This is a genomic window from Candidatus Dormiibacterota bacterium, from assembly GCA_035532835.1.
Lineage (GTDB): Bacteria > Vulcanimicrobiota > Vulcanimicrobiia > Vulcanimicrobiales > Vulcanimicrobiaceae > DAHUXY01.
The window spans coordinates 1-51994 of sequence record DATKQG010000086.1 but is presented as its reverse complement, the minus strand read 5'-3'; the positions used below and the strand labels follow the sequence as shown (position 1 = coordinate 51994).

Annotated in this window: 56 protein-coding genes and 1 pseudogene; 41 read left to right on the top strand and 16 right to left on the bottom strand. The window is 61.2% G+C overall.

Translation table 11 applies throughout. The features are described 5' to 3' along the window. The 5 genes from VMW12_10740 to VMW12_10720 form a co-directional block, all read left to right on the top strand. Window positions 1–424, top strand: a 424-nt coding sequence (locus VMW12_10740) for a chemotaxis protein CheW (GenBank protein ID HUZ50191.1), incomplete at its 5' end; no start/stop codon positions are given. Window positions 425–440: 16 nt separating this feature from the next. Then, window positions 441–2954 carry a methyl-accepting chemotaxis protein gene (locus VMW12_10735; GenBank protein ID HUZ50190.1) on the top strand — a complete coding sequence of 838 codons (2514 nt, stop codon included), beginning with the start codon at window positions 441–443 and terminating at the stop codon, window positions 2952–2954. Next, window positions 2939–3760, top strand: a complete 822-nt coding sequence (locus VMW12_10730; GenBank protein ID HUZ50189.1) for a CheR family methyltransferase — start codon at window positions 2939–2941, stop codon at window positions 3758–3760. Before VMW12_10735 ends, VMW12_10730 begins: the two co-directional genes overlap by 16 nt. Before the next feature lie 4 nt (window positions 3761–3764). Next, the gene (gene cheD / locus VMW12_10725; GenBank protein ID HUZ50188.1) at window positions 3765–4373 is read left to right on the top strand and encodes a chemoreceptor glutamine deamidase CheD; all 609 of its coding nucleotides are present in this window, start codon (window positions 3765–3767) and stop codon (window positions 4371–4373) included. Then, complete coding sequence (locus tag VMW12_10720; protein HUZ50187.1) at window positions 4370–5386, top strand: chemotaxis response regulator protein-glutamate methylesterase; 1017 nt, start codon at window positions 4370–4372, stop codon at window positions 5384–5386. The genes cheD and VMW12_10720 overlap by 4 nt, the downstream gene beginning before the upstream one ends. Here VMW12_10720 and VMW12_10715 read toward each other — a convergent pair. Genes VMW12_10715 through VMW12_10705 form a run of 3 tightly spaced genes read right to left on the bottom strand, consistent with a single transcriptional unit; the run spans window position 5352 to window position 9120 of the window. After that, window positions 5352–7268: a chemotaxis protein CheA gene (locus VMW12_10715; GenBank protein ID HUZ50186.1), complete on the bottom strand. Its 1917-nt coding sequence runs from the start codon at window positions 7266–7268 to the stop codon at window positions 5352–5354. The genes VMW12_10720 and VMW12_10715 overlap by 35 nt on opposite strands. Window position 7269: 1 nt before the next feature. Continuing rightward, the gene (locus VMW12_10710; GenBank protein ID HUZ50185.1) at window positions 7270–7632 is read right to left on the bottom strand and encodes a response regulator; all 363 of its coding nucleotides are present in this window, start codon (window positions 7630–7632) and stop codon (window positions 7270–7272) included. Between the two features lie 12 nt (window positions 7633–7644). Continuing rightward, a complete protein-coding gene (locus VMW12_10705) occupies window positions 7645–9120 on the bottom strand; it encodes a methyl-accepting chemotaxis protein (GenBank protein HUZ50184.1) in 1476 nt (491 codons plus the stop codon). Between the two features lie 126 nt (window positions 9121–9246). Here VMW12_10705 and VMW12_10700 point away from each other — a divergent pair, with 126 nt between their 5' ends. Beyond that, window positions 9247–11871 carry an EAL domain-containing protein gene (locus VMW12_10700; GenBank protein ID HUZ50183.1) on the top strand — a complete coding sequence of 875 codons (2625 nt, stop codon included), beginning with the start codon at window positions 9247–9249 and terminating at the stop codon, window positions 11869–11871. A 243-nt stretch (window positions 11872–12114) separates the two neighbouring features. Here the strand turns inward: VMW12_10700 and argB are convergent, their stop codons facing one another. Beyond that, window positions 12115–12906, bottom strand: coding sequence for an acetylglutamate kinase (gene argB, locus VMW12_10695; protein ID HUZ50182.1), 792 nt, complete (start codon window positions 12904–12906; stop codon window positions 12115–12117). Here argB and argF point away from each other — a divergent pair. The 8 genes from argF to VMW12_10655 are packed head-to-tail and all read left to right on the top strand — an operon-like array spanning window position 12800 to window position 20803. Continuing rightward, window positions 12800–13948, top strand: coding sequence for an ornithine carbamoyltransferase (gene argF, locus VMW12_10690; protein HUZ50181.1), 1149 nt, complete (start codon window positions 12800–12802; stop codon window positions 13946–13948). The two genes, argB and argF, sit on opposite strands and share 107 nt — an antisense overlap. Continuing rightward, entirely contained in the window at window positions 13945–14418 is a 474-nt protein-coding gene (argR, locus tag VMW12_10685) for an arginine repressor (protein ID HUZ50180.1), read from the top strand. Before argF ends, argR begins: the two co-directional genes overlap by 4 nt. Then, window positions 14415–15665, top strand: a complete 1251-nt coding sequence (locus tag VMW12_10680) for an argininosuccinate synthase (protein ID HUZ50179.1) — start codon at window positions 14415–14417, stop codon at window positions 15663–15665. Before argR ends, VMW12_10680 begins: the two co-directional genes overlap by 4 nt. Beyond that, window positions 15662–17101 carry an argininosuccinate lyase gene (gene argH, locus VMW12_10675; protein ID HUZ50178.1) on the top strand — a complete coding sequence of 480 codons (1440 nt, stop codon included), beginning with the start codon at window positions 15662–15664 and terminating at the stop codon, window positions 17099–17101. Before VMW12_10680 ends, argH begins: the two co-directional genes overlap by 4 nt. Then, window positions 17098–18087 carry an N-acetyl-gamma-glutamyl-phosphate reductase gene (gene argC / locus VMW12_10670; GenBank protein ID HUZ50177.1) on the top strand — a complete coding sequence of 330 codons (990 nt, stop codon included), beginning with the start codon at window positions 17098–17100 and terminating at the stop codon, window positions 18085–18087. The genes argH and argC overlap by 4 nt, the downstream gene beginning before the upstream one ends. Then, the gene (gene argJ, locus VMW12_10665; protein ID HUZ50176.1) at window positions 18065–19288 is read left to right on the top strand and encodes a bifunctional glutamate N-acetyltransferase/amino-acid acetyltransferase ArgJ; all 1224 of its coding nucleotides are present in this window, start codon (window positions 18065–18067) and stop codon (window positions 19286–19288) included. Before argC ends, argJ begins: the two co-directional genes overlap by 23 nt. Beyond that, the gene (locus tag VMW12_10660; GenBank protein ID HUZ50175.1) at window positions 19285–20511 is read left to right on the top strand and encodes an aspartate aminotransferase family protein; all 1227 of its coding nucleotides are present in this window, start codon (window positions 19285–19287) and stop codon (window positions 20509–20511) included. Before argJ ends, VMW12_10660 begins: the two co-directional genes overlap by 4 nt. Window positions 20512–20515: 4 nt before the next feature. Further along, on the top strand, window positions 20516–20803 hold the full coding sequence (locus tag VMW12_10655) for a DUF6496 domain-containing protein (protein ID HUZ50174.1): 288 nt from the start codon (window positions 20516–20518) through the stop codon (window positions 20801–20803). On the opposite strand, the gene VMW12_10650 is transcribed toward VMW12_10655, so the two are convergent. Genes VMW12_10650 through VMW12_10640 form a run of 3 tightly spaced genes read right to left on the bottom strand, consistent with a single transcriptional unit; the run spans window position 20800 to window position 26585 of the window. Next, window positions 20800–21903: a hypothetical protein gene (locus VMW12_10650; GenBank protein HUZ50173.1), complete on the bottom strand. Its 1104-nt coding sequence runs from the start codon at window positions 21901–21903 to the stop codon at window positions 20800–20802. The genes VMW12_10655 and VMW12_10650 overlap by 4 nt on opposite strands. Continuing rightward, window positions 21900–24287, bottom strand: coding sequence for a phosphoketolase family protein (locus VMW12_10645; GenBank protein ID HUZ50172.1), 2388 nt, complete (start codon window positions 24285–24287; stop codon window positions 21900–21902). The genes VMW12_10650 and VMW12_10645 overlap by 4 nt, the downstream gene beginning before the upstream one ends. 15 nt (window positions 24288–24302) lie before the next feature. Beyond that, entirely contained in the window at window positions 24303–26585 is a 2283-nt protein-coding gene (locus tag VMW12_10640) for an HAD-IC family P-type ATPase (GenBank protein HUZ50171.1), read from the bottom strand. 123 nt (window positions 26586–26708) lie between these two features. On the opposite strand from VMW12_10640, the gene VMW12_10635 reads away from it, so the two are divergent. Together VMW12_10635 and VMW12_10630 are read left to right on the top strand one after the other, a co-directional pair. Beyond that, window positions 26709–27200, top strand: a complete 492-nt coding sequence (locus tag VMW12_10635) for a hypothetical protein (GenBank protein HUZ50170.1) — start codon at window positions 26709–26711, stop codon at window positions 27198–27200. A 7-nt stretch (window positions 27201–27207) separates the two neighbouring features. After that, window positions 27208–27711: a hypothetical protein gene (locus tag VMW12_10630; GenBank protein HUZ50169.1), complete on the top strand. Its 504-nt coding sequence runs from the start codon at window positions 27208–27210 to the stop codon at window positions 27709–27711. Here the strand turns inward: VMW12_10630 and VMW12_10625 are convergent. Together VMW12_10625 and VMW12_10620 are read right to left on the bottom strand one after the other, a co-directional pair. Then, the gene (locus VMW12_10625; GenBank protein ID HUZ50168.1) at window positions 27638–28504 is read right to left on the bottom strand and encodes a sensor histidine kinase; all 867 of its coding nucleotides are present in this window, start codon (window positions 28502–28504) and stop codon (window positions 27638–27640) included. The two genes, VMW12_10630 and VMW12_10625, sit on opposite strands and share 74 nt — an antisense overlap. Next, window positions 28504–29217: a response regulator transcription factor gene (locus tag VMW12_10620; protein HUZ50167.1), complete on the bottom strand. Its 714-nt coding sequence runs from the start codon at window positions 29215–29217 to the stop codon at window positions 28504–28506. The genes VMW12_10625 and VMW12_10620 overlap by 1 nt, the downstream gene beginning before the upstream one ends. Before the next feature lie 137 nt (window positions 29218–29354). On the opposite strand from VMW12_10620, the gene VMW12_10615 reads away from it, so the two are divergent. The 7 genes from VMW12_10615 to VMW12_10585 all read left to right on the top strand — a co-directional run bounded on the left by VMW12_10615 (window position 29355) and on the right by VMW12_10585 (window position 35078). After that, window positions 29355–29798, top strand: coding sequence for a universal stress protein (locus tag VMW12_10615; protein ID HUZ50166.1), 444 nt, complete (start codon window positions 29355–29357; stop codon window positions 29796–29798). Next, window positions 29795–31234 (top strand): FAD-dependent oxidoreductase, encoded by a 1440-nt coding sequence (locus VMW12_10610; GenBank protein HUZ50165.1) that lies wholly within the window; start codon window positions 29795–29797, stop codon window positions 31232–31234. The genes VMW12_10615 and VMW12_10610 overlap by 4 nt, the downstream gene beginning before the upstream one ends. Before the next feature lie 112 nt (window positions 31235–31346). After that, window positions 31347–31820 carry a hypothetical protein gene (locus tag VMW12_10605; protein HUZ50164.1) on the top strand — a complete coding sequence of 158 codons (474 nt, stop codon included), beginning with the start codon at window positions 31347–31349 and terminating at the stop codon, window positions 31818–31820. 96 nt (window positions 31821–31916) lie between these two features. Further along, complete coding sequence (locus VMW12_10600) at window positions 31917–32288, top strand: cupredoxin domain-containing protein (protein ID HUZ50163.1); 372 nt, start codon at window positions 31917–31919, stop codon at window positions 32286–32288. After that, window positions 32285–33475: a hypothetical protein gene (locus VMW12_10595; GenBank protein HUZ50162.1), complete on the top strand. Its 1191-nt coding sequence runs from the start codon at window positions 32285–32287 to the stop codon at window positions 33473–33475. Before VMW12_10600 ends, VMW12_10595 begins: the two co-directional genes overlap by 4 nt. 81 nt (window positions 33476–33556) lie before the next feature. Continuing rightward, entirely contained in the window at window positions 33557–33988 is a 432-nt protein-coding gene (locus VMW12_10590) for a pyridoxamine 5'-phosphate oxidase family protein (GenBank protein ID HUZ50161.1), read from the top strand. A 10-nt stretch (window positions 33989–33998) separates the two neighbouring features. Next, the gene (locus VMW12_10585) at window positions 33999–35078 is read left to right on the top strand and encodes a TIGR04053 family radical SAM/SPASM domain-containing protein (GenBank protein HUZ50160.1); all 1080 of its coding nucleotides are present in this window, start codon (window positions 33999–34001) and stop codon (window positions 35076–35078) included. 2 nt (window positions 35079–35080) lie between these two features. Here VMW12_10585 and VMW12_10580 read toward each other — a convergent pair whose 3' ends face one another. Continuing rightward, window positions 35081–35524, bottom strand: a complete 444-nt coding sequence (locus VMW12_10580) for a hypothetical protein (GenBank protein ID HUZ50159.1) — start codon at window positions 35522–35524, stop codon at window positions 35081–35083. 131 nt (window positions 35525–35655) lie between these two features. Here VMW12_10580 and hemE point away from each other — a divergent pair, with 131 nt between their 5' ends. From hemE to VMW12_10540, 8 genes are all read left to right on the top strand, one after another. Next, window positions 35656–36771: a uroporphyrinogen decarboxylase gene (gene hemE, locus VMW12_10575; protein ID HUZ50158.1), complete on the top strand. Its 1116-nt coding sequence runs from the start codon at window positions 35656–35658 to the stop codon at window positions 36769–36771. Beyond that, the gene (gene hemH, locus VMW12_10570) at window positions 36768–37727 is read left to right on the top strand and encodes a ferrochelatase (protein HUZ50157.1); all 960 of its coding nucleotides are present in this window, start codon (window positions 36768–36770) and stop codon (window positions 37725–37727) included. The genes hemE and hemH overlap by 4 nt, the downstream gene beginning before the upstream one ends. Continuing rightward, the gene (hemG, locus tag VMW12_10565) at window positions 37727–39142 is read left to right on the top strand and encodes a protoporphyrinogen oxidase (protein ID HUZ50156.1); all 1416 of its coding nucleotides are present in this window, start codon (window positions 37727–37729) and stop codon (window positions 39140–39142) included. Before hemH ends, hemG begins: the two co-directional genes overlap by 1 nt. A 10-nt stretch (window positions 39143–39152) precedes the next feature. Next, entirely contained in the window at window positions 39153–39791 is a 639-nt protein-coding gene (locus VMW12_10560; protein HUZ50155.1) for a hypothetical protein, read from the top strand. Window positions 39792–39939: 148 nt separating this feature from the next. Continuing rightward, the gene (locus VMW12_10555) at window positions 39940–40341 is read left to right on the top strand and encodes an STAS domain-containing protein (protein ID HUZ50154.1); all 402 of its coding nucleotides are present in this window, start codon (window positions 39940–39942) and stop codon (window positions 40339–40341) included. Then, window positions 40331–40603 (top strand): STAS domain-containing protein, encoded by a 273-nt coding sequence (locus VMW12_10550; protein HUZ50153.1) that lies wholly within the window; start codon window positions 40331–40333, stop codon window positions 40601–40603. Before VMW12_10555 ends, VMW12_10550 begins: the two co-directional genes overlap by 11 nt. Window positions 40604–40642: 39 nt before the next feature. Continuing rightward, a complete protein-coding gene (locus VMW12_10545; GenBank protein HUZ50152.1) occupies window positions 40643–41059 on the top strand; it encodes an ATP-binding protein in 417 nt (138 codons plus the stop codon). 64 nt (window positions 41060–41123) lie between these two features. Then, complete coding sequence (locus VMW12_10540) at window positions 41124–41300, top strand: hypothetical protein (protein ID HUZ50151.1); 177 nt, start codon at window positions 41124–41126, stop codon at window positions 41298–41300. Here VMW12_10540 and VMW12_10535 read toward each other — a convergent pair. Together VMW12_10535 and VMW12_10530 are read right to left on the bottom strand one after the other, a co-directional pair. Continuing rightward, window positions 41275–41832: a DUF488 domain-containing protein gene (locus tag VMW12_10535; GenBank protein HUZ50150.1), complete on the bottom strand. Its 558-nt coding sequence runs from the start codon at window positions 41830–41832 to the stop codon at window positions 41275–41277. The two genes, VMW12_10540 and VMW12_10535, sit on opposite strands and share 26 nt — an antisense overlap. An 84-nt stretch (window positions 41833–41916) precedes the next feature. After that, window positions 41917–43095, bottom strand: coding sequence for a hypothetical protein (locus VMW12_10530; protein ID HUZ50149.1), 1179 nt, complete (start codon window positions 43093–43095; stop codon window positions 41917–41919). Window positions 43096–43197: 102 nt separating this feature from the next. Here VMW12_10530 and VMW12_10525 point away from each other — a divergent pair, with 102 nt between their 5' ends. Both VMW12_10525 and VMW12_10520 read left to right on the top strand, forming a co-directional pair. Next, a complete protein-coding gene (locus VMW12_10525; GenBank protein HUZ50148.1) occupies window positions 43198–43443 on the top strand; it encodes a DUF2249 domain-containing protein in 246 nt (81 codons plus the stop codon). Window positions 43444–43485: 42 nt separating this feature from the next. Then, the gene (locus tag VMW12_10520; GenBank protein ID HUZ50147.1) at window positions 43486–44547 is read left to right on the top strand and encodes a TIGR04053 family radical SAM/SPASM domain-containing protein; all 1062 of its coding nucleotides are present in this window, start codon (window positions 43486–43488) and stop codon (window positions 44545–44547) included. 38 nt (window positions 44548–44585) lie between these two features. Here the strand turns inward: VMW12_10520 and VMW12_10515 are convergent, their stop codons facing one another. Both VMW12_10515 and VMW12_10510 read right to left on the bottom strand, forming a co-directional pair. Then, a complete protein-coding gene (locus tag VMW12_10515; GenBank protein ID HUZ50146.1) occupies window positions 44586–45215 on the bottom strand; it encodes a Crp/Fnr family transcriptional regulator in 630 nt (209 codons plus the stop codon). A 96-nt stretch (window positions 45216–45311) separates the two neighbouring features. Next, window positions 45312–45518: pseudogene (locus VMW12_10510) on the bottom strand (DUF2249 domain-containing protein). A 213-nt stretch (window positions 45519–45731) separates the two neighbouring features. Between VMW12_10510 and VMW12_10505 the strand changes: the two are divergent. The 5 genes from VMW12_10505 (at window position 45732) to VMW12_10485 (ending at window position 50082) form a co-directional block, all read left to right on the top strand. Beyond that, the gene (locus VMW12_10505) at window positions 45732–46235 is read left to right on the top strand and encodes a hypothetical protein (protein HUZ50145.1); all 504 of its coding nucleotides are present in this window, start codon (window positions 45732–45734) and stop codon (window positions 46233–46235) included. Further along, window positions 46232–47701 (top strand): cbb3-type cytochrome c oxidase subunit I, encoded by a 1470-nt coding sequence (locus tag VMW12_10500; GenBank protein ID HUZ50144.1) that lies wholly within the window; start codon window positions 46232–46234, stop codon window positions 47699–47701. Before VMW12_10505 ends, VMW12_10500 begins: the two co-directional genes overlap by 4 nt. Continuing rightward, window positions 47698–48441: a cytochrome c gene (locus tag VMW12_10495; protein HUZ50143.1), complete on the top strand. Its 744-nt coding sequence runs from the start codon at window positions 47698–47700 to the stop codon at window positions 48439–48441. Before VMW12_10500 ends, VMW12_10495 begins: the two co-directional genes overlap by 4 nt. A gap of 2 nt (window positions 48442–48443) precedes the next feature. Beyond that, window positions 48444–49682, top strand: a complete 1239-nt coding sequence (locus VMW12_10490) for a hypothetical protein (GenBank protein ID HUZ50142.1) — start codon at window positions 48444–48446, stop codon at window positions 49680–49682. A gap of 142 nt (window positions 49683–49824) precedes the next feature. Continuing rightward, on the top strand, window positions 49825–50082 hold the full coding sequence (locus VMW12_10485) for a hypothetical protein (protein ID HUZ50141.1): 258 nt from the start codon (window positions 49825–49827) through the stop codon (window positions 50080–50082). 61 nt (window positions 50083–50143) lie between these two features. Here VMW12_10485 and VMW12_10480 read toward each other — a convergent pair whose 3' ends face one another. Beyond that, complete coding sequence (locus VMW12_10480; protein HUZ50140.1) at window positions 50144–50617, bottom strand: nuclear transport factor 2 family protein; 474 nt, start codon at window positions 50615–50617, stop codon at window positions 50144–50146. A gap of 63 nt (window positions 50618–50680) precedes the next feature. Then, window positions 50681–50932, bottom strand: a complete 252-nt coding sequence (locus VMW12_10475; protein HUZ50139.1) for a ferredoxin family protein — start codon at window positions 50930–50932, stop codon at window positions 50681–50683. A 100-nt stretch (window positions 50933–51032) separates the two neighbouring features. Here VMW12_10475 and VMW12_10470 point away from each other — a divergent pair, with 100 nt between their 5' ends. From VMW12_10470 to VMW12_10460, 3 genes are all read left to right on the top strand, one after another. Then, on the top strand, window positions 51033–51350 hold the full coding sequence (locus VMW12_10470) for a metalloregulator ArsR/SmtB family transcription factor (protein HUZ50138.1): 318 nt from the start codon (window positions 51033–51035) through the stop codon (window positions 51348–51350). Between the two features lie 63 nt (window positions 51351–51413). After that, the gene (locus tag VMW12_10465) at window positions 51414–51722 is read left to right on the top strand and encodes a metalloregulator ArsR/SmtB family transcription factor (GenBank protein ID HUZ50137.1); all 309 of its coding nucleotides are present in this window, start codon (window positions 51414–51416) and stop codon (window positions 51720–51722) included. A gap of 3 nt (window positions 51723–51725) precedes the next feature. Then, on the top strand, window positions 51726–51994 hold a 269-nt coding region (locus VMW12_10460; GenBank protein HUZ50136.1), incomplete at its 3' end, for a hypothetical protein.

Genomic DNA, 51994 nt, shown 5'->3' with positions numbered 1-51994 from the left:
CGCGGAAGAATACGGCATCGATATCCTACGCGTCCAGGAGATCCGTGGGTTCGAGCTAGTGACGAAGATCGCAAACACGCCGGAGTTTATTCTCGGGGTCATCGATTTACGCGGAATCATCGTCCCGATCGTCGACCTTCGGATCAAGTTCCGGCTTTCGACGGTTGAATACGATCAGTTCACCGTTGCAATCATCATCAATGTTTGCGGCAAAACCATGGGTATCGTCGTCGATGCCGTCTCCGACGTCATCATGCTCGCGCATACCCAGATCAAACCCGTTCCGCATATGGGAACGCACGTCGACATCCAGTACATCCTGGGCATAGCTTCGGTTGAAGAACGCATGCTGATTCTGGTCGATATCGAGAAGCTCATGTCCAGCGAGGACATGGAACTCGTCGAAACGGCCGCGAGCGCTTGACAAGGAGGTTTTACCAATGCCAATCCTTATCGATTTGAACGGACAAGTCGCGCGGCGTTGCGCCGACATTTCAGCCGCTCTCACCCGTATAGCCGGCGGCAATTACGACGTCTCGCTGCCCTCCGACGGAGGCGATCCTCTGCGCGAGATCGTAGAGGGGCTCCACTCCTTGCAAGCCGGTTTGCGCGAACAGCGCAACAAACAAGAAGACGAATTTTTACGGCTCCAATGCGCGCTGCAGAATGTTTCGACCAACATCATGATCGCAGACAACGAGTTTCGGATCGTGTACATGAACCGGTCGATAGAGAACATGTTCCAGAACGCGGCAGCAGACATCCGCAAGCAGATTCCGGGCTTCGACCCGACAAGTCTGAGCGGTCGCTGCATCGACGAGTTCCACCGCGATCCCGCGCACCAGCGCCGCATTCTGTCGGCCCTTCAGAAGGACTCGTACAAATCGCGTATTGCGATCGGCGGGCGTTCTTTCGATCTTTCGGCAAACGCTGTCTATAGCGATGCCGGCGAGCGCATAGGCACGGTGGTTGAATGGGACGACTGTACTGCGGCTCTTCTTTTTGAAGGCGAGCAGCAGCGTCTGAGTGCGGAAAGTGCCCGCCTGCTTTGCGCGGTCGATAACGTGTCGACGAACATCATGATCGCCGACAATGATTTCCGCATCGTATTTCTGAACCGCGCGGTTCAGAAGATGTTCGAAGAAGCCCTTGTCGACATTCGCAAAGACCTTCCGCATTTCGATCCGAAGGCGCTACTGGGCACGTGTATCGATGATTTCCACAAGCGAGCGCAGCATCAGAGAGACATTCTCTCATCGATGCGCGGCGATGCGTATAAAGCGCGTATAAGCATCGGCAGCCGCTTTTTCGATCTAGCGGCAAATGCGGTCTTTAGCGATAGCGGCGATCGCATCGGTACGGTGGTCGAATGGTACGACTGTACCGCGGATCTGAAGGAGCAGGCCGAGGAGGAACGTCGCAAAGCGGAGATGTTACGGATCAAGACGGCGCTCGATAACGTTTCGACGAATACGATGTTAGCCGACGAAAATATGAAGATCGTCTATATGAATAAGGCGATTCTCGATATGTTCCGTGTGGCGGAGAAAGACATCCAAAAAGATCTCCCCAACATGCACGTCGAGCGTCTCCTCGGTACGAGTATCGACGAATTCCACAAGGTGCCCGCGCATCAGAGGCGCATCTTGGGCAGCATTACGGACACACACCGTTCCGAGGTCACGATCGGCGGGCGTACCTTTGTATTGTCCGCTAATGCCATTATGGACGAGAAGGGCGCACGCCACGGCGCCGTTGTAGAATGGGTCGATCGTACCGCGGAGGTACAGGTCGAAAAGGAGGTCGGCGACATCGTTTCGGCGGCTTCCGGCGGCGACTTCTCGCAGCGCATTATCCTAGCCGGCAAAGATGGCTTCTTCCACGCACTCGCCGCATCGATCAATACGTTGATCGATATCTGCGAGATGGGACTAGGCGACGTCATGCGCGTCTTGGCCGCATTTTCGCGCGGCGATCTCACGGAGCGTATCGAGGCCGACTACGGCGGTATGTTTGGGCAATTGAAAGACGACGCAAACGCGACGTCGAGCAGCTTGCAGATGCTGATCCAGCAAATCAAGACGGCGGTCGACGCCGTAAAGAGTGCTGCCGAAGAGATCGCCGCCGGCAACGCCGATCTCTCACAGCGCACGGAAGAACAGGCCTCCAGTCTGGAAGAAACCGCTTCCAGCATGGAAGAGCTCACCGCTACCGTGCGTCAAAGTGCGGAGAATGCGCGGCAAGCCAACCAGCTCGGCCTGGGGGCGCGCGACGTGGCGATCAAGGGCGGCGACGTGGTCGAACAGGTCGTTGTCACGATGAGCGCGATCAACGACAGTTCGCGCAAGATCGTCGAGATCATCAGCGTCATCGACGGCATCGCGTTCCAAACCAATATCCTGGCTCTGAATGCCGCGGTAGAAGCCGCACGGGCAGGGGAACAGGGGCGCGGCTTCGCGGTCGTGGCCGGGGAGGTGCGCAACCTCGCACAACGCAGTGCTGCAGCCGCCAAAGAGATCAAGACGCTTATCGGGGGATCGGTTGAAAAAGTCGAAGGCGGCACGCGTCTGGTGCAACAGGCCGGCACGACGATGAAGGAAATCGTCGATTCGGTGAAGCGCGTTACCGAATTGATCGGCGACATCGCGCAGGCGTCGCTGGAACAGAGTAGCGGCATCGAACAAGTGAACAAGGCGGTCATGCAGATGGATCAGATCACACAGCAGAATGCCGCCGTTGTAGAAGAAGCCGCTGCTGCCGCGGTTTCGCTCGAAGAGCAGGCTCGCTCGCTCGCAATAACGGTTGGAACCTTCCGTGTCGATGGGGTGCTTCCGCTCGCCGGTGCGCCGGCAACACCGGCGCTGGCACTGGCGAAGCCGGCGAAGAACGGACGGGGAGCGCCCGTAAGGCGCGGTGCAAAAACTCAAGCTGATGCCGATTGGAAAACATTCTAGAATCGTACGGCTTCACCGAGAGCGATTTCCGCCGAGTTCGCGCCCTTATCCGCGAATTGGCGGGGATCGCTCTAGGGGATGTCAAGCGCGAGATGGTGTACAACCGCCTCTCGCGACGGCTTCGCGCTCTTAAGATCGAGTCGTTTCACGAATATCTCGATGTAATCGGTAGCGACGAGTGCGAACGCGTGGCATTCGTCAACGCGCTGACGACGAACCTGACCGCGTTTTTTCGGGAACCCACGCATTTCGTGATGCTGGATGCATTTTTGCGCAAGGCTAAGCGGCCGATGAGAATCTGGTGCTCCGCCGCGTCTACCGGCGAAGAACCATACTCCATCGTGATGACGGCATGTGAATCGCTACGGACGCTGGAGCCGCCGTGCAACGTTCTTGCCACGGATATCAATACCGAGGTCTTGGCGCAAGGCGAGGCAGGCGTCTATGCCTTGGATCGCTGCAAGGATCTGACCCAGGAGCGCCTCCATGCATTTTTTCTTCGGGGGAGCGGGCCGAACGAAGGCTTCGTTCGCGTTCGCCCAGAGGTGCGCAGTCTGGTCGTGTTTCGCGAAACAAATCTTCGTTCCAATGCGTGGCCGTTAAACGGAGATCTAGACGTGATTTTTTGCCGGAATGTGCTTATCTATTTCGATAAGCCCACGCAGCGCGACGTGATCGGGCGAATGGTGGGGCTGCTGCGGCCGGGGGGCTTGCTCTTTACCGGGCATTCCGAACTCATCAGCGGATTTAACGAAAGCCTCAAACCAGTCGGCCGTACAACCTACGAACGCACAAGCACGGCCTGACCCTGTGAACGACAACCCCCTGCTTCCGAATCGTTATTTCGATACGTATTTCAAGACCGATACGGTCAAGCTTACGCCCGGACAGTATTACGTTACGGATGAAGACGTCGCCATCGTGACCGTGCTTGGATCGTGCATTGCGGCGTGCATCCGCGACGTCACTAGCGGCAAGGGTGGCATGAACCATTTTATGCTGCCCGCCATTCGCAGCCAAGACGGCGTCAAGATCGGGCATACACTGGGCATGCGCTACGGATCCTACGCGATGGAACTGGTTATCAACGAACTTATCAAACACGGGTGCCGCAGAGAAAATCTCGAGGCCAAAGTTTTCGGCGGTGCGGCGGTCGTGAAAGCATTCACTCAACTCAACATCGGGGTAGATAACGCCGTATTCGTTCGGGAGTACTTGAAGGTGGAGAAAATCCGTCTCGCATCGGAGGATCTCTTGGGCGACGTGCCCAGGAAGATCTACTTTTTTCCGCGCACCGGCGTCGTGCACGTTAAATACCTGCGTACGGTCACGAACGACACGGTGTCGGCCCGTGATGTCGAATATATGGAAAAGCTCTCACGCCAGACGATCTATGGCGACGTGGATATTTTCTCGTGACCCCTATCACGCGTTTGCTCATCGTCGACGATTCGTCGATCATGCGTAGCGTTCTTCGTGCGGTCATCACGGCAATGCCGGGGATAGCGGTTGTGGGAGAGGCGGCCGATGCCGAGCAAGCACGTGAGGCAATCGAAATGTTGGTGCCGGATGTGATGACGCTCGACATCGATATGCCGGGAATGGACGGGCTTACCTTCCTGGAACAGATTATGCAGGTTCGCCCGCTACCGGTGATCATGCTCTCCTCGCCGACCGTGGCGAGTACCGAACTCACGCTGCGCGCGCTCGAATTGGGCGCGGTGGATTTCGTATTGAAACCGATCGTATCGAACCCCTCGGATTTTGGTGCCTTCGCCGATCTTCTTTACGAAAAGGTACAAGCGGCTAGGCGCGCGCGCATGCGGACGCCCGCCGGGGAGTCCCGCAACGGCCTTATCTTGATCGGTGCATCGACCGGCGGAGCCGAGGCTTTGCGAACGATCCTCGCCGCGTTACCCGCGACGCTCTCGCCCGTCGTCGTTACGCAGCACATGCCCAAGCTGTTCACGAGGTCGTTCGCCGAGCGAATGGATAGATCGAGCGCGCTGAGAGTTCACGAAGCGGCGAATCTCGATGCGCTGCTTCCCGGACATGCATACATTGCTCCGGGGGATATGCACCTGCGCGTCGCCGGGCGTCCCGGCGAATACCGTGCCGTCCTGGATGAGGGGCCGCGAGTCAACCGCCATCGCCCATCCGTGGACGTTCTTTTTGAGTCGGCTGCCAAGGTCGCGAGTTCTGATGCGGTCGGCATACTACTCACGGGCATGGGAGCCGATGGCGCAAAGGGGCTGCTCGCGTTACGTCGGGCCGGCGCTCATACGGTGGCCCAAGATGAGGAATCCTCGATGGTGTTCGGCATGCCGAAAGCGGCGATCGATCTCGGAGCCGCATGCGAAATCGTACCCTTGGAACTCATCGCGCAACGGATCGTCGCTACGATGCGACGACAGCGGGAACGTCGAGGATAAACGCAACCTCGCCGCTTCCCATGACGGTGGCACCGATCAACCCGGGCACGCGTCGGAAGTTGGCTTCGAGGCTCTTTACGACAACCTGGTATTGGCCTTCGAGTTCGTCAACGCATAGTGCAGCGATGGCGCCTTCGCTCTCCACGACTACTGCGATAGGGCGATGCGCAGTTGCCGCTTCGGACATTCCAGTGATTGAAACGAGCGGTACTTGCCGGCCGCGGAATTCGACGACCCGATGCGCAGAGCCGATGGTATGCACGGAGCGCTCACCGAGCGAAAAGGATTCCACGATGGTTTCCAGCGGAATCACATAGGTCTGTCCATCAGCGCGAACCGCTAATCCATCGATGATCGCAAGCGTCAAGGGAACGCTAAGCGTGACCGTCGTTCCGAGCCCTTCTTTCGAAGCGATGTCGACGCGGCCGCCTAGGCGCGTGACGTTGGCCAGCACGATGTCCATTCCAACCCCTCGGCCCGAGATATCGGAGACCTCGCTTGCCGTAGAAAGGCCCGGGGCGAAGACTAGGGCCCAAACCTGCGCGTCGGGCGCATCGGCGGGGACTTCATTCCCGAGCGCTCGCGCTTTCGCAAGGATGGCTTCTCGGTTCAGCCCGCGTCCATCGTCGGACACCTCAATGAGGACGCGGCCGCTTTCTTGCCGCGCCCGCAGTCGAATCGTGCCGCGCCGTTCTTTGCCGAGGGATTCGCGGAGTGCCGGCGGTTCGATTCCGTGGTCGATCGCGTTACGGATCAGATGCGCGAGCGGATCGGCGATCTGCTCCATGAGACCCTTATCGAGTTCCGTATCGTCACCGGAGGTGACTAGAACAGCATCCTTCCCGAGTTTGTGCGCGGCCTCCCGTACGACGCGCGTAAACCGTGCGAAAAGCATCCCCACCTGCATCATGCGTACCGCCATGACGCCTTCGCGCAGGTCGCGCGTCTGCCGTTCCAACACCTCCACGGTGCTCATCAGGGTTGCATGCACGGCTGAATCGACATCCTGAACGGATTGAGCGAGCGTTGAGGTCGTAACGATCATCTCGCCCGCCAAATTGATGAGCCGTTCGACCTTATCGAGCCGCACGCGAATCGTCGAAGCATCTGAATCGCCTCCGGCCGGGATGATCGAAGGCGTAGCCGGTTCGGTTCGCGCGGGCCGCACGGGTTCGAAGAACCCATAGCTTTCATTCTCTTGGGGAGGCTTCGTGCGAGCGACCATCTCACCGCGGTCGCGCACCCCCGCATTGACGATCTCTACGCCATCACGCGGTCCGCCGAGATAGGCGCAGAGATCGCGGATTTCTTGTTCGGCTGCCGGGGTACGAAGCGCAAAGCGCCAGATAGGCTGCTCGGCATCCTGTGGGCGCAATCGTACGACGCCCAGGTTGGAAAATGCGTCGGATAGTGCGTCCAGGGCCGCGGCGCGATCGGCTCCGATTTGCTTACAGGAGTAGAGTACTTCGAAGGTATGCTGAGCACCGGTCATGGTTTCGGCGGCGAATCGAAGCAGCTCGGTTTCCATTTGCTTGGCGGCCCCAGGATCGATTTCGGTGTCGGCGCGATACGCTTCGAGTTGGAGCTGCAGCACGTCCCGTGCGCTCAGGAGCACATCGATCATCTCGGCCGACATCGCGAGCCTTCCTTGCCGCACGCGGTCGAGGAGGGTCTCCATTGCGTGCGTCAACGTCGTCATCGAGGAAAAACCAAACGTCCCGCTCGCGCCTTTGATCGAATGCGCGATACGAAAGAGCGCCGCGATGTGTTCCTTTTCCGGATTTTCGACATCGATGGCGACGGCGAGTGCTTCCAAATGCTCTAGGTGCTCGGCGACCTCGTCGAAGAAGCCCTGATAGAACTGTTTGATATCTATGGGCACGCTAGAGCACCTTGCGTACGACTTCCAGCAGACGCTCGGGGTCAAACGGCTTTACCAGCCAGCCCGTTGCGCCGGCATCACGTCCCTGTTCTTTCATCTGTGTTCCCGACTCCGTGGTGAGGATCAGAATCGGCGTGTTCCTGTAGGTGGACAACTCACGCAGGCGACGGATCAGCGTGAGCCCATCCATTTTCGGCATATTCTGATCCGTTAGCACGAGCGAAAAGGCGCGTTCTTTGGCTTTGGCGAGTGCGTCCTCTCCATCGGCAGCCTCGGTAACGGCGTATCCTTCGGCTTTGAGCGTGAAGGCGACCATTTGCCGGATCGACGGGGAATCGTCAACCGCTAGAATCGTTCGTTCCATACATACTCCAAATTAGAAGAGATGAACGCTTCCTGCGGTCATCTCTCGCTGTGCCACCGCGTGCGAGGTGGTTTCGCCTAAAATCGCTTTATAATGTGTCTGTGGGCTTGCCAAGCCCGCCTCTAACGAAGTCATTCGACTTTCGGCATGATCGAGCAGTTGTATGACTAGATCGGGAAACTGCAGACAAATCACCGCTTGCCGGACATCATCGGAAACGCCTCCGGCAAGACGGCTCATCTCATCGAGCGAGAGCGTGATGATCTGTTCGGCGCTACGCATTTGCTCGATGACCTCATGGAATCGTTCCTGAGAGGAACGCGCGATCATCTCATCGCTTTCTTTTAGGCTTTGCATGTGACGTTCGACTTCGCCCGCAAGCTGTGAGAGGACTGCGCGCATTTGCTTCGTGATCGTGGAGGAGCGCTCGGAGAGTTTGCGCACCTCGCTGGCGACGACCGCAAAACCCCTGCCGGCGCTGCCGGCCCGCGCGGCTTCGATGGACGCATTGAGCGCGAGCATCTTCGTCTGATCGCTCATGCGATCGATGTCCCCAAACAACTCGACGACGCCGTGAATGCCCGCATTGAGTTGATCGATGCGGGTCGCCAGTTCGCCGACGACCACGGCATTGCTCTGCAGTTGCGCGACGATCCCCTCGAACGACTCTCGCATTTGCTCTAAAAATAGCTCGACCGCGCATTGCTCGGCGCCGGCCGACGTCACGTCGCGGTTTCGTAGCAGGTCCTCGGCGAGTTCGAACTGCCGCTTCACTTTTTCGTCTAGGCCGACGAAGGTGGGAATCAGCTTGTGGGCTGCATCGGCGACGATCGAGCGAATGCGCTGCAATTCTTCGCGGAGCGAGATGATTTCTTCGCTCCATCCTTCATAGAGAGTAGGTGTTGGGTCGCTCGATGCCCCGAGCGGGGCTTCAATCGCCGCAAACGCATGAGCCAAGAGTTGGATATCCGTCGTAAGCGCGTCGAAGGGCGTGCCGGAATGAGGTATCTCAAGATGCGCCCCGCCGCTCAAACAGGTCGCGATCGCTTCCTTGAGATTCGTGACACAGCGGCCGACCTCACTGAATTGCTCGACCGTTACGTACAGGATACGACCGTCCCGGACTGCATGAATGCGGAAGCATTCGTCCCCGGCGGCAAACCACTCCCAGGCCGTCTGTTCGGGACGCGTCGAGCCCCGTAGCCGTAGCAGTAACGGTGAAAACTCGTATTGGGCAGAGAGCTCCTGCCACGTGCCGCTACTCCATACAAGGTTGCCGGAATCCAGAGCGGCCACGCCAATGCCGGGCCGCGCGAGCGCGAGAGAGAGGTGCTCGATGAGTTTTTCACTATCTCGCGCCTGCTCGCGCCATGTATCGCATTCGGCTTGCAGCGCGGCATGGCGGTTCGCCGCAAGTCTGTGCTTGCGATATGCAAACAGCAAAGCTGCACTGGCAGCTATAGCAACGGCCGCGAGCGCGATACCCATATAGTTCAGTCCTCGGTCCTGCGGCAAGCGGGCGCTACCACCCGAGGCGATATCGTAACCGGGTCGTTACCGCAAGGCGATAATCGTCGCTTTTGCCGTTACGCCGTAGATTCCGTAGATACGGTAATGATACAGCATAACCCTGAAAGGCGGGTACCGGATATCGCCGATCGACGTACGTGTTCGCACCGTTTTATGGTGATCGATCGTAGCAGTCTGCGGATTACTGCAACCTGCGGATCGGACTATGCTTCCAGCGCCCTGGGGCGGGGGCTTCTTGAGGAACTCGGCGAGGATGCGCTCGCGGCGATTTCTCAGCAGCGCGAGTTTTATCGGTACGCCGACGACCACACCGTGCGCGGTGCGGCCCTCATTTCGTCCGACTCCTACATCGTACACCAATCTTGCCACGCGCGCGGTGCTGCGGACTCTCCCGTATGGATGGCTCGCGTTGAGGCCGCGCTTAGCGGACTCGGCAATACTGAGGCGGATCTGTGCGCGACTGCCGTGCGGGCTTTTCGCCGGCTCGGGGGATTCGAGCGCGCCTCTCTATGGCATGCCGACGGTACGCGCTTATGGCTCGTGGATGAAGCTTCGGAGGACAAGCCGGACATCTGCCTGCGCACGTTGCGGCAGCGCTTCGACGAGCAGTTTCTTTTCTCGTTGCAACAGACGGGCGGCTTCACGCTTTGCCCTAAAGCCACGGCGTTGAGCGGCCCCTGGAGTACCATCGAACGGCATATCGATGCCCTGGCTGCGGGTTCGGCGATCGCGAATGGGTACGGAGCCCTCGCCGAACAGTATGCACCGCACACGATCGCGGTCATCCCAATCCTTGTGAGCGGGAATCTCTACGGCGTGCTCATCGGAGCCCTTTCGCAGGCATCATGCCCGCCCGATGATATGTTGGCCGCATGTCGACTTTTCGGTGGCGGCGTGTCCGCCAAGCTGATGAGTTGCCAGGACGGGAATGCTCCGGCCGTCTTGGCTGATGCCCAATTGCTCGAAGAGCCTTTGGCGCTCATTCAAGCATCGGGCTCAGCCGCTCGCTATGCCCAAACCCGAACGCTCGAGGGCATTGCGCCGGCAAGCGGCGGTATCGACGAACTCGTTGCCGCGCTCTGTGCGTTGCATGGCGAGGATGTCTTCGCGACCCGGTCGCTGGGCATCGAGCACCCGGAGATAGCGTCGAAGTATGGCTGGTCCGGAGGGCTGCTCATCCTTCCGCTAACCTCGCGCGGCGAGGAGTATCTTGCATGGTTCCGGCCGAGCGCACCAACGATCGACGCGAGCCTGCCGGTAGAGTGTCGGGCGTGCTCGATCGCGACTGAGTGTGTTGGTGCGAATATGCACGTGTACTCGCGGCCGTGGACATTCGGAGAAATGCAACTCGCTCGCGCGATTCGCCGTAGGCACATCGCGCTGCGGAGTACCGCGGCGGAAATCGCGCTGAGTAACTCGAGCGGTATCGAGCCGCTAACCGGAGCCGCGACGCGCCGGGCGCTCACCGAGCGCCTAGCGCGCCGCGGCACCCTCATGAACGATCATCTCAACGCCCTTATCGTCTTCGATATCGATCGTTTCAAGAGCATCAACGATGCTCTCGGGAACGACGCGGGCGACCGGCTTCTATGCGCCGTTACCCAGCGCGTCGGTAGCATTATTCGGACGTATGACATGATCGCGCGAACGGGCGGAGACGAGTTCGCCGTGCTTTACGAGAACGTTCGGGAAAACGAGGCCGAAATGCTGGCCAAACGCATTTGCGATGCGTTCGAGCGGCCGTTCTTTGCGGAGGGACGCCTGCTTCACCTCAGCGTGAGCGCTGGTTTCGCGACCGCGCGCGAAGATGGCATGCACGAACTCCTACGCAATGCAGACGTCGCGATGTTCGACGCAAAACGGTGTGGCGGCAACCAGTTGTGCGCTTTTTCTCCCAAGGTTCGAACGCTGATGGCAAACCAGCTCTCCGTGGAGCAGCAGTTGCACGCAGCGCTCTCGCGCGGCGAATTCGGCATTGAAGTACAGCCCATCTTTCGCTGTGATGACCGTTCCCTGTGGGGGGTGGAGGCGTTGCTGCGATGGGACCATGCGCAATTCGGATCGATACCGCCCGCGGATTTCATAAAACTAGCGGAAGATAACGGGATCATCACGAGCATCGGCACGTACGTCGTGGAGACGGCCGCCGCATGCTTCGATCGTTGGCGTCGCGGGGCGAAGATTGCGAATGATTTTCGCTTTTCAATCAATTTTTCGAGCAATGACCTCGTGCGTCAGGAAAGCGCGCGCGACATACTGCGGATTCTCGAACGGGCCGGATTGCCGGCCTCGTCGCTGTGTGTCGAACTCACGGAAAGCGCGATTCTCGTCGATCCGGAGCGCGTTTCGGCGACGCTCGCTTTTCTGCGGGACGCAGGCGCCGAAATTGCCGTCGACGACTTCGGTACTGGCTATTCCTCGCTGTCCTTCTTACGGACCCTTCCCATCAGCATTGTCAAAGTCGACCGATCCTTTGTAGGAAGTATGCTCGTCGATAATCGCGATCTTGCGTTGGTACGCTCGGTCGTGCAACTCGCTCACGATCTGGATATGCGCGTCGTCGCAGAAGGCGTTGAATCAGCCGAAGTGCTCGAACGATTGATCGGTCTGAAGTGCGATTTCGGGCAAGGCTTCTATCTGGGAGTTCCGCAGAAGCCACTTGAGTTTGAGGAACAGTTTTTGACGCCAGCGCCGAAAGGGTCGGGCTAATTCGATAGGCGGAGCTGCCGGGCGGCACATCGCCGGTAGCGCCCGGGCACGCCCGTGAAAGGGCTGCTTTAATGAGTACGACGGATTCGAGGCTGTTCGTTATCGCGTCTATCTGCTTTACTGCTCTGGTTCTCAATCTCGTCCAGCGCTCTCGAATTAGGTGGATCGGCGAAATCAAGCTATTCCAGGCTCCGCAAATGCCCGGTCAATTAGGCTTGCTTAGCGCCGCGCGAAAGGGCGCCGCTAGAGTGTGACGACCGTAGCGTTTCCAAGCTCGATGGCGGCGCGAATGCCGTTTTCGGCGGCGCAGCTGATATATGACGCAAGCGCGCCGTCTGCGACCGCACGAATCGCCGCATCCATCTTTGGCTTCATGCCGCCGTCGCATGCATCGGTCGCTGCAAAGGTGCGGGCTTCGGCGATGGTGAGGCGGTCGATGCCGCTGGTTGGGTCGCTAGGGTCGCGCAGGACGCGCGGGACGTTGGTGATGAGGATGAAGGCGCTCGCTTTCAATGCGCCGGCGATGGCGGCGGCTGCGAGGTCGGCGTTGACGTTGTAGGCGTGGGCTGCGTCGGTGGCGATCGCTAGCGGCGCGACCACGGGGAGAAATCCGGCGTCGAGCAACGCGTGCAAAAGCTTTGGATCGCAGGCGACAACTTCGCCCACGAAGCCGAGATCGGCGCCGCTCTCGGGCAGCAGTTTTCCGGCAACGAGCGTCTTGCCGTCTTGGCCGCTGATGCCGGCGGCGGGGATACCTAGTGCGGTGCAGTCGCGGACGATGCGCTTATTGATGGTGCCGCAGAGGACGGCTTCAGTGGATTCCAGCGTCGGGGCGTCGGTCACGCGCATCCCGTCGATGCGCCGCGTGGGGATGCCGCGCTGCGCTAGCGCGCGGTCGATCTCCGGGCCGCCGCCATGGACCAGAACGATGCGGGTTCCCGCCGCCCAGAGGCCTGCGATCTCTCGCAGGACCGGGTCCGAGACCGCGCCCCCTCCGGAGGCTTCCGCGCCCATGGCGTTGCCGCCGTACTTCACGACGAGAAGACCGGAGGCGACTGGGGTTGCATATTCATTCATTCTATGCATAAATATACACACAATGTATGCCGTAGCGCCATCCCCCGCGAATACGCTTCGCGGGAGGAACGTCCTCCAGGTAGATGATCTGACCGCGGCCGAGCTGAGTTCGGTGCTGCGCCTTGCGACCTACCTAAAAACCCTCCCGCTAGCGGAGCAGCGCTCGCTGGCCCGAGGCCGGACGCTTGCAATGCTGTTTGAGAAGCCGAGCCTGCGCACGCGCGTTTCCTTCGAGGTGGCGATGAACCAACTCGGCGGCGAGACGCTGTTCGCATCGGGCAGCGAATTTATGGTCGGCTCCCGCGAAACGCCCGAAGATGTTTCGCGCGTGCTCTCGAGATACGTCGACGCGATCGTGGTCCGCACGCACGCGCACGAACCGCTCGAGCGTTTCGCTCGCGCATCCACCGTGCCGGTGATTAACGGTCTCTCCGCCGCGGCGCATCCGTGCCAGGCGTTGGCCGATCTGCTCACCATGCAAGAGCGCTTCGGCTCGGTCGAAGGCTTGCGGATCGCATATCTGGGCGATGCCAAGAACAACGTTGCGGCCTCGCTTGCCGTCGCGGCCGTGCAGCTCGGCGCGACGGTGCAGTTCGGCTGCCCGCCGACGCATCGGCCGAGCGAAGCCTACCTGGAGCACTTGCAGGCGCTCGGCGCACCCTCTGGCGGGTCGGCCCGCGCGTTCTCGAGTGCGGTGCGGGCGGTGCGCGGCGCGGACGTACTCTATACCGACGTGTGGACGTCGATGGGCGAGGAGCGCTATCGCGAACGCAACGATGCGATGTTGCGCCCGTACGCGGTAACCGACGAACTGCTGGGCTACGCGCAGCCGCATGCCATCTTCATGCACTGTCTCCCCGCGCATCGGGGAGAAGAAGTCACCGAAAGCGTGATCGAGGGCGAGCATAGCGTCGTCTTCGACCAGGCCGAGAATCGTTTGCACGCGCAGAAGGCGCTGCTTGTCGCTCTCCTCACCGATTGTAAGGGAATGCCGGTATGAAAGACCGCCGTCAACGCGCCATCCTCACCCTGGTCGCGACGCGACCGATCCATTCGCAAGACGAACTCGTTGCGCTGCTCGAGAAGCAGGGCTACGAGGTGACGCAGGCGACCGTTTCGCGCGATATCAAGGAGCTCGGGCTCATCAAGGTGCCGATTAAGACCGAGAGCGACGACGACGCGCTTTTCAAATACGTCGTGCCGAGCGCGACGGTGAATTACGTCTCGCGGTTGCATCGGGTCGTTTCGGAGCTGGTGCTCGGTGCGGAAGGGAGCGTGAACCTCATCGTCTTGCGCACGCCGCCCGGGAGCGCGATGATGGTGGCATCGGCCATCGACGAAGCGGCGTGGCCGGAGATTATCGGCACCGTCGGCGGCGACGATACGATCCTGGTGATCGTACGGTCGGCCGAAGAAATGCCCGTGATCAAACAACGTTTTCTCGATCTGAAGGGGACTAACGCGGCATGAGCCGGATTGTTTTAGCGTACTCAGGTGGGCTCGATACCTCGGTGCTGCTCAAGAAATTGATTCTCGACGGGCACGAAGTGATCGCCATGACGGCCGATCTCGGCGAGAGCGACGCTTCGACCGCGCTCCAGACCGGGTCGGCGAGCGGCAACCCCGCATCGGAACTGGAGGCGGTGCGCGCGAAGGCGCTGGCGCTAGGCGCGTACGATGCGGTGGTGGTCGACGCGCGCGATCGGTTAGTCAACGAACACGTGTGGCCCGCGTTGCAAGCCAATGCGTTGTATCAGGGCGTGTATCCGCTCTCGGCCGCGCTTTCGCGTCCGCTGATTGCGGCCTTATTGGTGGAGACGGCACAACGCTTCTCGGCCGACACGGTCGCGCACGGTTGCACGGGGAAAGGCAACGACCAGGTGCGTATAGAGCTGGCGGTGCGGGCGCTCGACCCCTCGCTCCACGTGCGTGCACCGCTCCGCGAGACGCCGCTTTCTCGGCCGGATGCGATGGCGTTCGCCGCGGCGCACGGCGTCCCGATCGCGCATACCGCGGCCAAGCCGTACTCCATCGATGCGAATCTCTGGGGGCGCTCGATCGAGGCGGGCGTGTTGGAAGACCCGTGGAACGAGCCACCCGAGGATGCTTACGCGTGGACCGCATCGCCGCAGACGCGCCCGCAGGCCGCCGACGAGATCGTGCTGACGTTCGCGGCGGGAGTACCCGGCTTCGGCGCGCTCGGCACAACGTTGAACGCGATCGATGGGATCGCGGCGCTCAACGTGCTCGCGGGCAAACACGGGATCGGACGCATCGACATCGTTGAGGACCGCGTCATCGGCGTGAAATCGCGCGAAGTCTACGAAGCGCCCGCTGCGAGCGTTTTGATTGCGGCCCATAAGGCGCTGGAGCGTTTGGTGCTTACGCGCGACGAACTGCGCTTCAAAGCGACGTGCGATCAAAAGTATGCGGAACTGGCGTACGACGGGCTTTGGATGTCGCCGCTGCGCGATGCGCTCGATGCCTTCAATGCCAGTTTTGCCCGGCGAATGGCGGGCGAAGTGCGGGTGCGCCTGCATCAAGGCGCCGTCACCGTCACCGGCGTGCGCTCGGAGTTCGCGCTCTATGACGAAGCCTTGGCAACGTACGGCGCCGGGGATGCGTTCGATCACCATGCGGCAGATGGATTCATTCGGCTCTACGGACTCCCGCTCGATCGGATCGCGCGGTTGAAGGCGCCGGTCGCGGCCGGATGAGCGGATTGAACGGCTCGAACGCTACCCCCGCTGCCTTGCAGTGGGGCGGCAGGTTCGAGCAGCCGCCGGACCCGGTCTTGTTGGCTTTCGGATCCTCATTGGAAGACGATCTCGTGTTGGCGCCCTTCGACGTTCTGTGTTCGCAAGCGCACGTGGATGCGTTGAGCGGCGGAAAGATCGTCGATGAAGCGAAGGCGGCATCGCTGCAGCGCGCGCTCGCGCAGGTAGCAAGCGAGGTGAAGGGCGGCAGTTTTGCGGCGTGGGCACGCGCGAGCGGTGCGGAGGACGTGCATGGCGCCATCGACGGGCGAGTGCGCGAACTGTGCGACGATGGCGCCGGCGATTGGCTGCACGCGGGCCGTAGCCGCAACGATCAGGTAGCGACCACGCTCTCGCTCTATGCGCGGCAGCGCGCGCGCGCGGGCGCTGCCGCGTCGATAGCGCTGGCGCGGCATCTCGTGCGCTTGGCGAGCGAGGAATTCGTCGAGGGCACGCTGCTGGCGGCGGTGACGCATTGGCAACCGGCGCAGCCGGTCTCGCTCGCATTCTGGCTGTCGGCGGCGGCCGAGCCGTTCGTGCGGAGCGCGCGGCGGTTTGCGGACGTTGCGAACGATGCCGCCCGTTCGTGCGCGCTGGGTTCGGCCGCGCTGGCGGGATCGACGCTGCCGCTCGCCCGGCATGCCGCGGCGCAGCGCTTAGGATTCCAGGCGCCCTCGCGCAATGCACTCGATGCGGTAGGCACGCGCGACAATTTGCTCGACGTGGCGCAGGCGTACGTGCGGGTGGTGCTCGACGCATCGCGCATCGCTGCGGATCTCATCGTGTGGGCGACCCCGGCGTACGGCTACGTGCGCCTCGGCGATGCCTCGTCGACGGGCTCGAGTCTGATGCCGCAGAAACGCAATCCCGATCCCTTCGAATTAGTGCGGGGCGGCGCGTCGGAACTGAACGGCATGTATGCGGGAGCGCTCGGGACGCTCGCGGGTTTGCCGCTCTCATATCAGCGCGATTTACAGCAAACCAAGCGCCTGGGCTTGCAGATCGTCGAGCGCGGCGCGCGAATGCTCGAAGCCTTCGATATCGCGTTGCGCGATACGACCTTCGTGCCCGCGGCGATGAACGCTCGCGCCGGCGACGGATATGCGGTTGCCACGGATGTGGCCGACGCGCTCATCGCCGCGGGCGTTTCGGCTCGGTCGGCGCACGCGCTGGTCGGCGAACGCGTGCGCGAGGCGGAAGCGCAGGGCCGAGCGCTCGACGCCGGCGATCTGACCGAACTTGCGCGAAAGGCGAATCTCGCACACCTGGCGGCGCCGCTCGAGGCCGGCAGCAGCGTGCGCGCCAAGGTGACGCCGGGATCGACCGGGCCGCAGGCCGTGCGCGAGGCCATCGAGTCGATGACCGACGAGATCGATGCGATCGAGGCGGCGCTATGACGCGCGTGCACGTGTGGGGAGCCAGCGGGTATGCTGCCGCCGAGGCGATTCGGTTGCTCGACGGGCATCCGCTTGTGGAGCTGGGCGTACTCGAAAGCCGGAGCCACGCCGGGCAAACGGTTGCCGAGCATTTTCCATTACTGCGGAAGCTGCCCTATCGATTCTCCGCGAGCGGCAGCCTGATGGCGGCCTTGGGTTCGGGCGACGTCGTGATCGCGGCGGGCGGGCATGGCGAGGCGCGCGATATCGCGCCGGCGATGCTGGCTGCCGGAGCGCGCCTGATCGATCTTTCGGCGGATTTTCGGTTCGACGACGATGCGGTCTATGGGCTGTGCGAGTGGAATGCGGCGCAGATTCTGGATGCGGACTTGGTCGCGAATCCGGGTTGCTACCCAACGGCGACGCTGCTTGCGGTCTTGCCGCTCACGCTCGCGCGCGAGGGCGTTGCGGGTATCGGGACGTTGCAGCGCATCATCGTGGATGCGAAGAGCGGGATCACCGGCGCGGGGCGTAATCCGAGCGTCGGCGCGCTCTTTGCGGAAGTCGCCGGCGATATTCGCGCCTATGGACTCGACGGGCACCGGCATCAGCCCGAGATCGAACGGATCTTCGCGCAACACGCGCTCGACGCGCCGCTCACGTTTACGCCGCACGTGGTGCCGATCGCGCGCGGCATGCTCGTGGATGCATACTGCGTCTTCGACGATGCCGTGGACGCGGATGCCGTGCACGCGTTGTATCGCGAAGCGTACGCGAACAGCCCGTTCGTTCGGGTGCTTGCAAGCGGGCAGACGCCGAGCGTTGCAGCGGTCGTCGGGACGAACGACGCGGAGCTCCGGATCGACGTGCAAGGGAGCCTCGTGCGCGTGATCTGCGCGATCGACAACCTGGGCAAGGGAGCCGCAGGGCAAGCGGTGCAGAATCTGAACATCATGCTCGGCTATCCGGAGGAGACGGGATTTCATGCTCGCGCAGTTTGTGCTTGAAGACGACGTACGGCTGGTTGCCGTGCGTGGAGGGCTGGGCGCGGTGCCGGGCATTCGTTTGGCCGGCGTGCACTCCGGAATCAAAGCGCGCAAGCGAGACCTGGCGTTGATTGCCTTCGACGAACCACAAGTTTGCGCGGCTGCGGTCACCACCAACGAAATCAAGGCGGCGCCGGTGCTGGTGAGCGCGGAGCACCTGGCAGCTTCGGGCGACTCGATGCGCGCGCTGGTCTGCAATTCGGGCTGCGCGAACGCCTGCACCGGCGAGCGAGGTGACCGCGACGCTCGCGCGACGGCACGCCAAGCGGCTGCCCTGCTGGATATCGCACCGACCGAGGTGGTGGTGGCATCGACGGGTGTGATCGGCGTGCCGTTGCCGATGGATCGCCTGCAGCGCGGGCTCGAGCGCTGTGTCGCGCAATTGGAGAACGGCGGAAAATCCAGCCACGATGCGGCCGAGGCGATCATGACGACCGATCGCGTGCCGAAGCTTTCCGCATACTCGTTCTATCACGGCGGGAAGAAGCACGTCGTGGGCGGCATCGCTAAGGGCTCGGGAATGATCGCGCCGAACATGGCCACGATGCTTGCGTTTATCGCGACCGACGTACCGATGTCGCGTGCCGCGCTGCAAGCCGAACTGCTCGCATGCGTGGACGAGAGTTTCAATATGATCTCGGTAGATGGTGATATGTCGACCAACGATGCCACGTATGCGTTCGCACCGGTGGGCACCGACGCTCCGCCGCCGGCTTTTGGACGCGCGCTGCGACAGGTATGCTTGGATTTAGCGCAAGCGATGGTGGCCGACGGTGAGGGCGCGACCAAGACGCTCACGATGCACGTGACCGGTGCGCGCGACACGTCGCAGGCCCGCGCGGTTGCACGCGCGGTCATCAATAGTAATCTCGTGAAGACGGCGCTGTTCGGGGAGGATCCCAACTGGGGGCGCATGATCGCGGCCGCCGGAGCGGCCCGCGTGGGGCTCGATCCGGATACGTGGTCGCTGCTGCTGAATGGAAAAACCTGGGTGGAGCGCGGCGCGATCGAAGCGCTCTCCGAGGCAGAGGCGCACCGCGAACTCGAACTGCACGAGATCGTCGTCGAACTGCAACTTGGCGTCGGCGATGCACGCGCGACCGCGTGGGGATGCGATCTTTCGCGCGACTACGTGCGCATCAACGCGAGCTACCGGACATGAGCGAGGCTATGCTGACGGCGAACGATGCTCTGCTGGCGACTTACAACCGCGCTCCGGTCACGTTCGTGCGCGGCGAAGGCTGTGAATTGATCGATGCGCAGGGAAACCGGTACCTCGATTTTATCGCGGGCATCGCGGTGTGCGCGCTCGGACACGCGCACCCGGCCATCGCCGATGCGGTTGCCGAGCAGGCCAACACCCTCGTGCACACGAGCAATCTCTACCATCACGAACCATCGGGCACGCTGGCCCGCACGCTGGTCGAGCGGTCGGGTTTAGCGCGGGCGTTTTTCTGCAACTCGGGCACCGAGGCGAATGAGGCCGCGATCAAGCTCGCGCGCAAACTCGCCTATCGCAACGGGGAGCCGGAACGGACGACGATTCTGTCGTGTAGCGGTTCGTTTCACGGACGTACGCTCGGTGCGCTCGCGGCGACCGCGAACGATGCGTACAAAGTTGGATTTGGACCGATGCCGGGCGGATTTGCGTTTACGCCGTTCAACGACATCGCGGCGCTGGAGCGAAATCTCGATGCGAACGTCGCGGCATTCATCGTCGAGCCCGTGCAGGGTGAAAGCGGCGTGCATCCCGCCGACCCCGAGTTTCTGCGAGCGGCGCGGCAGTTGTGCGACGAGCGCGGCGCGCTGTTGATCTTCGATGAGATTCAATGTGGAATGGGTCGCCTCGGGCCGCTCTTTGCGTTTGAAGCGTTCGACGTCGTGCCCGACGTGGTGACGATGGCGAAGGCGTTGGCGAACGGGCTTCCGATCGGTGCGATGCTGGTGGCGGAGCGCGCGGCGAGCGGCCTGCAACCGGGCGATCATGGCTCCACTTTCGGAGGATCGCCCGTGAGCGCCGCCGCGGCGATCGCGCATTTACGCGTGCGCGATCAAGTGGGCCTCGAGGAGCACGTACGAGACGTGGCGGCAACGTTCAAAGAAGGCCTGCAAGAGCTGTCGGTCGAGTACTCGCCGGTATTCGGAACGCCGCGAGGCATGGGGCTATTGCTCGGGTTGCCGGTGCACGAGCCGCATGAAGTCGGGAACCTCGTTGCCGCGTTACGCGAGCGCGGGGTACTGGCCGGAACCGCGGGCGGGAACACGCTGCGCTTTGCGCCGCCCCTCATCGCGACGCGCGCGCACGTGGATCGCGTGCTTGCCGCGTTGAGAGTTTGCGCTGAAACCATGGCGGGTACCAGCATGGAAACCGTTCCTGGAGGATAGAGCCATGGCCGTACTCCGCAAAAAGACAACCGGCAAAAAAACGACGCGCAAGACGACCGCACGCAAGAAGACGACATCCCGAAAGCAGGCAACGTCCCGGAAGAAGACGACCCGGAAATACGGGCCGAAAGCCGCGGAAAAGGTCGAACGCGCGATGCACGAGATGCACGAAGGAACCCTCAAGAGCGGCGGCTCCGGAAAACCCGTGACCAGCCGCGACCAGGCCGTAGCGATCGGCTTGGAAGAGGCGCGCAAATCCGGCGCCAAGGTGCCTCGCGCAAAAAAGAGCTAGTGCCGGCCGTCGACCGACCCGCAGAGAAGGTCGTATGACAAGCGAGCGATCACGGCATTCTCATCCGTGGGGACCACGCGCACGCTAACTTTCGAAGAGGCCGCGGAGATCGTGCCCGATCCCGCCGCGTTCAGCGCGTCGTCGATCTCGACGCCGAGGTGACCCAACGGTCGAGCTATAGCCGCTCGGAGCGGTGCTAGGTGCTCGCCGATGCCTCCGGTAAAGACGAGCAAATCGAGCCCCTGTAATACCGTGGCGAGGCCCCCGACCGCCTTGGCGACGCTTCGCACAAAGCTCTCGACGGCGAGCGTCGCGCGTTCGTCTCCGCGTCGCTCGATCAGCGTTTGCACGTTTCCTTCGCCGCCGGAGATCGCCGCGATGCCGCTGCGTTCCTCAAGCATGGATCGCAGCGAAGCGATGTCGAGCCCGCGTTTTTCAATGAGGTAGAGGAGCAGCCCCGGGTCGATATCACCCGGGCGAGTTGCCATGATGACGCCGCCCATCGGGCTGAAACCCATGGTGGTTTCGACCGGTTTTCCGTCGCGCAGCGCCGCCAGACTTACCCCGCTTCCGAGGTGTGCGAAGATGCTGCGGCCGGGAAGTGCGGCGCCGATTGCGGTGCGCAGATATTCGTACGAAAGTCCGTGAAAGCCGTAGCGTCGCAGATAAGGGTCTTCGTCCGTGGGTATCGCGATTTGCTGCGCGATCTGCGGCATGTCGCGAAAGAACATCGTATCGAAGCAGACGACGTGCGGGATCGATGGAAACGCGTTGCGCGCGGCTATAATGCCGGCCAGGGCACCGGGCATATGCAGCGGATCGTACGAGGCGAGTTGTGTCAGGCGCTCGATGAGCGCCGCGGTTACCAGAGCCGGGCGGTCGTCGGGCCCGCCGAATACGACGCGATATCCCACCGCGTCGATGGGCACGTCGCCGGCGATGGCGTCCGCGGCGGCGGCGCTCGCTGCTGCGGACGCGGCGCCGAGATCCGGGGTCCGGCGGTCGTTCCAGCTTGTGGCGCGCCGTGTAGCGGTGGCGTCGGTCGCGTAAACTCGGTATTTCAGCGACGACGAACCCGAGTTCAACGTCAAGACGTTCAAGGTGCTTCGGCCCGGGACCACGTCCAGTTTTTCACCTCCGGCAGATCGTCTCCGAACGTCGTGATATAGTTGCGATGCTCTACGAGCCGGTCGCGAATCAACTGTTTCGCATGCGCGCTGCGTTCTTGCAGGCGCGCGACGCGGTCGATGGCATCGCCCGCCAAGTGAAAGCGATCGAGTTCGTTGAGGACCGTCATGTCGAACGGCGTGGTCGTCGTGCCTTTCTCCTTATAACCGTGTACGTGCAGATTGTCGTGATTGGTGCGGCGATAGGTGAGCCGATGAACCAGCCATGGATACCCGTGAAAGGCAAAGATCACCGGCTTGTCGGTGGTGAAAATCGAATCGAAGTCGCGGTCGGTCATGCCGTGCGGATGCGCGCTTTGCGGCTGAAGGCGCATGAGATCGACGACGTTGACGACGCGGATGCGCATCTCGGGAACGTGCGTGCGCAAGAAATCCACCGCCGCAAGCGTTTCGAGCGTGGGGACGTCTCCCGCGCATGCCATAACGACGTCGGGCTCCACGCCCTCGTCGTTGCTGGCCCACGTCCAGATGCCCACCCCTTCCGTGCAGTGGGCGACGGCCGCCTCCATTCCCAGCCACTGAAGCTCGGGCTGTTTGCCCGCGACGACGACGTTGATGTAGTTGCTGCTGCGCAAGCAGTGATCCGTCACGGAGAGCAGGGTGTTGGCATCGGGCGGCAGATAGACGCGCACGACGCTCGCCGACTTGTTCATCACTACATCGAGAAAGCCGGGATCTTGATGCGTAAAGCCGTTGTGATCCTGGCGCCATACGTGCGATGTCAGCAAGTAGTTGAACGATGCGATCGGCGCTCGCCACGCGATGGCATTGGCGGCGTCGATCCACTTTGCATGCTGGTTGAACATCGAGTCGACGACGTGCACGAACGCTTCGTACGACGTCAAGAGCCCGTGCCTCCCAGTGAGGAGATACCCTTCGAGCCAGCCTTGTACGCTGTGCTCGCTCAGGATCTCCATGACCCGCCCGTCCGGGCCGACGTGGTCGTCGATGGGAATGATGTGCGCCGTCGAACAACGATCGGTAATCTCAAAGAGCGCATCGAGACGATTCGAGGCGGTCTCGTCGGGAGCAAATATGCGGAAGGTCGTCGGGTTCGCGCGGATCGTATCGCGCAGGAACAGTCCGGCGACGCGCGTGGACTCAGCCACGCTATTGCCGGGTTTTTCAACGGTCACCGCATAGTTCCGAAAGTCGGGAAGAGCGAGCGGGACGAGCAATTCCCCGCCGTTGGCGTGCGGGTTGGCACTCATGCGGCGATCCGCCGACGGCGCCAAGCGCGCGATATCGGGACGCAACCGCCCGTCCTGGTCGAATAACTCTTGGGGTCGATAGGAACGCATCCATGCTTCGAACTGCGCGAGATGCTCGGGCTTGTGTTCGAAGTCCCCGATGGGAATCTGATGCGCGCGGAACGTCCCTTCGATCTGCAAGCCGTCAACGTATTTCGGGCCCGTCCAGCCCTTAGGAGTCCGCAGTACGATCGCGGGCCATCGCGGCCTTGCCGAGAAGCCGTGCGCGCGTGCGTCGGATTGAATGCCGCGTATCCGCAGCACGGCCGCGTCGAGCGCCGCTGCCAAGGCTTGATGCACGAGCGCCGGGTCGTCGCCGGCGACGAGCTGCGGTTCGTATCCGTACCCGCGCAGGAGCGAGAGCAATTCGTCCTCATCGATACGCGCCAAGACCGTTGGGCCGGCAAGTTTATAGCCGTTGAGATGCAGGATCGGTAAGACCGCGCCATCGTGCACGGGGTTGAGGAATTTGTTGCCGTGCCAACTGGTCGCAAGGGCGCCCGTCTCCGCTTCGCCGTCGCCGATGACGCAGCATACGAATAAGTCCGGATTGTCGAAAGCTGCGCCGTACGCATGAAGCAGACTGTAGCCAAGCTCGCCACCTTCGTGGATCGATCCGGGCGCATCCGGCGACGCGTGGCTCGGAATGCCGCCGGGAAAGGAGAACTGCTTGAAGAGCCGCTGCATGCCCGATTCGTCTTGCGAAATGTGGGCGTAACGCTCGGTGTAGGTGCCTTCGAGATACGCGTTGGCAACCACGGCGGGCCCGCCGTGCCCCGGTCCGGCGATGAAGATCGCGTTGAGATCGTTGCGCCCAATGAGCCGGTTCATATGGGCGTAGACTAAGTTGAGTCCCGGCGAAGTGCCCCAATGGCCCAGGAGCCGCTTCTTGATGTGTTCGATCCGTAAAGGCTCCCGCAACAGAGGATTGTCGAGAAGATAGATCTGCCCGATGCTGAGATAATTCGCCGCGCGCCAATAAGCATCGACGCGTTGGAGTTCGTCTTGGCTCAAGGGTGTCGTCGGCGTATCGGCGTGAGTCTGCATGCTAAACCTCGCGTTTTAGGCTGTATGTGAAGCGATGAGGGGAGTGACGTCGCGACCGACTCCGAACAAACGGTAGATCGGAAGCTTTACCAGCAACAACAGCAAACCCCAGATCGCAATAGCGATCAGCGCTTGCGCTACAACGGCGGGCGGTAACGGGGGCATCAGCGCTCCGCGTAGCGCCATCCAGGACACCCCGGCAATCGCGAGCACCGCGCTTCCGACGAGAAACGCCGATGGAGGTTCCTTGAAGATCGCGTCTCGTTCTCGTAAAGCCAGGATCGCGACTTGGCCCATGCAGGCTAGAGCGAAAAACGCCAGGCCGCGTAGTGAGGCTAGGTCCAGACGGGCCGTCGACCGTTCGTACATCAGTAACGCTAGAATCGCGGCAGAGGTGAAGATGCCGATGGTAGCGGAGGCCGTCACCAGGCGACTCACGTGCCAAGCATCGAAACCCCGTGACGGTGCGACGCGATCGCTGGAAAGAGAGAGCGTCACGAAATCGTTGAACACCATCAACGCGACCATCAATGTTGCGGAGAGCACGAAGTGGCGAAAGATGAAGAAACCTATGCTGGTTACCAATACGATTTCGAAATATTTCACGATTTTGGCGACGACATAGGTCAACATGCGCTGATAGATACGCCGGCTGGAGTCGATGGCGTTGCGCACGTTCGCGAGGCCAGGCTGCGTCAAGATGATACTCGCAGCGGCTTTGGCGATATCGGTGGCGTTGGAGACGGCGATGCCGACGTTGGCGGCCTTGAGCGACGGAGCGTCGTTCACCCCGTCGCCGGTCATGCCGACGACGTGCCCGGCGGCCTGCTCCCGTTGCACGATCTGGAGCTTCTGCTCCGGATAGATCGACGCATCGACGGATTCGGGCGGGATGCCGACTTGTGCCGCAACGTGGAGCGCGGTCTCGCGCGCGTCGCCGGTCAGCATCCGCACTTCGACCCCGCGCGCGCGGATATCGCGTACGAGTTCGGCCGCATCCGAACGCGGAGGATCGGCGAGGCCCAGCAAGCCTACCGGTAAGGTTTGCCCACCGCTCGTAACCGTGACGCCGATGACGCGATAGCCCGAGCCTGCCAACGCGGCAGCTTGCGCGAACGCGACCCCGAGTGCGACCGGCGCTCCCTTTTCCACCATCGCGAACGTCCCCCCGGCGAGTTGAACGGTCGCGCTCGCGCGCTTCGTCTGTGGATCGAACGGCACGAATCGCTCGATGGCCAGCGCCTTGTCGGGCGCTGCGCTTTCGGCTGCTGCAGCGAGGATCGCCAGATCGATGGGGTCCTGCCCGGATGCCTCCGATGCGGCGGCCGCGAAGCGTAAGACGTCGTCGCGGTCGTACGGCGCGCACGCGCGGACGTCGGCCACTCTGATGCGGTTATCGGTCAGCGTGCCGGTTTTATCCGCGCACAAGACGTCCATTGAGGCGGCATCTTCGATCGCCGTCAAATGCGTAACCAGGACGCCGCAGCGCGCGAGTTCCAGCGATCCCAGGGCCGTCGCAAGCGTGAACGCCGTCGGGAGAGCGACCGGAATCGATGCTAAGACGACGACCAGCGCGAAGTTGAGAATCTCGGCTAGCGTAACGTGTATTGCGTACGCTGCAATGCCCACGACAACGACGACGGCGACGCTCACGATCGCGAGCGACCGTACGATGCCGAAGATCAGGCGTTCGATGCTCCCAACGGCGCGGGCATCGCGCACGAGCTCGGCGGTTTTTCCAAAGCGGGTTCGGGGGCCGGTCGCTACAACGACGCCGGTTGCATCGCCGCGTCTAACGGTCGATCCGGCATAGATCGTCTCGGATGCACCGGCGTCGCGGGGGATCGATTCGCCCGTGAGTACGGCTTGGTCGATTTGCACGTCGCCGGCGCTCAGTTGGATGTCGGCCGGAACCATATCGCCGACGACGAGCCGGACGACGTCACCCGGGACGACCTCGCGGGATGCGAGGGTCGTCCACGCACCGTCCCGCAGCACTTTGGCATGGACGACGAGGGCGGCGTGAAGCAACGCGACCGCGCGATGCGCGCGCCGCTCTTGGAGAAAAGCGAGAACGACGTTGAAAAACAGCAGGAAGGCGATCGCGATGGCATCTTTATCGCGGCCCGCGGCTATGGATAGAAGAATCGCGCCTTCGAGCAACCATGGAATCGGCGACCAAAACTTGCGTAATAAATCCAGAATCGCAGGGACGCGTATCGCCGCGATCTCGTTGGGGCCCTCTCTTGCGAGTGCCGCGCGCGCCTGCGCGCTCGTTAGCCCGTTCTGCAACGCCATGTTCGCCGCATTCTCATCGCTCCAGACTGATTTCGATCGGCCGGTCCATCTTCACACGGGCCAACGAAGGTTCCGGGAATGGCCGTTCCTTGAACCTTCTCAGACAATCGTCATAATCGTACCATGTCCAGCTTGTATCAGAAGCGCCACATCGCGTGCCCGTACAACCGCGCCCAAGATATTTTGGCGAAAACTTTGCAGCCGTCCGCGAGTTCGGGGCAACCGCAGGTAGTGCTTTTGGCGCTCTCGGAAGCGGCAACCCCGGGCGCCGGAATGAGCAAGGAAGTGGTCGTGACGTTTGCGGCTGCGATCGACCCCATGCATTTCGACCAACCCTGGAGCGTGCATTGGCACCCCAAGGGCGGGGGGCTGTATCCGGATTTCGACGGCGTCCTCACCGTCCGGGCGGACGACACGTACAAGACGGCGATCCTCGAATTGGTGGGGACCTACGAACCACCTCTGGGCGCGGTTGGCGAAGTGTTCGATACGGTGGTCGGCTCGCGTATCGCATCGGCAACCGCCAGAGAGCTGCTGCGCAAGCTCGGCGACGACATCGAGAAGGAATACCGTGAAAGCGAACACGCTAAGCCGCGGTCGACCCCTAAGGAGTAGCAGAGCCTTGTCGACTATCGAGATGTACGTACCCCTGAAGTCACCGCCGGATCTCGTTTGCGAATCGCTCCTGCGGGTCGTTCCCGCGGTCGCGCAGGGTAAGCCGCCCTATGAACGGCTGGCGATGAGCGTAACCCTTCGCGATCTGCGGATCGGAACGACCGGTGAAGTAAAGATTCCGATTAGGACTCGCGTGCAGCGCGAGGATGAGTCGTGGCGCTGCGCGTTGGACATCCAAGCAGCCGATAAAGAGCGGTTTTTCCCGAAATTCCGCGGGCGGCTTACGGTCGTTCCGGTAGACGCGCACTGCGAACTCTGGCTCGAAGGGGCCTACGAAGTGCCGTTGGGCAGCGTCGGTGCGTTATTTGATGCAACCGTGCTGCGCGGTGCGGCCAAGAACAGTTTATGGAAATTTTTGCAGTGGCTAGCCGACGAAATTAAGGCTGACGTGCGCGATGGAGCGCTTCGTTACGAGCGGCAGCCGGCAGTAGGGGAATCGTCGGCAGGGTGATGATGAATGCGGAGCCGCGCCCTTCGCTGGTCGCCACCTTGACGTTGCCGCCAAGCGAGGCCAACAGCTTCTGGACGACGTTGAGGCCGATTCCCGAGCCCTTCCCGGATGCATTTCTGCCGCGGTACCCCGGTTCGAACAGGTGCGGAACGTCGTCACTGGCGATCCCGATCCCGGTATCGCTCACGATCAGCATGAGTTCGGAGCCCGGTCGATCGCAGTGGATTTCAACCGTGCCGCCGGGAGGCGTATAGCGTACCGCATTGAGGAGCACATTGCGCAGGATCTGGCCGACGCGGGATATATCGCCTCGAAAGCTGGTGCAGGATTCGCGGCCTGCCCCGCACGGATCGTAGACGATCCGAACGTTCTTGGCGGTCGCCAGTCCGGCGATGGCTGCAGCGTGCGCGGCGATCAGCGAACAAATGTTAAACGTTTCGATCCGGATGACGTCCCCTAGCGGAACTGCCGCCGGTACGTTCGCGATTTCCTCGATCATGGCGCTGGCAGAAGCAACCGATGCGAGCACGCCGTTAAGTCGCTCGGGTGTGTAGGCGAGCACCCCATCGATGAGGCCTTCGAGATTGGCTTGCGCGATGGTCAGAGCGTTGCCTACTTCGTGACGCAGCATGGTACTGTGCTTGGCGCGTGAGTCCGCTTCTTGTTCCAAGTCGCACACGAGCATGAAGAAGCGGCCGGCGATGGGATCGTCCATGCTTTCAAGCAAAGCTTTGGACCCATCCCAATCGTGTACCGCGGCCAGATCCATCGCATGGAGGAGCCTATCGCGCATCAGGCCTTCCTCATTTTATAGCCGACGCCGTACACCGTTTCTATATACGTCGGGTCGTGCACGTCGGGCTCGATTTTACGGCGCAGATTGTTGACGTGACGATCGAGCGTGCGTTCGAAAATCGAGCCGTCGTCGCTGAGCTTGTCGAGAAGCTGGGCTCGGGTGAGAGCGTGGCCGCAGTTGACCGCGAGCGCTTCGAGCAGCTTGAACTCCGAAGGTGTGAGATGCGCGAGCGCGGATCCGATGCGAACTTCGTGCGCGTCGAAATTAATCGTGAGTTCGCCGATTCGCAGGATGTTATCATCGACGTCGTTGAGCGCATGAGGACGCTCGACGGAGCGACGCATGACCGCTCGCACGCGGGCCATGACTTCGCGCGGCGAGAAGGGCTTCGTAATGTAATCGTCCGCACCCAATTCTAACCCTACGATACGATCGACTTCGTCTGCGCGCGCGGTGAGCATAATCGTCGGAATATTGCGGCCTTGGACGCGGCGCAAGATATCGAGGCCGCTCCCATCGGGGAGCGTGATATCCAGTAGCATGAGATCGGGAGTTGCTTCTTGGAGCGCGAGCATCGCATCGGCGAGCGTGGTGCGGACGACCGTCGTGTACCCGTCGGCTTCGAGATAGGCCCCAAGCGCTTCCCCGATTTGGGGCTCGTCGTCGACGATCAGAATGTGCGTTTCCATCTCCTCGGTATCTACATCCATCCTGCTTCACCCTCGGGTGCAGATTTTGGGAAGGCGACCTTCTCAACGTGCGCTCCGCGGGTGTGCTAGCGTCCAAAATAGGGTTTGACTATTCGGGCTTCGACCGCCTTCCTGGCGGGGCCGTGGAGGGGTGCAGTATGTTTCGGAACATCGTTGTCGCGACCGACGCCTCAGAGGCTTCGCACCAGGCGCTGGCATTGGCGATCGGCCTTGCGAAAGAGGGCGGCGGCAAACTGGTGCTGGTGACCGTCATCGATCTTTCGACACTCTTAGCGCTCTCCGGTTACGAGTCGCCCTATCCGGTCGACGCCATTAAAAGCATGCGGGATGAGGGCCAAGCCAGTCTCGACGCGGGCGTCGCGGCTGCCGCGAAAGACGGCGTCACCGCTTCCACGGTAGTTGGAGAGGGCGATCCGAGCGACGAGATTCTCCGCATCGCAAAAGAGCAGCAGGCCGACTTAATTTGCATCGGCACGCACGGCCGTAAGGGCTTGGCGCGCCTCTTTCTCGGAAGCGTTGCCGAGGGCGTCCTGCGACGCGCGGAGGCTCCCGTGCTCGTCACGCGGCCGCGCACGCCATGAGCGCCTCAACGTTGCCGCGCATCCTCATTCTCGGGGCGGGATTCGCCGGCCATACCGCGGCGCTCCATCTCTCCCACTTGGTGAGCGGAAAAGCCGAGGTCACGGTGGTTGCTCCGGGCAATCGCTTTACGTGGTTCCCAAGCTTAATTTGGGTCGGCACGGGGACGATGTCGGAGGAAGCCGTGCAATTCGAGCTCGCGCCCGTGTACGAGAAGCTGGGCTTCGAATACGTGAACGCGCGCGCGCAAACGATCGCGCCGGACGACCGGTGGGTTGAGGTGCAGTCGGCGGACGGCCAGACGCGCAGGATTGCATACGATTATCTCATCAACGCCACGGGCCCGTATTTGAATTTCGAGGGAACGCCGGGCCTGGGGCCGGCCGCGGGCCACACCCAGAGCGTCTGTTCCGTCGATCACGCGGTGGCCGCTCGGGCCGCATACATCGAGAGCATCGCGCGGATGCGTAAAGGCCAGCGCCAACGTTTGGTGATCGGCGTCGGACATCCGGCGGCGACGTGCGAGGGCGCCGCGTTCGAGTATCTAATGAACGTCGACGCCGATTTGCGCAATCGCGGCCTGCGGGACAAGGCCGACTTAGTCTGGCTGAGCAACGAGCCGGAACCCGGCGATTTCGGCGTCGACGGCGTCGAGGCGCGCAAGCACGGCGCGGTCGTAACGGGCGCCGCGTTGGTGCGAGGACTCTTCGACGAATCGCACGTGCGAACGCTGATGGCCGCCGGTGTGACTAATGTCGAATCCGGACGCCTGACGTACGATCAGATCGGCGTGGACCCGACCACGCTGGACTTCGATTTCGCGATGCTCATACCGCAATTTCGCGGCATACCATTGAAATATATCGATAAACTGGGGGCCGATATTACGGCGGCGATGACGCTGCCCAGCGGTTTTATGCGCGTCGACGCCGATTACGCGTCGAAGACCTACGACGAATATCGTGCCGCGGATTGGCCGGCAACGTATCGCTCACCACTCTACCCGAACGTCTACGCCGTCGGTATCGCGTTCGCTCCGCCGCACCCGCTCTCAAAGGGGAAAAAATCCAATGCCGGTACCGCAATCGTTGCGACGGCTCCCCGCACGGGCATGGCGGCCGGAATCATGGGTCGCACGGCTGCCTACAATGTCGCAGATCAAATAGAAGGCCGCGAGCCCACGCACCACGCGCGGATGAGCGAGATGCCGGCGGCGTGCATCGCCTCGATGGGGCATTCGCTGTGGAACGGATCGGCGGCATCGATCGTCATGGTTCCGGTGGCGCGCGACTTCGAGCGGTACCCACAGTACGGGCGCGATCTCAACCTCTGCGATCTCGATGTGGGATTGGCGGGGGCCTGGACGAAGCGCCTCCTGCACGAAACGTTCATGTGGAAGCTCCAGGCCAAACCCGGCTGGCGCATGATTCCGGAGTAAGATATGAGTACTTTCAGCCGACGTTTCATTCCATATCAGTTGTGGCGTTTTATCGTCATCAACGCAAAGATGTACGCGATAGCGCGCGGCTGGGTCGGGCCGGAGCACTAGAGTGGACCGGGCGCGCGCGGTCGTTCCGCTCGATTGCTCCGAGGCGGAAGCGGAGCGCCTTCTGCCGCGTTATTTTGCGGCGCACCGCGATGCGAGCGGAAAGACACTACTGCGTCTGCGGCTTCCACTCGGCGACTTCGGCATTCCCGGGAAATTAGACGTATCGCGCGCGGTCGTCGCGCGTATTTGCAAGCGGCGGGACGAACAGAACCTGAACGATGAGTTCGGAATCCATTGGAAGCCCGAGGACGGCGGCCCGTTCCCCGAATTCTCCGGCCGGCTAACGATCTGGAGTGAAGAAGATCCCGAACGCTCGTTCTTGGAAATAGATGGCACCTACGAACCACCTTTGGGTACGGTCGTTGGTGCGGCTTTTGACGCAGCCGTGGGGCGTTCGATCGCGGTGCACACCGCGCAGGCTCTGCTCGATGATATTCGGGCCGGAATCGATATGCTTCGTCACGATGCGCTCTGAGCCGAATCCTCGCTGATTCTTCCCGACTCGTTCCCCTTTATGCGATACTCTACGCCAGGAAGGTGCGCGCCTTGCGCACGGCCCCAAAATTGGAGAATGGAACATATGTTTAAATCGATCGGCGTTGCCTTAGCATCTCTGGTATTCGCACTGGGACTAGGGGTATCCGCCGCAGCTCCGGTGGCAGCCCACCCGAGTATCGACATCGTAGCTTCTAACTGGAAGTTTACACCCGGAACCGTTACGGCCCACCTAAACGAGCCGACGACCCTGCGCCTGACCTCTAGCGGAGGAGTGCACGGGATTCAGTCGGACGAGCTTGGGATTCCCAGCACCACCATCATGCCGGGAAAATTCGTGACGGTCACGTTTACGCCTAAGAAACTCGGCACTTACCAGGTTCATTGCGCTGTCTTTTGCGGAGCCGGCCACGCTGACATGGTGTTGGTCGTCAAGGTCGTTCAATGATTGGGCGACCGCTACGGCTTGCAGTCGCTTCGATTGCGGGTACGCTGCTGCTCGTGGCGGGGATGGGTGCTCGTAATGCGAGCGCCATGCCCATCTTCGCCAAGGCCTACGGCGTACAATGTAGCGTCTGTCACACTTTAGTCCCAGCGCTCAATGCCTACGGGCGCTACGTACAACGGACGGGATACGCGTCGCTCAATCGCGACGTCCTAAAAACCGTAGATCCGATTTGGATCGGCGAGCAAATCAACGGCGATAGTGCCGGAGGCGTGAACGCCAACCAGCCGACCTACACGAATTCCGTCGGAAACCTCGCCATCCACGCCGCGGGTTACGCGGCGCCGGATTGGACGTATCACGTTCAACAGTGGTTGATCTCAAGCGATCAGACGGGTGGAACGCTGGATACGGCGTGGATCACATACAACAACTTGTTTCACCGCGACGGCCATTTGTTTCTAGGCAAAATCGAAGCACCGGGCCCATCGCCGTTTAGCCAGTGGTTCGATCTATCGCCCATCGCCACGCCCGAAATCACGGTTGGCGAGCATGCCTATCAACTCGACGGGAATCGTTGGGGCGCGAAATTGGGCTACACCCATAAGTCCATCAATGCGGAAGCCGGGTGGCTTTTGAGCGGGAACGGCTGGCTGGGGAGTGCCGACTTCGACACGGTCCCAGGCACCGACAAGACGTTCCAATGGAAACTTGCCGATGCTAGGCCCGACCAACCGCTGGAATTCGGCGCGTACGGTAGCTCGGGGAGTTACATCGTATCCACCGGAGACGTCGATCGATATACATCGCTCGCCGGCTACTTGCAGCGCGATCCGCAATCGCACGGAGTTCCCGGTGTCCTGGCGATGTACCAGGTAGCGAACGACACGAATCCGGGCCTCGACCTCATCGGCAATCAGTTGCCGGCGGCGCGGAGCCGCGCGATGAGCGCCGAAATATACGAGCCCGTGTTCAAAGGGAACGCCGTGATCGGTTTACGCGACGAGTACACCGATGACGGGCTTGGAAATGTGCTCCATTACGGCAACGTCGACTTTGCCTTCAACGTCCCCGGGCTGCAATATCTGCACGGGTACATCGAAGCGGGGTTGGGAGCTCACTCGGCTTCGCCGAACGGAGGACCCGACTGGCGTTACACCCTATGGTGGAGCACGCCGATCGGTAACTAGGTCCAATAAAACCCCCGGCACCCAGCGGTATCGGGGGTTTTCATTCCTCAGATCTTCCTGCGCGGCACGTACGATCGATCCATGTTGGGCGAATTAAGCCGCGAGCAAATAGAAGATATGCTGCTTACCAACGTCGTCGGAAGAATTGGCTGTCATGCGTTCGGTCGCACGTATGTAGTACCCGTCACCTACGTATATGAGGCGGGCATCATTTACGGGCACGGACGCCTCGGTATGAAGTTTCACATGATGCGAGAGAATCCGCGCGTCTGTTTCGAGGTCGATATGATGGACGGCTTCGCGGATTGGCAGAGTGTGATCGCCTGGGGCATCTTTAGCGAGATGCACGGCGACGCGGCTGTCCAGGCACTAGATCTTCTCGCTCGCGGTGTCGAGAGACGCCTGGAAGGGCCGCCGGGCGAAACCGTTCACCCGAGCCGCACCATGGAAGCCTCGATCGTGTACCGCATCGAACTGCAAGAAAAGACCGGCCGCTACGAGCGCCGAGTATAAAGGTGAATAGATGAAGGCGATGACCGACCCCATGTACGATCGTGCTCCGCGCATCGTGATTTGGGAGATGACTCGCGCGTGCCCACTCTCATGCCGGCACTGTCGGGCGGAAGCCATTCCACGTCGCGATCCGAACGAATTGACGACGGCGCAGGCGTTCCGACTCGTGGAAGATGTCGCGGCGTGCGATCATCCGCTGTTCGTTTTGACCGGGGGCGACCCGCTCATGCGTGACGATATTTATAAGATCATCGAGTACGGAAGCGGACTCAATCTCTCGATGTCCGTCGCTCCAGCGGCGAGCGGACGGCTTACGCGCGAGACGATGCGTCACCTTGCAAGTGCCGGTACGCGGCGAATATCCCTAAGCCTCGATGCTCCGGATGCGCAGGCGCACGATGCGTTTCGCGGCGTCCAGGGTTCGTATCGGCGAACGATGGAAGCTCTTGCGAACGCGCGCGATTACGGCATCAGCGTTCAGGTCAATTCGACCGTAACGAAGCAGAATCGCTCGCGTCTGCGCGAATTTGAAGCCGTCCTGGCGCCGTTCGACATCGCCTTGTGGAGCCTATTCTTCGTACTGCCGGTAGGGCGCGCCGGGCTGGATATGTGTCTCGATCCGGCCGACGTCGATGCAGCCTTTGCCGATATTCATGCCGTTGCCGCGAGCGCGCCGTTCGCGGTAAAAACGACCGAAGCGCCGCACTATCGCCGATACGCGCTGCAGCACGAGATCGTGCCGCCGCGCGATCGTGAGACCGAGCCAAAACACCCGCCGTTGCGTTTTCCGGGCATCGGCGACGGCCGAGGATTCGTCTTCGTCTCTCATCACGGCGACATTCAGCCCAGCGGGTTTCTCTCGGAGGCCGTCGGTAACGTTCTACAGCATTCCCTACTGGATATCTACCGCGATCATCCGGTCATGCGCAGGCTGAGGCGGCCGGAAACGTTCGAAGGCAAGTGCGGGCTCTGCGAGTTCGGTCGCATCTGCGGCGGCTCTCGCGCCAGAGCGTATACGACCTCCGGCAATCCTTTCGCAAGCGATCCGAGCTGCTCGTATCGGCCGCAAGCTGCATCGGCACTGGCATAGAGTTACCAGTCGGGGCGGAGCATGTGCTCCTTTCCGAACGAGACGTTGATGTATGCCGCAACGCGATCGAGAAGCCGCTCTAGGGTCCTACGGGCGACCTGACGCCCCAGTATGGCATCGAGCACCCTGCCGACGATGCCGAAGGGCGGCGTATAATGCCCCTGGATATGGATCGTCGTGCAAATCCCGTTTGGGCGGGCGGTAATAAGCCCCCGAAAGCGCGGTAACGGAAGCGGTCCGTGGACGTGCCACTCGACAACCAGAGCGTCGTGATCGCGGGTCGGATCGGTGAGGTCGCGCGTCGAAACGACTTGGGACTCGACTTCCAGCGACACGTAGGAAAATGGCCCGACTCGGACTCGACTCGCGGCGTAGAAGCGCTGGATTAACGGGATGGCCTGGGTAAACGGACAGTAAACGTCGCGGGTGGCGTGAAGCGTCGGCATGGTGGGCCTTTCGCTGGATAGAAGTCCAAGTATATCTGCGGCTCTCCAACTTGGTAGTGAACGATGTGTGAAGATGTTGCGAAGAGAGCATTCTTCGCTTTATCTTCGAAGGCCGCTATGCTGGCGGCACGATGATCGCTCATTATGACGCCATAAGCCCGACCCTCGATCTACCGGAGTGGGCTTGCGCGAGCCATTTTACGGATGTTGAGGCCCCGGCCGCCGAGCATGCTTTTTTGCGCGCGTGCCGCGGAGAATCGACGCCGTTTACTCCGGTATGGCTCATGCGGCAAGCGGGCCGCTACCTACCGGAGTATCGGCGCGTACGCGAGCGGCTTTCCTTTCTCGATCTCTGCCGCGACTCGCAAACCGCCGCGGAAGTGACGGTGGGGACCGTCCGCAAGCTCGGCGTAGACGCGGCCATTATCTTTGCCGATATTTTGCTGCCGCTCTTGCCGATGGGACTGGGCCTGGAATTTGCCAAAGGCGAGGGTCCGCACATAGAACGTCCGATTCGCGGGATCGCGGATATCGAACGGCTTCCGAACGTGAGCGTCGCGGAGACTTTAGCGTTCGTAGGTGAGACGATCGCCCTCACGCAGGCGGAACTGCGGGGAAGCGTACCTGTTATCGGATTCGCAGGGGCGCCTTTTACCGTTGCTTCGTATGCGATTGAGGGCGGTTCGTCACGCAATTTTACCGAAACCAAAAAGCTGATGTACCGCGAACCGCGCGTTTGGCACGGTTTGATGGCATACATGACGGAGCTCACGTCGGCGTACCTGCGCATGCAGATCGATGCCGGTGCCGATGCGGTGCAGCTCTTCGATAGTTGGGTCGGCTGTCTTTCGCCCGGAGATTACGTCGACTACGTCTTGCCGTACACGCAGCAGGTGATCGCATCGGTGCGATCGAGCGTACCGGTCATCTACTTCGGAACGATGACTGCCGGTTTGCTGGACGTCATCCGGATGACGGGAGCGGACGTCGTCGGCGTGGATTGGCGCGTCGATTTGGATGAGGCTCGCGATCGGCTGGGCGAGAACGTCGGCATCCAGGGAAACTTCGACCCGGTAAAACTCTTCGCCGAGCCTGCCGAGATACGCAAGGGCGCGCGCGAGATTCTCGCCCGAATGGACGGGCAGCCCGGACATATCTTTAACCTCGGCCACGGCGTGTTGCCTGGAACGCCGGTCGATAACGTGCTCGCTCTGGTCGACGCCGTGCACGCCTACGGTCGAAGATGAGCGCAGTCGCTACCACCCGGTACGATGCGGTCGTCCTATTAGGGTTCGGCGGCCCGACGAATACCGCCGAAATTCGCCCATTTCTCGACCGCGTGTTGGCGGGACGGCCGGTTCCGCCTTCCCGCTACGAAGAGGTCGTGCGGCATTATTTCGATATCGGCGGCGTGTCGCCGTATAACGAGTTCACGCGACGGCAGGCCGTCGGCGTACAGCGCGCGCTACGCGAATACGGCGTGGATACGCCCGTTGTGGTGGCGTACCGCCACGCCGAACCGTTCATTTCGGACGTGATGCAGTCGCTCGCGCGCGAAAATGCGCGACGGATCTGCGCGATTCCGTTGGCTCCGCATCAGAGCGCCGCGAGTTGGGATGCCTACGTTCGGAGCGCGCAAGACGCTCTCGAAAGCATCGGCGGTGCGCCGATCGTCGACTACATCGATCCTTTTTTTGACCATCCTTCGTTTATCGGCGCCCATGCCGATCGCCTCGATGATGCCCGCGCGCATTTGGGCGGAGAGGACGCGCACGATGCGGCGATCGTGTTCACCGCGCATAGCATTCCGGTGGCGACGCCGGGTGCCGACCTCTACGTGCGGCAATTGCGAAAAACGGGCGAGGAGATCGCCGCGGAGACGGGGATCGCACGATGGGAAATCGCGTACCAAAGCCGCAGCGGTTCGCCGCGCGAGCCGTGGCTCGGCCCGGACGTTCGCGACGTCATGCGCGGATTACCCGAGCGTGGAATCGGCGCGGCGATCGTCGCGCCGATCGGATTCCTTTGCGATCACGTCGAGGTGCTATACGATCTCGATATCGATGTAAAAACGATCGCGCAAAGCGTCGGCGTACGGATGCAGCGAGCGACGGCCGTGAACGACCATCCGGGGTTTACTCGCATGCTTGCCGAGTTGACGCTGGAGCGCGCACAACGCGCGCCCGGTAGCGAGGGAGCTTGATGGCGGCGCGGCGCATAGCGGTGATCGGCGGCGGCATCAGCGGCCTCGCGGCAGCCTATCGTTGCCGAGAATTGGCGCGGGAGCGCGGACGCGACGTCGAGATCACCGTGTTCGAGCGTGCGTCGCGAGTCGGCGGCTGCATCGCGACGCGGTACGACGAGGGCTGCGTGCTGGAGATGGGGCCGGATTCGTTGATAACCGAGAAGCCCGCGGCGTTAGATCTCATCGGTCGGCTCGGCCTTGCGGACGAGGTGCGGCCGATGCTGACGGAGTACCGCGGGGCGCGCGTCGTGCGAGCGGGACGGCTCGTGCCGATACCGGACGATTTCCGGCTCTTCACGCCGATGTCGCTTGCGGCGCTCGTCGGCAGCCGCCTCTTCACGCCGTTCGGCATCCTGCGGGCGGCATTGGAACCGTTCGTGCCGGCCGCGGCATCGGCGCGCGACGAGAGTTTGGGCTCGTTCGTTTCCAGGCGTTTCGGACGTGAAATTCTCGAACGCTTGGCACAACCTTTGATCGGCGGCATCTACTCCGGCGATCCGTCGCGCTTGAGCATGCAGGCCACGCTGCCGCAATTCCTCGCAATGGAGCGCAAGCACGGCAGCCTCGTTCGCGCGATGCAGGCGATGGCGCGAAACCAGCCACCGAGTGCGGCCCCCCGCATGGTGAGCCTGCGTGGCGGGCTTGGATCGCTGGTCGCATCGCTCGAGCGCGAGCTTGCTGGAACGGTGCGCACGTCGAGCGAGGTCACGGAATTGCGACGAGGTATCGACGGATGGAAAGTCGGCTTGGCGGATGGTTCCAATGCCGATGTCGATGCGGTGATTTGTGCGCTTCCGGCGCATGCGGCCGCGCCGCTTTTCGAACCGTTTGCACCGCAAACGGCAAACCTGCTGCGCTCCATCGCCTATCACTCGGTTGCGACGGTCACCATGGCCTTTACCACCGCCGATATTCCGCCGTTGCCGCGCTGCACCGGTTTCGTAGTGCCGCAGATCGAGGGGCGGCGAGTCATGGCGACAACGTTCTCGAGCCAGAAGTACGTCAATCGCGCGCCGGAAGGCACGACAATTCTGCGGGCATTCGTGGGGGGCGCGATGCAATCCGAGGTGCTGCAACTCGAGGATCGCGACCTCGTCGCAGCGGTGCGTGACGAATTCCGGGAATTGCTCGGGATCGCGGGGCCTGCGAATTGGTCGATCGTTCATCGCCATCCCGAAGCGTTGCCGGAGTATTCGGTCGGTCATACCGGCGTGATCGGCGAGATCGAACGTTCGGTAACGGCGATCGGCAGCATCGCGCTTGCGGGGTCGGCGTATCGCGGTGCGGGCATAGCGGATTGTGTCGCGAGCGCGGAACGGGCGGCCCTAGCGGTCGTCGATTCGTTGGAAGGCGCCTATCTAGGGGTCGCCTAATGTGCGCGCTGTGGATGCAGATCGTGGCGCGTTAAGGTCCTCCGGGGACGCCGTTCCGGTTCTTGCGCTTGCGCTTGCGTCTGCGGCCCAAGCACGCTGTCGGCTCCGCGGGGACGAATTAGCCTTCGCTCGTTCGTTCGTTTCGGCGGTTTCGGCGATGGATGCGGCGGATCGGGCGTATCGTACGGCGATCGAGCGCGAATTGCCCCGCAAGGCGGCCCATGCATTGCTTGAGGCGATGGCCGGCTTTCGCGCAGAGGTCGTCCTGGTGCGGAACCGGGCACGCGCCGAACTGGCCCAGATGTATGCCGGAAGCGGCCGCACGTACGGGCCTTTCGACCCGCTCGACACCTTCGTCCCCCCGCCGATTGGGCTCTCGCACGTCGACGGAACCCGGTCGGCGACGATAGCCGATGCGGCGCGCTCGCGGGTGGACGATATGCGCGCTCGCGTCAATGAGCGCATCGTTCGCGAGTTGAACGACGTGCAGATCGCGCTCCTCATTGGCGCAAAACGCCAACGGCTGCGGGCGTTTGAGGACGCAGTGAGTTCGTCGCTACTCGACGGGCTCCCAGCGGGGACGGTCGGCGGGCCGGAATTCGACCGCCTCGCCGCTCAACTCGCCCAACTGGCGGACGGTTGGTACTAAGGCCGGCGGAGAGCCGAGGGCATCCCTGTGAAAACTGTCTCATTTGATACAGACCAATGAGCCCGTTTTTCTTAAACTTGGCGCAGAATAGAGGGTGCCTTTGAGGGTTTATAAGGTTTGTGGTGCTTGCTTCTTCGGGGAACTCGATATGACGAGCGCGGCTGTCTTGGAACGAGGATTGATCCCGCTCGTAGAGGCGTCCATCGCAACGATCGATCTTAGCGGTGTCGGGTTTGCGGATTCCACGCTGATCAACGCGGTGGCTTGCCTGCTGCGCCGGCGTGAGGCGCAATCCGGTAATAGCACGTGTCTCCACATCATCGGGGCGCGCCCTTCGATCGTTCGGCTCTTTCGCATCACGCATCTCGACACGCACGTGGAATTTTACGACGTGCCGGAGACAGACGCGCGTCTTCCCCTCGTGCGATCCGCCGGCAGAAAGCTCGGAGCGAGGGCGACCGTCCACTCGCAGACGCAAATGTTGTACGTTGGTGAGCGGACCCAGGCAGCGCCGCTGATCTTTCGCGGACGGTATTTCGATGGTCAATAGTTTGCACGGAGGATTTTACGACAGCCGTCGATACTTTGAGCTGGACGACGAACTTGCGGCAATCACGCCGCACAGCGACGTGGTGATCGATATGGCAACGACCGAATACCTGGATGCGTCGTCGGTTAGCCTGCTCATTCGACATCTTGGAGTATGGAGACGGCAGAAGCCTGGGACGCAGCTCCGATTAATTAACGTGCGGCCGGAACTTGCGGAAGCCATGCGCGCAACGAAGCTCGACACGTTGTTCTTTATCAATTGAAACGGGCCGGCTCTGCGAGCCACCGGGAAAGATGCGTATATGGCATGGCAGTTTGCGTCGGAGGATGCCGAGACCGCCTTGGGATCTCGGGACGATTTCGTCGCCGCGCTGCATCTGCAAGTCGGCGCACCTATCGATGAGTTTGCCGCGAAAGTACTCTACACGGAAGTCGTTGCAAATACGGTGCGGCATGCGCCGGGAGCCATTCGCATCGTTTTAGAAGCCCGCGATGACGCGCATTGGCTGTGCGTGTTCGACGAAGGGCCGCCGTTCGACTGGGCGCCCGAGCTTCCCGTCGATCTGTACGGCGAAGGAGGCAGGGGAATGTTTCTTATCGATCGTTATTCGGATTGCGTTGCGGTCGAGCGGCTAGCTGCGGGCGGTAACGCCGTACGTATCAAGCTTAATCCCGGTGCGCACGCGCCCCTGATCCGGAATGAATCCCGGGGCACCTGACGAGCGCCTCGTTTTTTGCTCGGCATTCGAATCGAGAGCTTAAGGGCGGACTTGCCTGGGTACGATGTCGAGTATGGATAAGAAGCATGCGAAGATCGACCACCTTGAGAGCGACGAGCGCAAGGAGGAGCTGCGAGAAGCGGTTATTAGCGCCGATGCGACGGGTTTGATAGCGGGCGAGGAACTCATTACGCAGGCCGAAACGATGCTGCCGATCAGTTCGCAAGAGCAACGGAAGTAGGGAAAATAGCGTCGTAGCGGAGCGTCGTTTGTTCGGTCACGCGGACGCCTGCGGTTGGAATATGCGGGCGCAGTACGCCGTCGTGCATCAGATGCTCGACGGTTACGCCATGCAGAAGAAGCGCCGCATCGGAGATGAGCCGGCGATGGCAACGCCACCAGAGCGTTTCGGAGCACATGATGGCGGTACGTGAGGTAAGGAGCTGGCCGAGCAATGTTTGCAGCGCGGCGGCGAATGGGGCCGTTTCCATGTAATCGGCGTAGGCGCGAAACGACGGGTGGCGAAGCGCGACGTTAGGGCTCGCCCGGTTAGCTTTACGAAATCCCCCAAGGGCGGGTTCCCAACGATATGAGCTGCCGCTTTCTTCGGGAATCCAGCGTTCCAGCTCTTCTCGCCAGAAGTGCGGATGCCGACGGCTCTTCGGAACCGTTCGAACGTCGACGACCGATTCAATACCCGCACCGCGGATCAGCGCGGCGATCTCGCCCGCACTCGCGGTTCCATGGCCTAACGTCAATAGCGTGGGTTCCACGCGATCTAATTTCCGAGAGCGTTGCCGGTATACTGCAAATCGCCCCCCAGTGCGACGAGAACATTTCGAGACCGAGAATCGCAGTTAGCCCTCTTGGGTTACGACGGGCGCGGCTTTCCTCAAGATAAACGGCCGCGCGAGCTGGAGGGCGAGCGCTCCGTAGGCCACCAAAGCAACGACCGAAGCGATATGTGTGTACGGCCGATAGATCCATGCGAGACCGGCCAGCGTCCAAGTACAAAGAATGAAATAGCCAAGCCTGGAATTGTTCATCTCGCGTAGCGAAGGGACGTTCCGCGCACCCTCGCGCCGCGAACGTGCGATCCACAAGATGAACGGAACGATGCGCTGTAAGTAGCCGATAATAGCGGTCCCGATAAAGAGCCACAGCAGGAGTTCGACCGCCGGAGCGACCATGCCGAAGGCGTAACAAAGCGCGGCTGCGAGCGCTGCCGCGGAACCGAGAGCGCTATAGGCAAAGGTCTCTCGCTGGTAGGCCGGATTTCTCGTGCGGCCGATGGCGATGAGTTCGGCACCGAATAGTACCGCGAGTGCGACCGCGGCCAAGCCGCCGAGAATATTTCCCGAAGCAAGAGCTGCGGCGACGATAGTTGAGCCGATGGCGACCGGCAGGGCGCGAGGCTCGCGATTTACGCGTTCGAACATGCGTAATAGGCGGAATGTGATCGCAGTAATAATCGTTACGAAAAAGCCGACGAGTCCGAAAGCCGCGTGATAGCGTATCAGCCAACCGGCCGGAAAACCGCGGTACAGTAACTCGGCCATCCAGGAGCCGATCGCCACCGTCGCGCAGAGCCATAACAGGGCGAGCAGCGATCCCCGGACGGGGATCGGCGGCTTCCCGCGCATGGCCGTAGCTATCAACACGAGTAATTCGATTCCAAGTCCGCTGAGTGCGAGCGCTCCGCCGGTACGGACCAATGCAAACGCGCCTTCTTGGAATCCTAGAACGATGCATACGGTACCGGCCGTAGCGATACCGGCGTGCACGATCGCGAGGTGCTGGAACTGCAACGGCGCCATGGCCACCACCGGGACGAATTGATAAAGCAAACCCAGCGCCACCATCAAAAAGACCCCTACGGCGAGTGCGTGAAGCAGCGCCAAGGGTGCGACGGTACCGACGAGCGTCCAAACGGTCGTAGAGACGAGCGTTAGGAGCGCTATCGACACGAAAAGCAGCGGGATGTGCGGCGGGGGGATCGTTGCGCTTGCATCTTTTGTCGCTAGCAGGGAATGCACGAGGTTGCTGATTGCCCGTTTGAAGTGCGATAGGCTGGGGCCGGAAACACTCGGTTGGCGCAAGACGTTCTACGCTTGTCCAGCACATACTATAGGGGTGCTATGCATAAAAAGACATCTCCGCCCGGCGAACTCGACCTACGCGTTATCGAACCTCGCTTTAAGCATTCTACCATATACGATCGTCTCGATAAATTGGCCCCCGGTCAATCGTTGGTGATCGTGAACGACCACGACCCTCGCCCGCTACGCTATCAACTCGATGCGGAGCACCGGGATACATTTCAGTGGTTGTATCTGGAACAGGGCCCCGAAACGTGGCGAGTCGAAATCAAGAAGTACAAATAGAAAGTGTTCCCAAGCATCGGCGCGCGACCAATCGAAGATACGATGTACGACCACGCGCCTCGTATTGTCATCTGGGAGATGACCCGTGCGTGCGCGCTAGCCTGCCGGCATTGCCGGGCTGAGGCGATCCCACGGCGCGATCCCCTCGAGTTAACGACAATGGAAGCCTTCAAATTGGTGGATGACGTTTACGCATGCGATCGGCCCGTGTTCGTCTTGACCGGGGGCGACCCGTTAATGCGCGATGATATTTATGAAATTGTCGAGTATGGCACATCGCTAAACATTCCGATGTCCGTTTCTCCGAGTGCGACGGGACGGCTGACAAGAGCGGCAGTTACGCGGCTTGCGACGGCCGGGGTCCGGCGTATTTCGCTAAGCCTCGATGCGCCGGATGCCCAGGCGCACGATGCGTTTCGTGGAGTTGTCGGCTCTTTTAAGCGTACGATCGAAGGCATAGGCTATGCGCTCGACTGCGGCATTGGCGTCCAGATCAACACCACCGTGGCACAACATAATCGGCTGCGCTTGCTCGAGTTTGAAGAAGTGCTCGGACCCTTTGGAATAGCGCTCTGGAGCCTGTTCTTCGTGTTGCCGGTTGGGCGTGCCGCAGAAGACATGTGTTTGACCGCGGACCAGACCGAAGCCGCCTTTGGCGATATTTATTCAATCGCTTCCCGTGCAGCCTTCGATGTAAAGGCGACGGAAGCGCCGCACTACCGCCGATTCGCGATACAACACTCTTCCGATATCCGAGCGGCAGGGCGTGCCGTACGGCTGGGGTCCCGCGAGCGCTTCGCTGGAATCGGCGACGGACGAGGATTTGTCTTCGTTTCTCATCACGGGGACATACAGCCGAGCGGATTTCTTCCGCTACCGGTCGGAAACGTAAGGGAACAAAATCTACTCGACGTGTATCGCGACCATCCGATTATGCAACGCCTTCGTGAGCCCCACGCTTTCGATGGGAAGTGTGGGGCTTGCGAATATAACGTGATATGTGGCGGATCGCGCGCACGTGCTTACGCGGCCTCGAGAAACCCCTTCGGTAGCGATGCTAGTTGCGAGCATATACCGGCCGCCTATGCTCGTCACGTACCATGACTCGTACCACGTACCACCATGCCGGCCGTCATGCCATTCTATTGATCCGTCTTGGCTGCTTGTGTGAGCTTGGCTCTATCGAGGCGAACGATGTGGCCGGCGTGCCGCTCGAGGGCATACGCAGCTTCTAACTCGGCGAGGGCGCGGCTTACGACTTCCTTTACGGTGCCCGCTCGCATCGCGATTTCGCTTTGCGTTAGCGACGGCAGGGGCGGGAGCGCCTCCGACATGCCGCTCGCCGGTTGAGCGTAAGACAGAAGAGCCTGAGCCACGCGGGCCGTCGTCGACTGTGAGAGATGCGCTGCGAAGTGATCGATGACGATACGAAAGTGCTGTGCCGCCGCCATCCCCAGGCCATGCAAGACGCTAGGAAAGCGCTCGATGACCGAACGGATATGTTCGATCGGCAAAAGAAGAACGATCGTGTCGGCGGTAACCGCAGCGAAGCGCAGCGGAGTGTGCCCGCCGTCGAGAAGCGCAATCTCACCGAAGACGTCGTTCGGCAAGATCTCAAACATCGTCTGCTCGCGACCCATCGATGTAGCGAGCGTCGCTTGAACGATGCCTCGCTCTACGATGCCGATGTACGGCCAATGGACTGCTTGATCCGCAATCGCGTGGTTGCGTTTCACGCCGACGCGACGCGCGTGGTACGCTAAATGATCCAAGGTCTCCGAATTGAGGTGTTGCAGGAGCGGGCTACGGGCTAGGGTTGCCGAGACGGGCGAATGCGTCGATCCGATGCTGAGTTGACGGAGTCGAACCTCCCATCGGCCATCTCCCATGTGCCGCTGGGCCCATTGATGCGTATCCGGTCGCTTATGCTCGAACTCGGCCCGGAGGGGGCGCGGTTCGTGGTCGGAAATGAGCACCAAGGTCCTCTCAGGCGCCAGCGCGTCAAACAGCGCAAAGATTTTCGGATGCCTTTGCGGCGGGGCGAGGGTTCGAACGTCGAGTCGTACTTCGTCCATGAGGAGATGCTCCTTGTCTGAGCCGAATGCGAACCACGGTTGCTTACGACCGGTAGTGCCTTCGCTACAGTATCAACGGTAGGCCTATCTGGAAACGGGTGCCGACTAAAGAAAAGGAAGATGTAGTTGTAATATCCTTCCTGCATCGCGCGAAGCGTCGCGGGAGCGAAGCCAGGATAGACGAGCCGGTGGAGGTGGTCATTGGAGAGCAATATGGTTCTGGAAATATTCGTCGGGGTGGCCGGCCTAGCGATCGTGCTCATGGTCTGGCTCGCGAATTATCGTTCGGCCGAGCCTATCTCGCAGTCCGAAGTCTCGGCCGCCGGATATGCTATCCGGCGTTACTGGTTTTGGTTTACCCTTGTCGTTGCCGTTGTCGTGTTCGCGGTGACCATTCCGCAGTTTCCGTACCAGAAAGCGCGTGCCGACGAAAATGCTCGACATTATCCGGTCGTCGCGCAGCAGTATAGTTTTGCGATGCCCTCGACCGTGCCGTTGAATACGCCGGTCGTTTTCGATGTCACCTCGAAAGACGTAAACCACGGATTCGGCATTTACGCGCCGGATGGCCGCATTTTCAGTCAGGTACAGGCGATGCCCGATTACGTGAACCATCTCGCCCTGGTGTTCACCATTCCAGGCCACTACACGGTGCGATGCTTGGAATATTGCGGTATAGCTCACGCTGCCATGCAAGGAGGCTTCGACGTTAAATGAGCGGCATCGTTGCGATAGATAACCCCGTCGGCAAACGGGTAATGTGGACCTACATTGCGACAGGGCTCGCGATTTTTCTCTTAATGGTTCTCGTGGGCATCGCTATGCGTGCCTCCCAGGCCGGATGGCTAACGATCGATCCGGGGACGTTCTACTCTCTCTTGAGCCTTCACGGCGTCGGCATGATCACCGCTATGGCGATCGCCGGCCTGGGTATCTTATGGTATCTGGTCAGCCGCTATGCCAAGATGAACGCGGGTGTTGCCTATCTCGCGTTCGGATTCTTTCTCGCAGGCGTCGTCTGCGTGATCGTTAGCGTAGTGCCGGGGCACTATGGCGCGCTTTGGACCATGCTCTATCCGTTGCCGTTTACCGGGACGTATTGGCCGAGTTGGGCTACCGGATCGTGGTTGATCGGTAACAGCCTGGTTATGATCGGCTTTATGATCTGGTGCGCCCAGATATTGGGGGCGCTGCTGGAGCGATTCGGTGGAATCCGCGGCGTGCTCGCTATCGATTACGTCTTTAGAAATCGTGCGTTCATTGCGAGCGGGCAAGAGCCCCCGCCGCCCGAGATGTTTGCGGCGGCGATTACCGCGATTGACGGATTCATCGGAGGCACCGCGGGGCTCCTAATCGTCATTGCGATGATCGTGCATTGGATCGACCCTACCGTAGCGATCAATCCGCTGTGGGCGAAGAACCTGATCTATCAATTCGGACATACGTTTGCCAACCTAACGATGTATATGGCCGTCGCGGGAGTGTATGTCGGGCTGCCGATGTGCACCAAGCGCGAATACCACACATCGGTCCCGCTGGCGGTTGCGTGGTGGGGGACGCTCACGTTCGTGATCATCGCGTATTTCCACCACCTGTATATGGATTTCGCGCAGGTGCAAATCGTGCAATACATCGGCGAGATCTCGTCGTATCTGGCCGCGATTCCGGTCGTCGTAGTAACCGTGTATGGCGGCGTGATGCTGGTCCACCGTTCGGGGATGAAGTGGAGCCTCGGGTCGATGTTCCTCTTCGCCGGCATGATCGGCTGGGTGGTCGGCGGCTCGGCTGCAGTCTTGGATGCGACCATTCCGATTAACGTCGATCTGCACAACACCCTATGGGTACCAGGACACTTCCATACCTATCTATTGGAAGGCGTTCTACTCTTCGTCATGGGATGGGCGTTCGTGAGCTTGGAACAGCGTGCGGGCACGGCGTCCAACCTCGTCATGCGATGGCTGATAGGTCTGGGAATGTTCGGTGGGGGCGCACTGTTCCTAATGCCGTTTTACATGGCAGGGGCGGCCGGCGTACCGCGGCGGTATGCCAGCGAGCCCGCGCCCGGCCCATATTTCGCAGGCATCGCTACGATCGGCGCGGTCATTCTGCTGATTGGATTTCTCCTGGCCGTCTTCGAGGCGTTGCGTTTAGCGCGGCTGAAGAGAGCGGGAGCCGTGGCATGAAAAACATGCGTCTGGTTGCCGGCGGGCTTCTCGGATTGACGATCGTCGCAGCTCTCGTGCCGCTCTTTCTCGGCTCCGTCGATCTTCCGACCGCACAACATCACTTGCTTCACGCTGCCCTGATTGCGGGCGCCCTGATTTCAGCCTTGCTGTTCGCTGCGCCGTCGCACAAAACCGGGGCCGCACATTATGGGTGGTTGCTCGTCGCGATTCTCTCTCCGGTTGCCGTTATGATGTTGATGTGGCCTTCTGAATATGCATGGTTCGAACGGCATCCGGGGGGACACGTTCTCGAGCACCTGAGCATCATCGGGTTCGCGTTCGCCACGGGTTACGCGGGGCAACGGTACGCCGCGGGGATCGGCTGGGTGACCGGCTTAAGCTTGCTCTTCATGGCGATAGCTTCGGCGTGGGGCTTCGGTGTGGCACCGGCGGCGACCGGCGCGTTAGCCGCAAACGTTCCAGCGCGCTCCGCCGTTGCAAGCGATGCGGGGAGCAACTCCGGGCCCCCCAATGTCGTACGCGGTGCCGCCCTGTTTTCACAGAACTGTGCCGTATGTCACGGCGTCCAAGGAGCCGGAGGGGAAGGCCCGTCATTAAAAGGTGAAAAGACGCGCAAGAATTTGCAGCAGGCTCAGCAGTGGATTATGAATCCGGGCGCGCCGATGCCGAAACTCTTTCCCGGAACGCTTTCCCGCGCCGACGTTCGCGATGTAGCTGCCTACGTCGAAACGTTGTGAAGGTGTCCGCGCGACGCCACTGGATACCGCCGGGCGCATTGATCTTTGCCCAAGTCGCTCACGGCGTGTCGTGGATACTCCTAGCGATAATTGCCGCGAGCGCGGGTATCGCGGTCGTGAATGGTGCCGGCCTAGCTTGGATACACACGGTCGCCCTGGGCTGGCTTACGATGGCTGCGCTAGGTATCCTGATCCACGTCGTTCCGGGGTTCACCGACGTCCGATGGCTAAGAGAGCGTACCGTTCGGTTCACGCTGCTCCCCTTCGGGGCGGGAATAGTGTGCTTCGTGGCCGGCTGGTTCCTTTCTCCGCTCGTCGTGTTGGCCGGCGCCGTACTGATGGCTGTAGCTTTTTTGGGCTACTACTTCATTGCCGTTTTTACGTTGCGCCACGCTGCCGAGGCGGGTAAGACTGAATCCGCCATCGGGCGCGCGTTAACGATTAATCTCTCCTTTTTCCTGGTGGTGTTGCTGATAGGCGTCGCGATGGCGGGTAGCCTCGCAGGCGGCCGGTACTCGGCGCTCTTGGCGCGGTTGCCCGCCGTTCACGCGGAACTAGCGCTCTACGGGTGGTTTACCATGCTCGTTTATGGCGTGTCGGCACGAACGATGCGCCCGATCTGCGGCGTGCTTTCACGGAATCGCTGGATGCACGTCGTCGTGGCCTCGTCGGTATTGCTCGGACCCATCCTCGTGGCGATCGGCATAGGTGCGGACATCCGCTCTGTTGCGTGGCTGGGCGCGATCGTCCTAGGGGCCGGCGCCCTCTGCTACTCGTTCGATACGCTCGATATCGTGCGTCGCGCGACCGTACGTCATCGTCCGCCACAAGCGTTCGTCGTTGCGTCCGTCGTATGGCTTACCGTCGCGACGTTGCTTGGATTCGGATTGTTGCTTGGCGAGCCGTGGGCGAGCGCTTACGTGTTCGTCATGCTGATAGGCTGGATCGGGCAAATGGTCAACGCGCATTTTCTGCATATCGGCGTGCGTCTTATCGCGACGGTTATTCGCGGGGATGACGATGAGACGCGACCCGCGGCATTGCTCGACGCGCGACTTTCGTGGCTTGCGTTCGCGGCGATGCAACTGGCCATAGCTCTTTGTTGCTATGGGCTTTTGGTTAACGCCGCGAGCGCCGTGGGCTCCGGCGCTGCGATCGGTCTTATTGCGTGGATGGCGTTGGCTGCGAACGCGATCGTGGCCGCGCGGCGCGCTTGGACAAGCGATGAAGTACCCCTATAGCACGATCCGTCTCTCCGTGCTTCGCCGTTCCGCCCTTTGTGAGGCTGGGGCGGTAGCGGAGGCAAGGCCCACGCGCTCGAAAACGTATCGACGCGGGTCAATTTGCCATGAATCGTCGGATGCCAGAGGAGCGCCTTGTTGCATGGAACTCATTGAAAATCTCGATCAGGCTTTCGTGCGCGATCTGCAACCGCTAGCGGAATCGGATCAGTTTGCTATCTACGCAGTCGGCGAGGAGACGTATTTGCTGGTGCATCGACACGCCGGGACACCATGGACGGGCGTAACGTTCTCCGGAGACGGCCTCTTTCGCGTCGGTTCGCTCATGGTCGATGCAATGCGCCACGTCTATCGTGACCTTGCCTCGAATCTTTCCCCCAACAAGCGCACAGCCGAATAAATGAGCGGCGCAACCGATGTCGCGACTAGCAGTAGCGGACGCCAAAGCCGACCTCGCCGATCTAGAAATTGAGGTCGCTAAGGCCGGGATGCTCCGCCGGCCTCGGCTTGGATCGATCCCAGTGATACTTTCGATCGGATTCCCGTATCGGCAGATCGTTGATGCTGGCATAACGCTGCCGCATCAGGCCTCGTTCGTCGAACCGCCAATTCTCATTTCCGTACGAGCGGAACCAGTTTCCTTGCTCGTCGTGCCACTCGTAAGCAAAGCGGACCGCGATGCGTTCGTCGGTGAACGCCCACAGTTCTTTGATGAGCCGATACTCTAGTTCCTTACTCCATTTTCGCTTTAGGAACGTAACGATTGCCGGGCGTCCCTGAAAGAACTCATCGCGATTGCGCCAACGGCTGTCTTCCGTATAGGCCAATGCCACGCGTTCGGGATCGCAGGAATTCCAGCCGTCTTCCGCGCCGCGTACTTTCTGGATCGCGGTTTCAAGGGTAAAGGGGGGCAGGGGTGGACGTACGTCGGACATGGTATGCTCTCCCATCCTTTTTCGGTTGGTCGCCGGGCTTTCGTCTTTGAGTACATACCCGTGTTAGGAGTGCCCATCGCTATAGTAGCGCGCGTTGATCTCGACATACGATTCCCATTTCGGCGGCACGTCCGGCTCGGCGTATATCGCCTCGACCGGGCAGGCCGACACGCAGGCGCCGCAATCGATGCAGATGGCAGGATCGATGTACAGCATCGGGTCGCTTTCCTCCCCGTGGATGCAGTCGACCGGGCATACGTCGACGCAGGAACGATCCTTGGTATCGACGCAGGGTTCCGTAATCACGTATGGCATACGTTAACGATAGCAGTAGAGAGCATCGGGGTAACTGCCCCAGGTCGCTTGAACCGTCGGACAAATGTCGCGGATGTTCCTGCTCGATCGCGGAAGTACCATGAGCGTGCTTAGAGACTTCAAAGCGGACCTTTTTAAGGCGCTGGCCCATCCGATACGGATTATGATCCTGGATGCGTTGCGCGATGGCGAGATGCCGGTGCGCGGCATTCAAGAGCGGCTTGGGATCGAGCAATCGACGATCTCGCAGCATTTGGCGGCACTGCGATCGAGCGAGCTCGTGCTTGCGAGGCGCGAGGGAACGTCGATCTATTATGGCGTCGCCGACCCGGCCATTTGGGAGCTTTTGGACATCGCACGCGAGATCTACGAGCGGCAGTTGCACGCCAACCGGAGGATGTTCGAAGCCCTCGGCTAAGCGGTCGGGCGCCAGAAAACCAGCTTGCATTAGTATATTAGAATATGCTAATATATGCTGGCAATGCGGCATTTTAAGGCCGAATTCTTCAAGATTCTGGCCCATCCCACCCGAATTCGAATTCTCGACGCGCTACGCGAGGTGCCGCTTACCGTAGCCGAATTGCAGGAATCTCTCGCGCTCGAGCAACCGAACGTTTCGCAGCACCTCGCGGTCTTGCGGGCAAAGGGCTTTGTGGAGAGCACGCGCGAGGGCACCTCGGTGCGCTATGCGATCGCCGATGCGGCGATTCTCCAGTTGCTCGATACGGCTCGCGATATTTACGATCGGCAACTCTCGAGCAATCGAGCCCACTTCGAGGCGACGCGTTAACGCATGACGCCGACGCGGATTTGGGCTTTTGCTTTGCTGCTCGGCGCGGCGATTCTGGCGTTGCTGCCCGTCGTGATCCCGTTCCATTGCGCGCTCGTCCCCGTGGTAGCCGGCGCGTTGCTTCGCATCGACGTCGGGTCGTCGCTGCCGGCGGCGCCGTTCCTCATCATCAACGCCGTCGTTTCGATTGCGGTCGCGATATGGGGCTTGAAGCGGGGATCGCCGTCGGACGGCATGCGCTTAGCACTGTTCAGCGCGGCAATGACCGGTGT

Bases quoted from the DNA above. Each gene is read 5' to 3' on its own strand.
- VMW12_10735 (HUZ50190.1), top strand. From the start codon at position 441: ATGCCAATCCTTATCGATTTGAACGGACAAGTCGCGCGGCGTTGCGCC.
- VMW12_10710 (HUZ50185.1), bottom strand. From the start codon at position 7,632: ATGGAACGAACGATTCTAGCGGTTGACGATTCCCCGTCGATCCGGCAA.
- VMW12_10705 (HUZ50184.1), bottom strand. From the start codon at position 9,120: ATGGGTATCGCGCTCGCGGCCGTTGCTATAGCTGCCAGTGCAGCTTTG.
- VMW12_10700 (HUZ50183.1), top strand. From the start codon at position 9,247: ATGATACAGCATAACCCTGAAAGGCGGGTACCGGATATCGCCGATCGA.
- argF (HUZ50181.1), top strand. From the start codon at position 12,800: ATGCGGGTTCCCGCCGCCCAGAGGCCTGCGATCTCTCGCAGGACCGGG.
- argR (HUZ50180.1), top strand. From the start codon at position 13,945: ATGAAAGACCGCCGTCAACGCGCCATCCTCACCCTGGTCGCGACGCGA.
- VMW12_10680 (HUZ50179.1), top strand. From the start codon at position 14,415: ATGAGCCGGATTGTTTTAGCGTACTCAGGTGGGCTCGATACCTCGGTG.
- argH (HUZ50178.1), top strand. From the start codon at position 15,662: ATGAGCGGATTGAACGGCTCGAACGCTACCCCCGCTGCCTTGCAGTGG.
- argC (HUZ50177.1), top strand. From the start codon at position 17,098: ATGACGCGCGTGCACGTGTGGGGAGCCAGCGGGTATGCTGCCGCCGAG.
- argJ (HUZ50176.1), top strand. From the start codon at position 18,065: ATGCTCGCGCAGTTTGTGCTTGAAGACGACGTACGGCTGGTTGCCGTG.
- VMW12_10660 (HUZ50175.1), top strand. From the start codon at position 19,285: ATGAGCGAGGCTATGCTGACGGCGAACGATGCTCTGCTGGCGACTTAC.
- VMW12_10655 (HUZ50174.1), top strand. From the start codon at position 20,516: ATGGCCGTACTCCGCAAAAAGACAACCGGCAAAAAAACGACGCGCAAG.
- VMW12_10645 (HUZ50172.1), bottom strand. From the start codon at position 24,287: ATGCAGACTCACGCCGATACGCCGACGACACCCTTGAGCCAAGACGAA.
- VMW12_10640 (HUZ50171.1), bottom strand. From the start codon at position 26,585: ATGGCGTTGCAGAACGGGCTAACGAGCGCGCAGGCGCGCGCGGCACTC.
- VMW12_10635 (HUZ50170.1), top strand. From the start codon at position 26,709: ATGTCCAGCTTGTATCAGAAGCGCCACATCGCGTGCCCGTACAACCGC.
- VMW12_10625 (HUZ50168.1), bottom strand. From the start codon at position 28,504: ATGCGCGATAGGCTCCTCCATGCGATGGATCTGGCCGCGGTACACGAT.
- VMW12_10620 (HUZ50167.1), bottom strand. From the start codon at position 29,217: ATGGATGTAGATACCGAGGAGATGGAAACGCACATTCTGATCGTCGAC.
- VMW12_10615 (HUZ50166.1), top strand. From the start codon at position 29,355: ATGTTTCGGAACATCGTTGTCGCGACCGACGCCTCAGAGGCTTCGCAC.
- VMW12_10610 (HUZ50165.1), top strand. From the start codon at position 29,795: ATGAGCGCCTCAACGTTGCCGCGCATCCTCATTCTCGGGGCGGGATTC.
- VMW12_10600 (HUZ50163.1), top strand. From the start codon at position 31,917: ATGGAACATATGTTTAAATCGATCGGCGTTGCCTTAGCATCTCTGGTA.
- VMW12_10595 (HUZ50162.1), top strand. From the start codon at position 32,285: ATGATTGGGCGACCGCTACGGCTTGCAGTCGCTTCGATTGCGGGTACG.
- VMW12_10590 (HUZ50161.1), top strand. From the start codon at position 33,557: ATGTTGGGCGAATTAAGCCGCGAGCAAATAGAAGATATGCTGCTTACC.
- VMW12_10585 (HUZ50160.1), top strand. From the start codon at position 33,999: ATGAAGGCGATGACCGACCCCATGTACGATCGTGCTCCGCGCATCGTG.
- VMW12_10580 (HUZ50159.1), bottom strand. From the start codon at position 35,524: ATGCCGACGCTTCACGCCACCCGCGACGTTTACTGTCCGTTTACCCAG.
- hemE (HUZ50158.1), top strand. From the start codon at position 35,656: ATGATCGCTCATTATGACGCCATAAGCCCGACCCTCGATCTACCGGAG.
- hemH (HUZ50157.1), top strand. From the start codon at position 36,768: ATGAGCGCAGTCGCTACCACCCGGTACGATGCGGTCGTCCTATTAGGG.
- hemG (HUZ50156.1), top strand. From the start codon at position 37,727: ATGGCGGCGCGGCGCATAGCGGTGATCGGCGGCGGCATCAGCGGCCTC.
- VMW12_10555 (HUZ50154.1), top strand. From the start codon at position 39,940: ATGACGAGCGCGGCTGTCTTGGAACGAGGATTGATCCCGCTCGTAGAG.
- VMW12_10550 (HUZ50153.1), top strand. From the start codon at position 40,331: ATGGTCAATAGTTTGCACGGAGGATTTTACGACAGCCGTCGATACTTT.
- VMW12_10545 (HUZ50152.1), top strand. From the start codon at position 40,643: ATGGCATGGCAGTTTGCGTCGGAGGATGCCGAGACCGCCTTGGGATCT.
- VMW12_10540 (HUZ50151.1), top strand. From the start codon at position 41,124: ATGTCGAGTATGGATAAGAAGCATGCGAAGATCGACCACCTTGAGAGC.
- VMW12_10525 (HUZ50148.1), top strand. From the start codon at position 43,198: ATGCATAAAAAGACATCTCCGCCCGGCGAACTCGACCTACGCGTTATC.
- VMW12_10520 (HUZ50147.1), top strand. From the start codon at position 43,486: ATGTACGACCACGCGCCTCGTATTGTCATCTGGGAGATGACCCGTGCG.
- VMW12_10505 (HUZ50145.1), top strand. From the start codon at position 45,732: ATGGTTCTGGAAATATTCGTCGGGGTGGCCGGCCTAGCGATCGTGCTC.
- VMW12_10500 (HUZ50144.1), top strand. From the start codon at position 46,232: ATGAGCGGCATCGTTGCGATAGATAACCCCGTCGGCAAACGGGTAATG.
- VMW12_10495 (HUZ50143.1), top strand. From the start codon at position 47,698: ATGAAAAACATGCGTCTGGTTGCCGGCGGGCTTCTCGGATTGACGATC.
- VMW12_10485 (HUZ50141.1), top strand. From the start codon at position 49,825: ATGGAACTCATTGAAAATCTCGATCAGGCTTTCGTGCGCGATCTGCAA.
- VMW12_10480 (HUZ50140.1), bottom strand. From the start codon at position 50,617: ATGTCCGACGTACGTCCACCCCTGCCCCCCTTTACCCTTGAAACCGCG.
- VMW12_10475 (HUZ50139.1), bottom strand. From the start codon at position 50,932: ATGCCATACGTGATTACGGAACCCTGCGTCGATACCAAGGATCGTTCC.
- VMW12_10470 (HUZ50138.1), top strand. From the start codon at position 51,033: ATGAGCGTGCTTAGAGACTTCAAAGCGGACCTTTTTAAGGCGCTGGCC.
- VMW12_10465 (HUZ50137.1), top strand. From the start codon at position 51,414: ATGCGGCATTTTAAGGCCGAATTCTTCAAGATTCTGGCCCATCCCACC.